Raw genomic sequence first — 57,671 nt, 5'->3', positions numbered from 1 at the left:
AATTTGTTTTTTATTATACTATAAATGCACTTAAATTGAAAAAAAATACATTGGAGGTATTATTATGAAAAGAAAATTAGTATCTATGATTTTGGCTGTATCAGTTATAACAGCTCCATTTGTAGCTCCCACAACAACTTTTGCTAAAACAGTTTCTAAACAACCTACAAATAAATTGAGTGCTGATGCATTGACTACATACAGTATAACTCAAAACAATGTCAGTGTTTCTGTCGATAGTTCTACACAAATTTATGGTCCATCTAGTAATAACTATTTATTTACTCCTTATAATTCCAATCAAATAACTGTATCATGGACAGGTCTTACTTGTAATGGAGCTTCCTATCCTGGCATTCACTTTGCAGCATATGATGTTAATACTGGAGAAACTTGCTACTCAGATGACTGTTATATTGGTCGAGGATACGCTGCTAATGGTTCTATGGAAATAACAGATGGCATTATTCCTGGTCATACTTATAGAGTTATGGCACAAACTGTAGGTGGAGCAGCTGTAGTAATTCAAAGTGTAACCGTATCAAATTATTAATAAATTTTACATTATATGATGTTCAGCACTTTATAATAAGATTTTTTAGATTTATAAAAGTTAATAAATAACTAAGTAGGAGCTAAATGATTCTTTTATATAGCTCCTACTTTTTGTTTTGGTGTTACTCAATGCCATATTTACCTTGAGATTCTCTACTATTTTTATCCTTCTTTGATATATATAATTTTTTAGTATTATCTAATCCCGCATAAAATACTTCTGAAATATCTTTAATATTTTGACTACTGAGCTGAGCTTTTAGCCATCCTTCATCTAATCCTACACTGGTTAGATTTTCCTTCATTACAATTCCATCTATTATTATGTCTCTTGTAAGACCTAGACTTGTTACTGGAATGTTCATATGCTTAGGAGTAAGTGGTTGTTTTTCCGCTTTTGGTAGCACAGATAGTTCTCCGTCTTTTTCCATTATGGCAAATTCCACATCAGCTACATTAAAAGCGTTCTTCTCTCTTAACTTCATCATTAACTCATTAATTGTTAATTTTACTTTCCTCATATTTTCTTCTACAATAGTTCCATTTTCAACTACAGTAACTGGTTCTGAGTTTATTAACTTTCTTAATCTAAAACTTTTAATATCTAAATACCCCGCGGCTATTGTTAGAATGGATAAAATCACAAAGGCTGTTATAGCAGATAATGATGTAAACTTTTTCCCAACAATGGCATTTGCAATTATTGCACCCATAGATACTCCCATAACAAAATCAAAAAATGTCATTTGTGATATAAGTTTTCTTCCCATAAGTCTAGTGAAAAACAGTGCTAAAATGTAAACTGCCATGCTTCTTATTAATACGTCCAGTAAGAACCTTTCCATATATGTAATTCCTCCATAAAACTTTTTAATAATTTCTTTATATCTATTAGTATCTACCATAAAGTTAATTATATTAAAAATGTTCCTATTACATATATCTAAAGTAATATCTGTAAAACAATTGGGATACCACCAGCATTGCACTCAATGCTAGCGGTATCCCATAATTAATTTTCACAAAGAATCTAGTTACTCAATAACTTTATTATTTTTAACTGCAGCTATAACAATAAACGCTCCAAGAACAGAAACAACACTTCCTATTAAAAGCACATACTTAACGCCAACAAGATCCAACAGAATTCCACCTAACAAATTGGCAATAATTCCGCTTCCCGTAATTGCCATTGTAACCATAGATTGACCTTTAATAGAGTCTCTTTTATCAATAATTTCATTAACATAATAAACACTGGCTGGAATAAATATAGCATAAGCACCCATTTGAAATACCTGTGCAATATAAATCATAACCATTCCAGTGGCTAGGAAAGTTAAGATATGTTTAACTGCAAACATAATTACAGAAATCTTAATTAAAGTTGTACAATTAACTCTTTTTCTCACTGTATTAAATAAAGACATTGCAGGCAATTCTAAAATCGCTGCTAAAAACACAGCTGTTCCCATTTCATGACTTGTTCCACCAATTGGCTTAATAACTTGAATGAAGAAATTATTGATGATTGTATGAGTGAAGAAAACAGCAACAACTCCTAGAATAAAAATCATAAACTTTTTATATGTCCTACAAAAATCAATAAAAGAAAGCTCGTTATTGTTTGCTTCTTCCCTTGAATCAATAGATATTTCTTTTTGTTCTGTTTTAGGAATGACATAAACATATACAACTATTATTAACATTATATTAAAAGCAATGTATACAAGTGGAATGATACTTGCTCCAAAGTCTTCAACCATATATCCTAAGGTAATTGAAACTATTGCATAAGCTGCACTTCCAAGCCCTCTTGCAACTCCATAGTTAACAGTAATGCCATACTTTTCAAATACAAATGCTAATGAGTTAAGTAATGGCTGTAAGGTAATCATAAGAGTTGATATTCCAACAAATAGGCATAATAATATAGGTACCATTCCTTTATAGAAATAAATGATAAAAGATAATATAATTGCAGCAACTAATATATATGCAATGATAGTTCTTAATTCAATTTGTTTATTTTTATCTGCATATGAAGCAATCATAGGTTGAGCAAAGACTGAAATTACACTAATTAAAGCCAGAACCATTCCAATAACAGAATTAGATACTCCTCTATCCAGTAAGTATACCGATGCATAGCCCATTAAACCACAAAATCCACCAAAATATAAGATTTGAGTTAGTGAATATTTTATATCTAATGATAATAACCTTTTCATTTTTTCCTCCCTACTCATCATACAATGAGTGATAAATAGGTTTCATATTTGCATAAGTACAATAAACTTTGAAACCTAATTTTTTTAATTCTTCTTTTGTATACTCAATATAAGCTCCCAGATGTCCTTCCTTATGCGAATCACTGCCAATAGTTACAATTTTGCCTCCAAGCTCTTTATATAATGTCAAAATATCTCTAGATGGCGTTAAATCATTTAAACCATATCGATGTGATGAAGTGTTAATCTCAATGCCTTTGTCATCTGCAATAACAACTTTTAGAATATCTGCAATGATATCCTTTACTTTTGGGGACGAGTAGTCACCCTTTTCATCATAACGTTTAATCATATCTAAATGACCTAATACACTATAATCATGGTATAAATTAATAACCTTGAGGATTTCCTCATAATATTTTTCATTGTATTCTTTTTGAGTCTTCCCCTTTTGGAAATCCTGGTTCCAAAATTCCTTATTATCCACCTGATGGCAGGATAAAATCACAAAATCAAATGGATAAGCATCAAAGTCCTGCTGAAATCGTTCTACTGTCCCCACTTGCATGCCAAACTCAATCCCAAAGCGCAGAGTGATTCTATCGCTATAAATATCCTTGCATCTTTTATATTCCTCAATATAATCATGAATATTACAGTTTAGATCAGTCTTAACACCATAATCTATATGTTCCGTAAAGCAAAGTTCATCAAGTCCAATCTGAATTGCTCTTTTCACGCAAGCTTCCATTTGATACTCCGAGTCATCACTAAAAGCTGTGTGTACATGATAATCAGCAAGCATAGAATCGCTCCTTTCGCTTTATTATTTTTGCCTATAAATCCGTAATATATTTATTTAAAGTATGTGCAATCCCATCTTCTTCATTAGATAGAGTTATTTCATCAGCTACATCCTTTAATTCATCTACTGCATTTGCCATAGCTACTCCTGTACCGACATATTTAACCATTGAAGCATCATTCTGTCCGTCTCCAAAGGCAATCATTTCTTCCTTTTTATATCCCATAGGAATTAGTGCAGTATCTAAAGCTTTAGCCTTATCAATTCCCTGAGCAGTAAATTCAAAGTAGAAATCTGCTGTAAACATACCACTTAAAGTATCCTTAAATGGCTCAAACATCTCTTTATAGTGAGCCTGTAAATATTCAGGATTTCCAGCAGTTAAAATTTTATTTAAAGGATAGTCTGCAAACTCCGCCAAATCATCCTTTTCGCATACCTTGAACTTACAATTACGTGCTTCATATTTAATTATGTTAAAAGGTTCACCCTTATAATCTATTTCATTGTCAAAAGCATCATTAACATACATGTAATCATCTTTTACAACCATAGGTTTAACGTCAAATTTCTTCATATGTTCAAGTACTGCTTGTCCTTGTTTAATGCTCATAGCTTCATTGAATAATACTTTATTAGTCTCACAATCAGTAACTTTAGATCCATTAAAGGAAACTAAAAGTCCATGATTTTTATTCATTTCTAATTCTCTAGCATAATCCATGAGTCCAGATGTAGGTCTTCCAGAAGCTAAAACTAAAATAATTCCCTTTTCTTGTGCTTTAATTAGTGTATCTTTAGTTTTTTTAGTAATTACCTTTTTGTCATTGGTTAATGTACCATCTATATCCATAATAATTACTTTTATCTTACTCATTGTGCTTGTCCTCCTAGTTTTTTTAGTGTATTTATTTCGTAAATGTTGTACAAAATTTAAAAGTGAATCCATTTCACCCTTCAGGTTATCATTATACTAATTCTAAAGCTGCAAATAAATAGGTTAGCTAAAAATTGAATAACATATGTCAAAAATAATGTGATTAGTGGCTAAAAAATTGAAACAAGTATGTCATATAAAAAAAATTAAGAACGATGAGAAGTAACAATATTTTGGAACATTAAAAAAATCATAAAATCCTAAGCGTTTTGAATAACTCACTAACGTTCAGACAAATTCAAAACTCTAAGGATTTTATGATTTTTTCATCAAGATTTATTAGAATTTTTTTAAATCGTTCCCAAAATATTGTTACTTCTCATATAGAATAAATGCAATGATGGTAACTTTTTCTCCGTTCCACTACGAAAAACTTATAACTGCTTCCATTCACCGCAGGCGAATGTTCTTCTACAAGTTAGTAGATTTTCCAGAGCAAAGCGGAGAAAAATCCTCCTTAATTCTTAATTCTTAATTTTCTTTATGCAATAGCCCCATACTGTAATAAAATTTTATTATAATAGCTCCTTTAAATCATCATACTGGTGACTCGTCCCCAATAGGAACTACACTAACGTGTATCTTTCTACAGCCACTATAATTTCTAATATTAATGACAAAAATATGGAATATAGACTTTTTATTTAGGGCAGCTCCACCTCCACCTGATAAATATAATCTTGTATCCCTATACCTGGTAGCTGCAAAAGTGTGAACATGACTTACAAGTGCAGCTGCTATTTTTCCTTTAACCTCTCTAAAAAAGGCTTGGCTTCCTATTGTAAAAAACGAGTCATCTCCAGGCTGTGGAATCCATCTATCTGTTGCTGGAGGCACATGCATGCAAGTAAACGTATTCTGATACCTATCATCTAAACTTCTTCTCAAATATTGAAGTTCCTCCCTAGTTAGTCCATACTCATGATATACATAATGATATAATGAATCTAGTGCAATAAGTGTTAATTCATATCTTGGTATATTTAACGTAAAATGCAGTGGACCAATCATTTCTACAAAATTAGCAACAGACGCAGCTCCTGTTAATTGTATATCCATTTCATGATTTCCTACTGCCGTAAAAAGTGGCAAATCAGGTGCATCACTATTTTTAGCATCTATAAAGAATTGAAAATTATCTTTTTCACTACCACTAAATACAATATCTCCCCCGTGTAAGATTAACAAAGGATTGTATTTTTTAGCTTCCTCCATAGCTTTTTTAAAGATTTCAATGCTAGTATGACCGTTTCTTTCCACCCAGCTGTCTCCCATAAAGACTATATTATAGTTTCTAGGATTAAGGATATCCTTTCTTTTCTTAAGCAATTGTAATTGTTCTTCATACATCCTCAAATAAATTACCCCCAATTATATAGGCAAATCATTTCAATTAATTTACCTTTGCTTCAATTTTTAAGCTTATGATTCGTTATACTCTATGCAAAATTGAAGGTATTTGTTAAGAATTTTCATTTAGTTCCTAAACTTAAAGAAATTAAAAACTTTGTTCTTGAATTTTAAGTTGAAAAAGCTAGAGAAACATGAAAAAGCAAAAGCCTCCTATGAAAAAATATCTGGGTTAGAGGAACTAAAAAACAGGTCAGATACGATAGTTGAGGCAGAAGGAACAGATAAATATGAGCTCACTTACTACAGGGGTATAAATAAGAAAAGGAACTGATAATACCAATTCATATGTAACCTTTGGAGGTACTCAAGGGGTATATAACATAGTGCAATCCAATAATGGATATAAGCATCTAGAACCACATTCAATGTTGAATAAAGATATATTAAAAGATTTAAGCGGTAGTTATGATAATGTAAAGAAAAAATTAGCTAACTAATTTAACATATATCTTCGCCGAGATATTCTAATATTTTAAATGACAGATAGATGCTGAAAAATTCATCTACATTGTTTAAATCAACGTTCATTATTTCTTCTATCTTTGATATTCTATATCGTAAAGTATTCCTATGTACATGCATTAACTCCGCCAGTTTTGATTGGTTTTTAAAATTCGTTACATATAAATATAAGTTTTTTAAGTAATCCGTTTTATACATATTATCATAGTCAATGAGTTTAAAAATTGAAGGATGACAGAAATCCTTTAATGATCCTTCCCTAGAACATACGGAAAAAATATGCTGCAAAATATATGAATCATAAAAAAATATATATTTGTTATCATCTAAGCATTGTCCAAGTTCTATGGATTTAAGTGACTGTTTGTAGTATTTATTAATACTAATTAAATTATAAAATGGCCGGCTAACGCCGCAAAACATTTCAAGATTACTTAAAACTTTATTTAATTTCTTAAAACAATTCTCATATAATAATTTATCCTGAATGCAACTAGTTACTATAGCAATATTCCCCTTATACAGCACGCAAATAGAATTATAAAATATATTTTCAAAGAAATCCCTGATATACTTAAATTGAACGTATGAAATATTCTTTTTACTGATGACACTTATAACATTAAGAGGATATTTCAAATTTAAATGTGTGAATTTAGCAGTCTCATTAATATCCTCCTCACAGCTTATCTTCCCATCAAGCAACTCTAAAATCAATAAATCCTTATTGCTTATATCCGTACTTTCATAATAGTTGTGCTTTTGAAGTTCTACTGAAATTGCATCACTTAAAATATTAATTAATTTTATATCCCTTTCAGTAAAAGGCTTAAATGCCTCCAGTATAATAGCTTGACCTAAAAGCTTGTTTCCAGCATATATATTTGACCACATTCTAGACATGATGAATTTATCACTTTCTTTATATAAAACCGACTCAGAATTTTTAGTTATTCTATCCTCCAATTTATCTAAGTCATCAAAATTATAACTAGCACTATTGGTAGATTTAAAATAAATAGGTATTCTTGAATCAAATATGTTATCTTTTAAAATACGCTGTAAATTGTCATACCTTTTATAAGTTTTTGAAGTAATGCCCTTCCATACAGGAGCATCCACCTTAATATTATCTGTAAAAGATAAAACTTTAAAGTTTGTATTGCTAATAAAAATAGGATTTCCAATAGACTTTGAGGCGATATTAACAATATTTTGCAAGCCAGTATTTTGCGAAAGTACTTCTAATAGTTTCAAAGAATTAACATTTAAAGTCTGATATTCAAAAAAGATGCCTAAAACTTCATTGAATATTGATGCTGCAGAATTACTGCAAATAAATATTATATTAGAATTTTTATTTATTTCAATTGACCCTGATAATTGTGTTTTAGAAACAATTAAAAAATTAGTTTCATGCAAAACAAGATTGTTTATTTTATTATTGTCTAACGTTTTCACCATATAAAGTGTATTAGGATAAAAATCTTTAATATTGCTTTCTAAATATTTTATAGATTTAATAAGAGTTATATTTTTGTTATTAATATAACTTTTAGGATTATATTGTTTAAGCTTTTCGATAATGCTGTCAATTAATATTTTCATAGGTAACCTCCTAAATTAACAATCATATTAATTAATCTTTTCTTATTGTGCACATGCATAAATATTAAAAGCCATCATTTAAGTATATGCACATTGTAATTTAGCGCTTTTATCGTTAACATGATAAGTATAATCATAGTTAACATAATGGTACCACAATATCAGCATAAAATAGTAAAAAAATATTTTTAATTTCAAATTATAAGTTATATATACAATTTAATAAGTATTTTAAAGAAAGTGCATGTTCCAACTATGTATAAAGGATATATTCAGCTTAAATGGGGTTAAATGTTAAATATCTATGATTATATAACAAATTCCTATATTAATTAATTTTGTTAAAACGCATAAAGATTTATTTGTATTCTAGCTGATATCACCCACAAATATAACAAAATTGCTAAATATAAGGAATTATCAAAGAATCTGAGAAGGAGGTTTTTTATAAAATGTTAAGAAAATCAAGTGTATTCTTGTTAACGTTGGCATTAACTTTAGGTTTTTCAGTGAGTACATCTACAGCAAACATAAAGGCAGCTACTACAAGTGCTCTTGCAAAAACACCGGGATATTCTAACCCACTTATAACACAAAAATTTGGTGCAGACCCATGGGCAATGGTTTACAACGGAAGAGTGTATCTTTATATGAGCAGTGACTCCTTTGAATATAAAAATGGGCAAATTGCTGATAACGATTATAACAACATAAAAACTATAAGCGTTATATCTTCTGATGATATGGTGAACTGGACAGACCACGGCGAGATTCCAGTGGCTGGATATAGTGGTGCTGCAAGGTGGGCAAGTAATTCTTGGGCTCCAGCCGTCACACATAAGGTTATAAACGGCAAGGAAAAGTTCTTTCTTTATTTTGCAAACAGCGGCGGTGGTATAGGAGTATTAACCTCAGATAGTCCAATTGGACCATGGAAAGATCCTATTGGAAGACCTCTTATTACTGGTAGTACTCCTGGAGCTAGTGGCTCTCCATGGCTCTTTGATCCAGCAGTACTAGTTGACGATGATGGAACAGGATATCTATATTTTGGAGGCGGTGTTCCAGGCGGAAATCATCCATCACAGAGTCAAGCTGCGAACCCAAGATCAGCTAGAGTTATAAAATTAAGCAGCGATATGACACACACAGTTGGCAGTGCAGCTGCAATTGATTCTCCATTTATGTTTGAAGACTCTGGAATACACAAATATAATGGAAAATACTATTATTCATATTGCTCTAATTTTTCTGGTAATCACCCATACGGAGCTCCACCAGCAGGTGATGTTGCTTATATGACAAGTAACAGTCCTATGGGGCCATTCAATTATCAAGGCGTTTTTCTTAAGAATCCGGGAACATTCTTTGGCGTTGGCGGAAACAATCATCATTCTGTTTTCCAGTTTAAGAATCAATGGTATGTAACATATCATGCTCAAACATTAGGAAAAGCTATGGGAATTACAAAAGGATATCGTTCACCTATGATTAATAAGCTTTCATACTCCGCAAATGGCAGTATAAACAATGTTACGGAAGATATGAAAGGTGTACCTCAGGTTACTAATCTTAATCCATATGTAAGAAATGAAGCTGAAACAATAGGCTGGAATGCTGGTATTTCAACTGAAAAATGTTCAGCACCAGGAAGTATGGTAAGCAGCATCAATATGGATGTTACAAACATAAAAGATGGTAATTGGCTTGCTGTGTCAAAGGCTGACTTTGGAAATGGAGCTGATTCCTTTAAAGCCAATATCGCATCAACTGTTGGCGGCAAAATAGAAATACATTTGGATAGTGTGGATGGACAAGTTATTGGTACTTTAAATGTAAATCCTACAGGCGGCGAACAACAATGGAAGGAAATGCAGTGTAATGTAAAGAAGGTCAGTGGCGTTCATAATATTTTCTTCAAGTTTACTGGCAGCAGCAATAAAAAGCTATTTAATATTGATTACTGGCAATTTGGCGGTGGATCTACAGGAACTAATACTGATCCAGGTACAAACCCAGGCACCAACCCAAGTTCAGTAGTTTTAAATAATGGATGGTACTACATTAAAAACCTTAATGCTCAAAAATACCTTCAGGTTGCAGGTAACATAGGACGAGCAACCCAAAATGTTGAGCTGGATGCAGGTTCAGGTGCTGCCGGTCAAAAATGGTATTTAAACAATATAGGTAATGGATGCGTAACACTAAAAAGTGCATTGGGTAACTTTATGCTTGATGTATGTAATGGTGCTAATAATGATGGGACAAATGTTCAAATCTATAATGCATATGGACATACTCCCCAACAATTTTCTTTAAAACCTTCATCAAAATCCGGTATATACGCTATTACAACTATGTGCAGTAATGGAACTAAAGCATTAGACGATTCCAACTTTGCAACCACGGATGGCACTAATGTATGTCAGTGGAGTTATACCGGAAACAATAATCAACTATGGTCATTCGAACCAACGAATAATTAAGGGAGGAAATATTTAAATGAATATTAAAGTAAAAAAAGTATTACTGTCTTTAATGGCAGTTTCTATGACCTGCTTATCATTTGCAGGTGGAGCAACATCGGTTAAAGCAGCTTCAACTGCTACAATAAACGTAGCCAGTAAAAATCAGGTTATAAGAGGATTTGGTGCTTCAAGTGCATGGTGCGGAGCTTTAAGCGATACCTGCATGGACACTCTTTATAAAAACGCAGGCTTAGACATTGTAAGATTGCGTATTGCTCCAAATGAAGGCTGGAATAGAGGCGACTTTAGAGCATGGTCTGACGAACTTTCTAATGCAAAAAAAGTACGTGCTAGAGGAGGTATTGTCTTTGCAACTCCATGGACACCACCAGCTTCAATGAAGAGTAATAACACAACAACTGGTGCTAATAGAGGTTACTTAAAACCTTCTTCTTATGCCGCTTATGCAGCTTATTTAAAGACTTTTGTAAAATATATGTCTGATAATGGCGCACCTTTATATGCATTATCTCTCCAGAACGAACCAGATTGGTCACCTGATTACGACGCTTGTACATGGACAGCACAGCAGTTCCATGATTTCCTTTCACAATATGGAGCCGGTCTATCCAGTGTTATTAAGCTCATTATGCCTGAATCTTTAGGTTTTAATCACGCATTATCAGATCCAATTCTTAATGATCCTAATACTGCTAAGTATGTTTCAATTATTGGAGGACATTTATATGGAGCTACTGTTAGGGATTACCCTTTAGCACGTAATAAAGGAAAAGACATCTGGATGACTGAAAATACTATTAAGGGCAATGATCCAGCTGCATGTACTAAATTAGCTAAAGAAATTAATGATTGCATGACAATCGGTAACATGAATGCTTATGTATATTGGTGGATAAGCGGCGATGAAAACGGCTTATATAACACTAGAACTAATCAGACTTACAAGAAAACTTACGTACTGGGTCAATTCTCTAAATTCATTAGAAATGGCTATTATAGAGTTAATGCTACAAGCAGTCCTCAATCAAATGTTTATGTATCAGCATACACAGGAGATAATAAAGTTGTTGTTGTTGCAATAAATCAAGGAAATTACGCAGTAAATCAGAACTTCAGTATGCAAAATGGAAGCGTTTCTAGCGTATCTTCATATGTAACTTCAGGTTCAGCTAACATGGCTAAATCTGCAAATATTACTGCAAATAACGGAAACTTCACAGCATCACTTCCAGCACAAAGTGTAACTACTTTCGTTGGAAACTTAAACGGTGGTACTACTAATCCAACTAACCCTACTAATCCAACCAACCCTACTAATCCTACTTCGGGAACTTTAAATAATGGATGGTACTATATAAAAAATGTTCATGCACAAAAGTACCTTCAGGTTGCAGGTAACACAGGACGTGCAACTCAAAATGTTGAACTAAGAACAGGTTCAGGTGTTGCCGGACAAAAATGGTATTTAAACAATATAGGTAATGGCTGCATAACACTAAAAAGTGCATTAGGCAATTTTATGCTTGATGTGTGCAATGGTTCCAATAACGATGGGACAAATGTTCAAATTTACAATGCATATGGACACACTCCTCAGCAATTTTCTTTAAAGCCTTCAGCTGCTGGAAATTCATATGTTATTACAACTATGTGCAGTAACGGCACTAAAGCATTAGATGATTCTAATTATGCAACTAACGATGGTGCTAATGTATGTGAATGGAGCTGCACTGGCGGAGACAATCAGTCATGGAACTTTGAACCAGCAAATTAACATTGATTTGTAACATTAAAAAAATTCTATAAATCTAAGGTAAGAAAATCATAAAATCCTAAGAGTTTTAATAACTCGCTAAAAACTGCTCAAACAAATTAAAACTCTAAGTATTTTACGATTTTCTTACCAAGATTTATTAGATTTTTTTTAAATTGTTACTTCATCAATGTTAATTTGCTTTGGGAGAATCAAATGAAAAAATTCCTCCGTACCTACGGAATTTTGGATATAAATAGGTTACTGTATTTTTCTTTTCGTAGTGAAGCGGAGAAAAAGTTACCATCATTCTTAATTCTTAATTTCTTTTCACATTCTATTTAAACAAAATAAAATTTATTAAGGGGGAAAAATTTTATGTTAAAGAGGAAATTACTATTTGGTTTGGCTGCTGTTATTATGTTCTCGCAGCCGGTTGCAATAAATAACTTTGCATCTAATGCTTCTTCAGCCTCAAGTGCCATAAGCGTTAAAGCTGCTACAACAAGTAATTCAGCAGTAACAACTCTTCCAACTATGCCTCCAGCAGGATATGACAAACATGGTCCATATCCATCAGGAAGAGTTCAAGACGTTTACTATTATTCACAAGTAACAAAAAGTACAAGAAAGATGGTAGTTTATACTCCACCAGGTTATAGCACAACTAAAAAGTATCCTGTTATTTATGGAATTCATGGTGTTAATTCTTGGCCTTCAACTATCTTTGATGATTGGTGCTGCGATGGTAGTAACATAGCTGATAACCTCATTGGTCAAGGAAAAATTCAGCCAGTAATAATGGTATCTATGGACAATAATAACGTTAATTCTCATGATGAACTATTTAATGCTGTTATGCCATATGCTGAATCACATTATCCAATTATAGCTGATGCTGATCATAGAGGAATTTATGGTTATTCAATGGGCGGAGGAGTAACATTTGCTGAAGGGCTAGGTCATCTAGACACCTTCCACCACATATGTCCATCATCTGCTACACCATTTAATCATCCATCTGATGCAAACATGTTCCCTAATAATGGAGCAGAAGTTAAAGCAAAAGTTAAAACACTACTTCTTTCTTGTGGAACATCAGATTGGGACGGTTTTTATCCACCAAATTTAGCTACACATAATTATTGCTTAGCTCATAACATTCCACATTACTGGTTATCTGTTCAAGGTGGAGGTCACGATGGCAGCGTATGGAGACCTGCTATGTGGAACTTCCTTCAACTAGCATTCCCAGCAAACGGAAATACTAATCAAGGTGGTAATCAGCAAAATAATACTACCTTAAGTAATGGCTGGTACCGCATTAAAAATGTTCATGCTAATAAGTACCTTCAGGTTGCAGGTAATGTAGGAAATGCAACTCAAAATGTTGAGCTAGATGCATCTTCAAGTGCTGCCGGTCAAAAATGGTACTTAAACAATATAGGTAACGGATGTATAACACTAAAAAGTGCATTAGGTAACTTTATGCTTGATGTATATGGTGGTGCTAATACTGATGGGACAAATGTTCAAATCTTCAATGCATATGGACATACTCCACAGCAATTTTCTTTAAAACCTTCAGAAAATGGAAATTCATATGTTATTACAACTATGTGCAGTAATGGAACTAAGGCATTAGATGATGCTAATTATGCAACTGCTGACGGCTCTAATGTATGTGAATGGAGCTGCACTGCTGGTGCTAATCAGTCTTGGACTTTCGAACCAGCTAATTAACATTGGAAAATAATAATATTTTGAAACATTAAATAAAACTCATAAATCTAAACATCATTGGGAGTTTAGTCATAAACCCATCATTCTTCTGTATAAAATATAGGCTATCTTAATGTTTACTATTAGTAACTTCCATTTATATTTAATTAAACATTGTGTGATACAGAAAGTGCTTGTATTAGATTAAGAAGGATAATGGGCTAAAGCCCAAACCTCGTATATGATAATATTCATTGAATTTTATTTAAACCGCTTCCAAAATATTGTTACTTTCCATAGAGTAAAAGCAATGAAAAAAGTTTCATTTATTCTTAATTTCTCTATAAGAAGGAGGCTTTGTTATAGTGAAAAATAGTTTATGTAAAAAAAAGTTTTCTTTTAAAAAGCTTAGTTCCATAGCAGCAATAACATGTATATTGATAACAGCGGTATCCTTTACTAGTGCTAAGGCATATACTTCAGATTTAGGGAATGGAACTTATCAAAACCCCGTTATGTATGCGGACTATCCAGATAACTGTGTTATTAAAGTAGGAACAACTTATTATATGGCATGTTCCAGCATTAATTATATGCCAGGACTTCCTATACTGAAATCAGAAGATCTTGTTAATTGGGAAACCTGTTCCTATGCATTTGATCGTATTGATGCAGGCATGAATGGTATTGATAAAGCACATGCAGATGCCTACAACCTAGTAAATGGTAAAAACGTTTACGCAAATGGCTGTTGGGCTCCAAGCTTAAAATATCATGATGGTACTTTTTACGCTACCTTTTCTTCACTTGATCTTGGAAAAACTTTTGTATGTACAAAAAAAGCTCCAATGGGCTTTGGTGGCTGGGATTTTACAGAAATTAAAGGTTTAGGCTATTCTCATGATGCAGATCTTTTCTTTGATACTGATGGAAGAGTATATCTTATTAATGGAGGATGTAATGTAACAGAATTAACTTCAGATTGTAAGTCTGTTAAACCCGGCGGAATAAACAAAAAAGTTTTTGATGGTGGATCTAGCCATGATGGTAATAGGATTTTCAAAAGGAATGGCTACTATTATATACTTTCAACACCCGTAAAAGAAAATGGACCTTACCAGCGTATAGAAAAAGCCTGGAGATCCAGAAGTCTTACAGGTCCTTATGAGCAAAAAGTAATTTTAGATGATGGTGCAAATCATCAAGTTTGTGTAGTTGAAGATGGCAGCTACAATTGGGCAATGTTATTTGAAGATAAAGGTGCAGTTGGACGTATTCCAAAGCTTGCTCCAGTTACTTGGACAAACGACTGGCCTATGATAGGCATAAATGGAAAGATACCATTAACATATACTAAACCCGCAGCAGGAAATGGAATAAAATCACCTGGAACAACAGATGAATTTGAGGCGCAGGGTTCTATATCTTCTCAGTGGCAGTGGAATCACAATCCTGATAATTCAAAATGGAGTACCTCTGAAAGACCAGGTTGGTTAAGACTTAAAACCAGTTATTCTGCTGATCTTCTTCAAGCAAGAAATACCTTAACCCAAAGAATACAAGGGCCAGCATCTTCGGGCTATGTTAAGCTGGATGCATCGAATCTTAAACCTGGACAAATTTCCGGATTGTCTGCCTTTCACTGTAAATATGGATATATAGCAGTGAAGAATGATAATGGGACCAAAAAGCTAGTTCAATATAATGTAGACGGAAAAGAATACTCTATTAACCTTACTAATAACACCATATATTTAAAGGTTGACGCCGACTGCAATGCTGAGACAGCTAAATTCTATTACAGCTATAACGGCAGTAATTGGACACAGTTTGGCAGTACCCTTAAAATGAATTTTTTCTATAAATTATGGTTTGTAGGTTATAGATTTGCTCTGTTTAACTACACAACAGGCCATGACACCAGTGGTTATGCGGACTTTGACTATTTTAGATTCAGCCCCACTGCAACAGGGACAAGTACAGGCACCAATCCAAGCTCAGGAGTTTTAAATAATGGTTGGTACCGCATTAAAAATGTTCATGCTGAGAAGTACCTTCAAGTTGCAGGTAACATAGGACGCGCAACTCAAAATGTTGAGCTAGATTCATCTTCAAGTGCTGCTGGTCAAAAGTGGTATTTAAACAATATAGGTAATGGCTTACTAACACTAAAAAGTGCATTGGGTGACTTTACGCTTGATGTATGTGGTGGTGCTAATGATGATGGCACAAAAGTTGAAATTTACAATGCATATGGACATACTCCACAGCAATTTTCATTAAAGCCTTCATCAAGTGGAAATTCATATGTTATTACAACTATGTGCAGTAATGGAAGCAAAGCATTAGATGATTGCAATTATTCAACTAATGACGGTGCCAATGTATGTGAATGGAGCTGCACTGGTGGAGACAATCAGTCGTGGAGCTTCGAACCAGCAAACTAAAAAATAAATTAAGAGCATTTCCATTAAGGAAATGGAGGTATCTATACGTTTAGAAGTTTTTCGCAGTGGAACGTAGAAAAAGTTTCATTCATTCTTAATTCTTAATTTTTTAGGAGGTGATTATATGAAAAAAGTATATTATATAGCAGCCCTTTCACTTGCATTCTCTTTACTTTCTCAAGGAGTGTGTCATGCTGATAATCCGGTAGTACAAACCATGTATACTACTGACCCTGCTCCCATGGTTTATAACGGTACTTGCTATTTGTATACCGGGCATGATGAAGATAAATCAACTTGGTATACCATGAATGATTGGAGATGCTACTCTTCAACAGATATGGTAAATTGGACAGACCATGGATCACCATTATCGTACAAGACATTTAGTTGGGCAAAAGGTGATGCTTGGGCAGGTCAATGTATACCTAGAAACGGTAAATTCTATTACTATGTTCCTGTAACTCAAAAAAGCGGTGGCATGGCAATAGGCGTTGCAGTATCAAATAGTCCTACTGGACCCTTTGTAGACGCCCTTGGACATCCCCTAGCTTTTACTGGTACAGGTGATATTGATCCTACAGTGTTTATAGATGATAACGGCCAAGCATATTTGTATTGGGGAAATCCTAATCTTTTTTACGTTAAGTTAAATCAAGATATGATTTCTTACTCAGGAAATATTGTACAAGTACCTTTGACTACATCCGGTTTTGGAGCACGTACTGGAAAGTCTGATAAAAGACTTACTTTATATGAAGAAGGCCCATGGTTTTATAAGCGTAATGGAATGTACTACATGGTATATGCAGCAGGTGGTATACCTGAATATATTTCTTATTCTACAAGCAAAAGCCCTACCGGTCCATGGACTTATAGAGGTGTGATTATGCCTTCTCAAGGTGGCAGTTTTACAAATCATCCAGGTGTAATTGACTTCAAAGGACATTCCTATTTCTTTTATCATAATGGTGCTTTACCTGGAGGCGGAGGATTTACACGTTCAGTGTGTATTGAGGAATTTAAATATAATCCTGATGGCACATTTCCAACAATAAATATGACTAAAACGGGAGTGTCTGGTACTGGTAATTTGAATCCATATGTCAGAAATGAAGCTGAAACAATTTGCTGGGAATCAAATGTTAAGACTGAAAGCTGCAGTGAAGGTGGAATGGATGTATGTAATATCACAAATAACAGTTGGATAAAGGTAAAAGGTGTTAACTTTGGTTCTGGAGCAACTTCCTTTGATGCAAGAGTGGCTTCAGTAAATGCTGGTGGAAATATTGAACTTCACCTTGATAGCCCCACAGGAACGCTAATTGGAACTTGTCCTGTTAAGAACACAGGTGGTTGGCAATCTTGGGTTACTAATTCTTGTAAGGTAAATAAAGTAAGTGGTATACATGACTTATATTTAAAATTTACTGGAAGCAGCAATAGCTACCTATTTAATGTTGATTACTGGCAATTTAGCGGTGGTAATGCTACTCCAACTAATCCTACTAATCCAACAACTTTAAATAATGGATGGTACCGCATTAAAAATGTTCATGCTGAGAAGTACCTTCAGGTTGCAGATAACATAGGACGCGCAACTCAAAATGTTGAGATAGATTCATCTTCAGGTACTGATGGTCAAAAGTGGTATTTAAACAATATAGGTAATGGCTTAATAACACTAAAAAGTGCATTAGGCAACTTTATGCTTGATGTATGTGGTGGTGCTAATGACGATGGTACAAAAGTTGAAATTTACAATGCATATGGACATACTCCACAGCAATTTTCTTTAAAACCTTCATCAAGTGGAAATTCATATGTTATTACGACTATGTGCAGCAATGGAACCAAAGCACTAGATGATGCTAATTATGCAACTAACGACGGCTCTAATGTATGTGAGTGGAGCTGCACTGGCGGCGACAATCAATCTTGGGTATTTGAACCAACTAATAATTAAAGGAGGAAATTTAAATGAATATTAAAGTAAAAAAATTAATACTGTCTTTAATGGCAGTTTCTATGACCTGCTTATCTTTTGCAGGCAAAGCAACATCAGTTAAAGCAGCTTCAACTGCTACAATAAACGTAACTTCTAAGGATCAGGTTATAAGAGGCTTTGGTGCTTCAAGTGCATGGTGTGGAGCTTTAAGCGATACCTGCATGGACACTCTTTATAAAAACGCAGGCTTAGACATTGTAAGATTGCGTATTGCTCCAAATGAAGGCTGGAATAGAGGCGACTTTAGAGCATGGTCTGATGAGCTCTCTAATGCAAAAAAAGTACGTGCAAGAGGAGGTATTGTCTTTGCAACTCCATGGACACCACCAGCTTCAATGAAAAGTAATAACACAACAACTGGTGCTAATAGAGGTTACTTAAAACCTTCTTCTTATGCTGATTATGCAGCTTACCTAAAGACTTTTGTAAAATATATGTCTGATAATGGAGCTCCTTTATATGCTCTGTCTCTTCAGAATGAACCAGATTGGGCACCTGATTACGATGCTTGTACCTGGACATCACAGCAGTTCCATGATTTTATTTCACAGTATGGAGCTGGTCTATCCAGCGTTGTTAAACTCATTATGCCTGAATCTCTAGGCTTTAACCAGGCACTCTCAGATCCAATTCTTAATGATCCTAATACTGCTAAGTATGTTTCAATTATTGGAGGACATTTATATGGAGCTACTATTAAAGATTATCCTTCAGCACGTAATAAGGGAAAAGATATCTGGATGACTGAACACTATCTTGAAGGCAACGATCCAGCTACATGTGTTAAATTAGCTAAAGAAATTAATGATTGCATGACAATCGGAAACATGAACGCTTATGTATATTGGTGGATATCTGGAGATCAAAACGGCTTATATAACACTAGAACTAATGAGACTTACAAAAAAACTTACGTAATGGGACAGTTCTCTAAATTTATTAGAAACGGCTATTATAGGATTGATGCTACAAGCAGTCCTCAATCAAATGTTTATGTATCAGCATATACAGGAGATAGTAAAGTAGTTGTTGTTGCAATAAACCAAGGAACAAACGCAGTAAACCAAAACTTCAGTATGAAAAATGGCAGTGTTTCTAAAGTATCTTCATATGTAACTTCAGGTTCAGCTAACATGGCTAAAGGAGCAGACATAACTGCAACTAATGGAAACTTCACAGCGTCTCTTCCAGCACAAAGTGTAACTACTTTCGTTGGAGACTTAAATGGTGATACTCCAACCCCTGTACCAACTACTACTAAAGTTGAAGCTCCAACTATGAGTGTTGTATCCGGCACATATACCACCGCCCAAAAGGTAAGTTTAAGCAGCTCAACTTCAGACGCAGCTATATATTATACAACTGACGGAAGTGATCCTACAACTTCATCAACATTATATAGTGGACCAATAACAATATCAAAAACTACTACTTTAAAAGCTATTGCTGTAAAGAATGGAATGACAGATTCAGATATAACTTCTGCTGACTATACAATTTCAACTTCTCCTGAACCACAATCACCAGTTGAAATTTCATGTTCAGTTGCAAGCAATTGGGGCTCTGGTGCATCAATTAATGTAACAATCAAGAACAATGGTACAACTCCAATAAACGGCTGGAATTTATCATGGACTCTACCTAACGGTCAAACTGTAACAAACATGTGGAATGGCAGCTATAAAATGGGGGCAAATAATGCTATAACAGTATCTAGTCTGCCTTACAATGCTGTAATCGCACCTAACTCAACTCAAAGCTTTGGTTTCAATATAAGCTACAACGGAACATTTAGTGCACCAACTGCTTACAAGTTAAATGGTGTTGACTGCACAATAAAGTAAAACTAGTTCTAAAAAAAGTCAAGAACTTAAAGAGAGTTAAGAGTGATAGAAGCAGCTATACATTTAAGAGTTTTCACGGTGTAACATAGAAAAAGTTTCATTAACTCTTAACTCTTCACTTACTTTAGTTTCAACCAACTAATAATTAATTAAAGTTTAATGCAAGGAGGCTTAATTATGAATAAAAAATTTATTGGTATGGCATTAAGCTTAGCAATGACTTTGACCGCAACTACAGTTCCTTCAGTGCCCGCTTTCGCCGCTAACACTCTAACTGTAGATTGCCAAAATACAATTAGAAGCGTAACTCACTGCGCAAGTGGATCTCTCTATGGAGTTACAGAAAATAAACCAGTTTATATTGCACAGTTTGTTGCACCTCTAAAGCCAAATGTTTTCACAAATCCGGCCTTATCAGGCTTTAACCATCAGCAATACACTGGAGCTGCTATACCTACAGCTAAAAGACTTACTGGCACAACAGGTAGAGTCATGATTAGATTGGCAGATATATTTAGAGGATGGCCTTATGCTTTTACAAACATGAATGATTGGCTCAGTAAAGTTTCTAATGTAATCAATCAAAAAAAAGCTTCAGGTTGTACAAACTTTTATGGTTACGAAATATGGAACGAGCCAGACGGCACATGGAAAAGTAACAGTGTAAGTTTTAATAACATGTGGCTTCAAACTTATAAGTTAATACGTTCTCAAGATCCAACAGCTCAAATTATAGGTCCTTCATACTCATATTATAATCATTACAATATGAATGCTTTCCTTAACTTTTGCAGGAGAAATAACTGTGTTCCAGATGTAATTTGTTGGCATGAACTTGGTGGAAGCCAAAATATTTCTAATAATATTAGAGATTTAAAAAACTTAGAAAGATCATTTGGAATACCAGAAAAGAAAATATCAATAAATGAATATAGTGACAGTAATCACTATGCCGAGGGTCAGCCAGGAGCATCAGCACCTTTTATTGCAAAATTTGAACGTAATAAAGTAGATGCTGCTTGTATTTCATGGTGGTGGACAAATGCACCAGGCAGATTAGGAAGTCTTATGGCATCTGATACACAAAAAGGTGCTGGATGGTGGTTTTATAAATGGTATGGTGATATGACAGGTAATATGGTTAATGTTACACCTCCAAATGATAATAGCAAACAAGTGGATGGCTTCTCGTGCGTTGATTCAAATGCTAAATATATAAGCGTACTCTTAGGCGGAGTTAATGATGGAACCATTAATGTTAATTTAAAAAATATCCCAGCTTTTGTTGGTTCGACTGCAACTGTTAAAGTAGAAAAAGTAGATTGGCAAAGTAAAGATACTCCTGTGAATGGCACAAGTCTAGTCTCCTTAAAGAATTATAGTGTGTCTAATAACTCAATTAATGTATCAATATCAAATACCAATAATACTAGCGGATATAGAGTTTATATAACTCCTTCTAATTCAACTAACCCTAGTAATCCAACAACTTTAAATAATGGATGGTATCGCATTAAAAATGTTCATGCTAATAAATATCTTCAGGTTGCAGTTAACACAGGACGCGCAGCCCAAAACGTTGAGCTAGATGCATCTTCAGGTGCTGCAGGTCAAAAGTGGTATTTAAACAACATAGGTAATGGCTGCGTAACATTAAAAAGTGCATTAGGTAATTTCATGCTTGATGTATGTAATGGCGCTAATAACGATGGAACAAATGTTGAAATTTACAATGCATATGGACATACTCCTCAGCAATTTTCTTTAAAACCTTCAGGCAATGGAAATTCATATGTTATTACAACTATGTGCAGTAATGGGACTAAAGCACTAGATGATTCTAATTATGCAACTAATGACGGTGCTAATGTGTGTCAGTGGAGCTGCACTGGCGGAGACAATCAATTCTGGACTTTCGAACCAGCCAATTAACATTGATTTGTAACATTAAAAAAATTCTATAAATCTAAGATAAGAAAATCATAAAATCCTAAGAGTTTTAATAACTCGCTAAAAACTGCTCAAACAAATTAAAATTCTAAGTATTTTACAATTTTCTTATCAAGATTTATTAGATTTTTTTTAAATTGTTACTTCATCAATGTTAATTCGCTTTGGGAGAATCAAATGAAAAAATTCCTCCGTACCTACGGAATTTTGGATATAAGTAACTTATTTAACTTGATATCCTATTATTTAATCTTTAAATAGGTTAATGTGTTTTTCGTATGAGAGCGGAGAAAAAGTTACCATAATTCTTGATTTAAAACAAATAATTTCAATGGAGGAAATTTTATGTTAAAGAGAAAATTACTATTCGGTTTGGCTGCTGTTATTATGTTCTCGCAGCCAGTTGCAATAAATAACTTTATACCTGCTACTTCTTCAGCCTCAAGTACCATAAGCGTTAAAGCTGCTACAACAAGTAAATCAGCAACAACACTTCCAACTATGCCACCAGCAGGGTATGATAAACACGGTCAGTATCCATCAGGAAATGTTAAAGATGTTTACTATTATTCATCAGTAACAAAAAGTACAAGAAAGATGGTAGTTTATACTCCACCAGGCTACAGCACAACTAAAAAGTATCCTGTTATTTATGCAATTCACGGTGTTAATTCTTGGCCATCAACCATTTTTGACAGTTGGTGTGTTGATGCTAGTACTTTAGCTGATAACCTTATTGGTCAGGGAAAAATTCAGCCAGTAATAATAGTATCCATGGACAATAATAACGTTAATTCTCATAATGAACTATTTAATGCTGTTATGCCATATGCTGAATCACATTATCCAATTATAGCTGATGCTGATCATAGAGGAATTTATGGTTATTCAATGGGCGGCGGAGTAACATTTGCTGAAGGTCTCGGTCATCTAGACACCTTCCACCATATATGTCCATCATCTGCTACACCATTTAATCATCCATCTGATGCAAACATGTTCCCTAATAATGGAGCAGAAGCCAAAGCAAAAATTAAAACACTACTTCTTTCCTGCGGAACATCAGATTGGGACGGTTTTTATCCACCAAATTTAGCTACACATAATTATTGCGTCGCTCATAACATTCCACATTACTGGTTGTCTGTTCAAGGTGGAGGTCACGATGGCAGCGTATGGAGACCTGCTATGTGGAACTTCCTTCAATTAGCATTCCCAGCAAAGCAGAATGATAATCCAACTCCTGTACCAACTACTACTAAAGTTGAAGCTCCAGCTATGAGTGTTGTGTCCGGAACATATACCACTGCTCAAAAGGTGACTTTAAGCAGCGCAACTTCAAAGGCGGCTATATATTATACAACTGACGGAAGTGATCCTACAAGTTCATCAACATTATATAGTGGACCAATAACAATATCAAAAACTACTACTTTAAAAGCTATTGCTGTAAAGGCTGGAATGACAGATTCAGATGTAACTTCTGATACCTATACAATTTCAACTTCTCCTGAGCCTAAACCACAATCACCAATTGAAGTTTCATGTTCAGTTGCAAGCAATTGGGGTTCCGGCGCATCAATTAATGTAACAATAAAAAATAATGGTACGACTCCAATAAACGGCTGGAATTTATCATGGACTCTCCCTAACGGTCAAGCTGTAACAAATATGTGGGATGGCAGCTATAAAATGGGGGCAAACAATACTATAACAGTATCTAGTATGCCCTACAATGCTGCAATAGCACCTAACTCAACTCAGAGCTTTGGTTTCAATATGAGCTACAGTGGAACATTTAGTGCACCAACAGCTTACAAGTTAAATGGCGCTGACTGCACAATAAAATAAAAACTAAGAGCTTAAAGGAAATGAAGAATTAAGAATTAAGAATGAATGATGATTTTCCGCCGCTTTGCTCTGGAAAACCTAAATTTTATAAGCTTTTCGCAGTGAAGCGAAGAAAAAGTTACCATCATTCTTAATTCTTCATTGCTAATTTCCCTTCTGTAATAGTACGAGGAAGTAAAAACACAAAAGCCAGCGCTACTATTAAAATAAAAATTCCAAAATAATAAGTATCCCTTTGTGCAAATAGATAAATATCCTTCGCACTCAAACTTTTATTTTTACTGTAAACTAACTGGCGTGACGTTAAAATGACACTACTGGATGCAACACCTAATGTCTGTCCAAAATTACGCATTGTTGCTAACATTCCAGAAGCAACACCGGCATGTTTTCTAGGCGCTGAATTTAAAATAGCCGCATTGATTGAAGAAACACTCAGTCCATTTCCAATTCCCATAGCAATTAGTGTAAATATGACCATAGTATAATTAGAAGAACTTTTCAATAAACTCATAAATAGACATCCTCCACATATAAAAATCAATCCAATACCGGACGGTAAACGTGTTCCATACTTATCACACATACTCCCTCCAAGTGGCGACATCACCATCATCATAATTGGAGATGCCAGCATGATTAGCCCTGACTGATCCGATGGTAATAGCAGTATGTCCACTAAGTAAAATGGTACTAGGTATGTAATCAATTGCTGTACAAGATAAGAAAGCATACACACAATATTTGCCATGGAAAACATTTTATTTTTAAATAACTTCAGAGGCATTAATGGTAATTCTGTACGTTTTTCACGCATGATAAATATATATAATACAAGAACGCTGAAAAATACACATCCTAAAAACGGAACTGATTTCCATCCCCATTTAATACTAAAGTTAAGCCCTACTGAAATGGCACCTATTGACATTGAAAATAAAATGGCACCAAGCCAATCCATACCTTTTGATTCAGAAACCTCTTTCTTGTCATCTGGCATAACAATGCAGGTTGCAATAAAACCTAAAATGCAAAATGGCACATTAAAATAAAAAATAGCATGCCACGAGAAATGAGTCAATAAAAATCCCCCAATTGTAGGTCCCGCAGCCATTCCTATGGAAATAAATACAGAGTTTATGCCAAGCGCCTTGCCACGCTTATTTGAATCAAAAGTTCGACTAACAATTGCCTGTGTAATAGAAATCATAATACTATATCCAATTCCCTGTAAGCAGCGAAAAAAAATCAGCGCTCCTAAATTTACCGACAATAATGGCGCTGCAATACATACTGCCCCGAAAAACAAAAATCCAATTTTAAACTGCCTCTTATACCCATAAAGTTCTGCTGTCCTCCCAAAAATCAGCAGAGTACAACATGGTATAAGTGAGTACACTAGTGCTAGCCAGCTAATACTATTCTGACTAACGCCAAATTCCTTTGTAAGTGTTGGAAGAGCAAGATTCAAACTATTTATAGAAAAGCATACAACTAGATTTGCCATGCTAGTAACTGCAAAGATCATCCATTTTTTATACTTATTTTCACCAATTTTATTCATTTAAGCATAACCCCTTTTTCTCTATCTCAGTATCTTGACTTATTATAATGCATATGCTATTATTTGTTAAATGGATCTTATTGATACTATTAATTCGTTTTTCGAATAATTAAAGGAGTTTTAACATGGACACGCAGACTTTAAAGACCTTTCTTCTACTTTCAAAATTAAATAATTTTTCACTTACAGCTGAAAAATTATTTGTAGCTCAATCCACAGTGACAAACCGTATTGCCGAACTAGAAAAAGAAATTGGCAAAAAATTATTTATCCGTGATAAAAAACATATAGGACTAACTAGAGAAGGTATTCTGTTTAAGAGTTATGCAAAGAGAATTTTAGAATTAGAGAAAAATGCCATGCAAGAAATGAATCAGGTGAATTTTTTTAAAAACACACTTCGAATTGGAAGTGCCGATACTGTTTATGAATGTTATTTATATCCCATTATCAGCTCTTTTCTAATTTCCAATCATGACACTTCAGTTAAAGTAATACTTGATCATTCACAGGATTTGCTGCATCTATTAGAAGACCAACTACTGGATATTGTTTTTTCATATCTATATTATAAAAAACCTGGATACCAATGTGTCCCCTTTGCTTCTGACGAGCTGATTCTCGTCACTAGTCCTAAAAACAATTCTTTTATAAATGGTATCTATAAAAATGATCTCACCAAAATACAGTATCTCATGTGTGACCTTGCGCTGCAGGGAACAGGACAATTTATACGTTCTTTATTTCCTAACTATTATCAATTTCCCTTTGAGATTGACAACAGTACAAAACTCGTGCAGTATTTGCTTGATGGTTTCGGTTATAGTTTTCTCCCCAAAAGCATTGTAAAATCCTATATAGAAAATAACTCCTTGATTTCAATACCATTAATTGATTTTGACACACCTCAAATCAATAGTTATCTTGTTTATAAAACTAATAATAAAGGAGTACAAAATTTTCTATCAATGTTTTCATTAGATCAATCACTTAAATGATTTTAGGATAAATGGTAAATTTGTAGTTGAGATTCTGCATATATTGTTGACGGTATCGAAAAATATGATATACTTATACTCAGTACTGAGTATAAGGAGATTATAAATGAAAATACAATTATATATTCTAGGGATTCTCATGAGATATGGTTCAAAGCATGGATACAGTATTAAACAAATAGTATCAGATAACATAGCAGACTTTGCTAAAATCAAACTCCCTACAATTTATTATCATTTAGATAAACTTGCGGAAAAAGGCTATATAAATTATGTTATTGAAAAAGATGGTAATAGGCCTGAAAAGACAGTATATTCTATCACTGATTCAGGAGTTTCTTATTTTAATTCCCTGATTAATAAAATTTTAGCTGAAAATTATAGTTTAGAATTCGATTTTGATGGAGTATTATATTTTTCTGAATTTGTTAATAAAAAAACTGTTATTAAAAATTTAAATAGGCAAAAAGATTATATAGAAAATAAGCTGAAAGAATTAGCTAATAATAAAGATAATACAGTAAAAAAATTGTTACCTGAGTGCAGAATTTATTGTATTAACATATTTAATCATCATATATATCATTTAGAAACTGAATTAAAATGGATAAATGAGACATTAAAGGGACTCTCTTAAGAGTTCCAAAAAAATATCATTATAGTCAGTACTGAGTATAATTATGGAGGTATATTTATGGAAAAGAGTCTTTATTCAAGAAATTTTGAAGTTAACTATTATGAAGTAAAGGATAATATTTGGAGAACTACCTCACATTTAATAGATAATCAACATGATATTCAAGTAACAGCAGATGTATCCGTACCAGATATGATTATATTAGATGTTAGAATAGAATTATTGCGTTATCCGACTAAGAATTGCATTTTAATTAAAGATAAAGCCAAAGAACTAATAGGTACTAATATTATTTCAGAATTCCGCTCTAAATGTGATGAATTGTTTTGTGGTGAATTGGGATGTGGCAATGTTAGAATGCTTCTTGGAATTTCTGTGCCTGGGGTAATCTATAATTATTTTCCGCATCAAATTAAAATGGGAAAAATGACAGAAAATCAATGGTGGAATTTTTGCAGAGAAAAACTTCCCAAGGCATGTATATCTCACACAATGATGAGTAACAACGCCTAAAATTGTTATATTAGTACAATGTGTTGACTTTTAACTTAATCAATACATTGTACTTTTCTTTTAAAATATATTTTTTCATCGGACAATCCTAGCTTTACTTAAACTTTTAATTACACCCTTTAAACCAGTATATTTACTCATTTCTGATAACTCTCTTATAATATTATCTTCATAAGATGAAAAATGTAGTTTTTCTATATAAGCTGTATAATATATATATTTAACTAACTTATCTATCAGAGGAATATTTTTTTCGTTAGATACATCTAGCTTTACATAAATTTTTAATAATTCTTCTTTAATATCTTCAAATCCACTTTTTTTTGATTGTGCAATACTATTGTATAAAGCATGTACTAAATCTTTAGAACTCTTAATACTTTTTTCCTTATCTTCCATAACTCCTCCACAATTTATAAATATATACTTAAATACTTGTACCGTTATAATACCCTTAACTTATAACTTAGTCAATACACAAAAAAGGCAACCACTCATTTAGTAGTTACCTTGAAATATTGATAAACAAAATGTATAAGGCAGGCTATCATTTAGATATCTAATTTAAGTAAATCAATTGCATTTTGACGTCCAATTTTCAGTCTTTCTGCACTACTCATAGGAATATTATCAAACCATATACAGGCATTGTCAAGACTTTCATAAGGCGTATCTGCGGAAAACATTACTCTATTGCTGCCGATTGACGAAAGAGTATTTTCTAAGGCACAAGTGTTAAAATGTCCACTAGTAGTTAACCAGATATTATTTTCAAAGTAGTATGTCAGCGGTTTTTTATGGGCACCACATGGATTTTGGTTATTAAGACGTTGTTGAAGTCTTGATAATGCAAATGGTATACCTTCGCCTTGATGAGCTAGAATCAATTTGGCATTTGGCAATTCATCAAATATGCCACTGCAAAGAATACGAATGGCATGTAAAGCTGTTTCAGCTCCAAAGCCCCAAGCAGAACCTAAAAGCCCCTCATATCCTTTGTAAGCCAATTGCTGACTTGGTGCTGGATCACGTGGATGTAAATACAAAGGAACGTCTAATTCAGATAACTTTTTCCAAAAACAAAAATTCTGTGGTTCATCCAAATATTCTATATGATTTTTATCATCCTTCATAGTATAGCCGTTGATAAGTGCTCCCACAAATCCAAGTTCTTTCACGCAAAACTCTAGTTCTTTACATGCGACTTCAGGATCTTGCATTGCTACCGCAGCAAAAGCGTTGAAACGTTTAGGATATTTTTTAACATAGTTTTCATAAACCCATATATTCATTTCATGAGCAATTTTTACTGCTTCCTTTGTATCAAAAACTTCTTGCACACCAGGCTGAGTCAGTGACATGATAAACATTTCAACTCCATTTCTGTCCATGTCCTTTATGCGTAGTTCAGGCGAATGTAAACGAGCTTTTACTGCTTTAAAATAATCCACCTTGTCTCTGGCTGTTTCATTCTGAGGATCACCTGTAGCATCCCAAGTAGGAGACTCAAAATGTTCTTCCATTGAAACTTTGCCATGCATTATTTTCTGACCATAGGGTGCAACATAATCTTTTACATAATCTTTTCTGATTTCATAATCGTCCATATATACCTCCTAATATTAAATTTATGGGCTAAATTTAATATATCTTAACGTAAAATATTTATTAGTAATTAAAAAAAATTACATTTTACTTCTTCATAATAATATATATGAACCTTATCTATGAAATAATTACTTATACTTTATCATACCTGCATAGCATGAGGCTTTTAGTTGAGATTCTATTGCACTCTAAACCCGTTAAGACAATAATAACTTTTTAATTTTTTCAAATTCAAATTTTATATCCGCATCCATCCTCAAAAAATATTCTATTAATGTAAATTAGTATTATATATATATATCTTTTACCATATAGTTATGTTATAATGTAAAGTGTTGTTTTTACCTGTAAAGACATATATCATTTCTTTAAAAAGCAGCTTAATTAAATTCATACTCCTATTTTGCAAGTATAAATTTAATTACATCTCTAGTTTTTTAACCATACTTAAAATATTCTATTAACAAAAAGAAAGAAGGGTTACAAATAATGAAAAAACATTGTTTATTGTTTTCAGCTTTTGCAGCACTACTTTTCGTGCTGTTATCATTCAATAATTGCTACGCTGCAACTGATACAACTCATCCAGGTTTCAGAGTTCAAGGAAGGTTTCTCTATGACAATCAGGGAGAAAAAGTAACACTTTACGGTATAAACAAAATGGCTATTTGGACAGATATAGATGGTGAGCCATCTTTTCATGAAATAGCAAAAACAGGAGCAAACTGTGTAAGAATTACTTGGAATACTTCTGGTACAGCAGAGCAGCTGGATACCGTTATTCATAACTGCCGTGCAGAACATATGATTCCTATTGTAGAGCTTCATGATGCAACTGGGGAATGGTCCAAGCTCTCTTCACTTGTTGATTACTGGACAAGGCCTGATATAGTAAAAGTAATTCAAAAGCATCAGCAGTATCTCTTAGTTAACATTGGAAATGAAGTAGGTGATACTTCTGTAACAGATGCTGATTTCAAATCTGGATATGAATCAGCCGTAAGTAAAATGAGAACAGCAGGTATTCATGTACCTCTATTAATTGATGGTACTTCTTGGGGACAAAATATTAAGATTCTCCAGAGCTGCGGTCCTGACATAATCAGTGCTGACCCTGATAAAAATGTTATGTTCTCCGTCCACATGTGGTGGCCATATATGTATGGACATACTGATCAAGAAGTAGTTGACTCACTAAAAAAATCTGCAGATATGAACCTACCTTTGGTAGTTGGAGAATTCGGTAATGAATGGGATACTACAGAAGCTGGTCAAATCCCATACAAAACCATAATGGAGAATTGTGCTAAAAACCAAATAGGTTATATAGCTTGGGAATGGGGTCCTGGAAACAAACCTCAAACATTTTTGGATATGACAACAGACAGCACTTATGCTACTTTACACGATTGGGGCTTAGAGGTTGCTGTAACAAGTAAATACAGTGTAAAGAATCTCGCTGTAAGACCTATATCAATGTTATCAAATCTTCCTCCTGAAATGCCTAAAGAAGGCTTGCCAGCTGGAAATCTTGCTCTTAACAAAAAAGCTGTTGCTTCTTCTCTTGAAAGCACTGAATATTCAGCAGATAACATCGTTGATGGTGACCCAAATACACGATGGGCAAGTAATACTTCAGATTCAAATTGGGTTTATGTAGATCTTGGCGAAAAGAAAGACATAAATAGAGTAATCATAAACTGGGAAACTGCATATGCAGCACAATATAAAATTCAAGTTTCAGATGATGCAACTTCTTGGACTGATGTTTACACTCAATACAGCGGAAAAGGACAAACTGAAGATATAAGCCTTAAGGGCTCTGGACGTTATGTAAGAATTTACGGCCTGCAGAGAGTTAATAGCAGCTATGGGTACTCTATTTTCGAGCTTGGAGTATACGGACCTGACTCAGATTTAAGTGCATCTATATCTCCTGATGTAGCAACTTTTGATAAAGCCAAAGAAAATCAAAAAGATGTTACTGTTACACTAGATTCAAAAGCTAATACTTTAAGCTCAATCACAAATGGAGATTATGTATTAAAAGCTGGAACTGATTATACTGTAGATGACAATAAGCTTACTATTAAAAAAGAGTATCTGTCAACATTACCAGTAGATACAGCAAAACTCACCCTTAATTACAGTGGTGGAGTTAATCCTAATCTTTTAATTGCCGTTGGTGATACCACACCAAGTCCTTATGTAAGTCCACGCACAGCATCCTTTAATAGTGCTGCCAATAAGCAAAAGGACATTACAGTTACAATGAACCAAGGTAATAGTAGTCTTACAGGAATCACTAATGGTGATTATTCTCTAGTTTCTGGCAAAGACTATACAGTTGACGGAAATAACGTAACAATTGCAAAGGAATATCTTGCAAAGCAGCAGCTTGGAGAAACAGATTTATCCTTTAATTTTGATAAAGCAGACAGTTTTATTTTAAAAATAAATGTAACTGATACTACTCCATGTTCAACAATTACCCCTAATAAAACTGCTTTTGAAAAACGAGTTCCAGAGGATGTTGCTGTAACAATGGCTCTTAACGGAAACACTCTTTCAGCTATTAAAAATGGAGATACAATCCTTAAAGCAGATACTGATTATACTGTAGACGGAAATGTTGTAACAATTAAAAAAGAATACCTTGCAAAGCAGCCTGTTGGTACTACAAAACTCACTTTTGATTTCAGTGAGGGAATTAATCCAATACTAAATATAGACGTAAAGGATACACCTCAAAACTCTACAATTACTCCATATAGTACAGTATTTGATAGCAAAGCGCCAAAGGATATTCAAGTTACAATGGCACTTAAAGGAAACACTCTTTCAGCTATTAAAAATGGAGATGCAACTCTTACAGCAGATACTGATTATACTGTAGATGGAAATGTTGTAACAATCAAAAAGGAATATCTCAGTAAGCAAAGTGCTAAATCCTTAAAGCTTACCTTTAGTTTCAGTGAAGGCAAGGATCAAGTTCTTACTATTATTCCACCGGCAACCTTTAAAGTAGAGTCCTTTAATATGATTACTAGCTCAACTTCAAATTCACTTGCACCAAGATTTAAGATTACAAACACTAGCTCTTCACCTCTTAATCTTGCTGATGTAAAAATAAGATATTATTTTACATTAGAAGGTACAGAGCCTCAATGCTTCTGGTGTGACTGGTCTCCAGTTGGAAATTCTAATGTAACTGGAACTTTTGTTAAAATGGATAACCCAACTGCAACTGCAAATTATTATCTTGAAATAGGCTTTACAACAGCTGCAGGAACTCTTGCACCAAATGAAAGTATACAAGTTATGACACGTTTTGCAAAGTCTGATTGGACAAATTATGATCAATCAAATGATTATTCCTTTGATGCTTCAGATAATAATTACAGCACCTCCAATAAAATAACTTCTTATAATGGTACTACTTTAAATTCTGGTATTGAACCACAATAACTTATTAATAATAAGCCAGCGCCTAATGCGCTGGCTTATACTATAAAGGAAGATTTGACTAGGATAAAAAGTTACCACCATTCTTAATTCTTCTTTCTTAATTTCTTTTTTATGTTTTTAATTGTGCTTTAAGTATATTTTCTGATAAAATAAAGTTAGGTGAATATAATTAGAAAAACAGGTTAAAGCTTAATTATAGGGCTTAAAATATATAACTTAATAATTGAATCGAAAAGCCTTTACAAGGAGATGATTAAATGGCTAGAAAAACAGGAAGATCTGAAATTTACGATGACAATTTTATAATGTCTCCAAAAGTAGATTTTGCATTTAAGCTTTTGTTTGGGGATTCCAACAACATAGCTTTACTGCAATCACTATTAAGCTCCATATTAAATATATCTAAAGAAGAACTCAATGATTTAAAAATAATAAATAATGAACTGCCAAGGCAATTTGCAGAAGATAAAAAAGGTATTCTAGATGTAAGAGCAAAGACAAAAGACAAAAAAGAAATAGATATAGAAATTCAGGTGCTATCAACGGACTATATGGCTGAAAGAACCACTTTTTACTGGTCAAAAATGTATACATCACAAATAAAGTCTGGAGACACTTATGACAAGCTTAAAAAATGTATAACCATAAATATAGTAGATTTTGAGTGTATACCATTAAACAAAATTCATACAAGTTATCATATAACAGAGGATGAAACAGGATATAAACTTACAGATATACTTGAAATTCACTATTTAGAACTTCCAAAACTCGATAAAAAAGACGTAAAAAAAGATGAAAATACCGCAATAATTCAGTGGATGGAATTTATAGGAGCAAAGTCAAAGGAGGTAATGGAAATGCTAGCATCAAAAAATAAAGATATAAAAGAAGCTTATGATAAACTTCAAATAATAAGCAAAGATGAAGAATCAAGAATGGCATATGAAGCAAGAGAAGCAGAAATCCATGACCAGATGACTAGACTAAAAGCTGCTAGAGAAGAAGGAATAACTCAAGGAGCCGCCGAAAAAGCAGTGAGAATAGCAGAAAATTTATTAAAAATGGGGCTCACGGTTGAACAAGTAGCTTCAGCATCAGAACTTACAAAAGAAAAAGTAATTGAACTTAAAAAGAAGTACCAAAACTAGAACGGGAAAAAATCAAGAAAAAATAATTAAGAATGGTGAAGAAAAAGTTACCACCATTCTTAATTTCTTTTTAACTTAAAATCCTCAACCAAATTAGGTATGTCCTTGCTGTATATTCTCCCTGAAAATGCTTCATGTGGCAGAGCTATAAATTCACAGTTCTTGGGACATATTGGACGATACATTGGATCAGCAATTAATATTTTTGACTTTTTAAGGTATGGTGCTAAATCATCCTCATCACGTGCACTAAAATCACCGTCTGCCATGAGCTTTTGTTCCGTTTCCAGAGGGCAAAGTACCTGTACTGTTCTGCCTGATTCAGCATTAATAGCTGCTGCAATAGAACCAGACATTACACTTTCACCAATAATCGTAATATCGGACATATCCTTAACTAATCTTTTCGTATAGCATACTTTATTTTCTCCAGTATCCACAGCAGCTTTCAAATCTTGAATAATCTGTTTTGAAAATGTTTTTCCGTATGGTACACCAACAACATAAGGAGTACCAAACATCTTTTTAAGTTCTTCAGCAGCAGCTAATCCTGAGTATGATATAACAAGATTAACCGATGCCTGTCCGGATTTCTTAATTTCATCTAAAGTACTACCCATTGCCCATGTACTTACTATATTAAGCCCATTATCTATGAGCAGTTTTTTTATTGAATCCACACTGCCGTTAACAGAAAAATCAAGAGGCGTTGCCCCTATAATATTTAAAGACAATTTGCTGTCTTTACTAATATTTCTATCAACCATTCTCTCTGCAACCGCCTTAAAAGCCATACTTGCCCCAGATAAATATGAATTCATTCCGTTTGTTAAAAAGCCAAAGGTAGGTATCCCCGCCCTGTGCTCCACAACTTTTGCAATAGCCTCAATATCAGTTCCTACCATCATTGGAATCGGTGATCCTGCAATTGCTATAAAACGCGGTGACAGTTGTTTTGCTGCCTCTAAAATATCATTTATAAGCTTATCATCGTCGCCCATAATAGCTTCAATTTCTGATAGTCCAGATATATATATCATGCTATCCATGTCATACCATCTAGGTTCATCATGGGTAGTATAAGTTGAATTACATCCTGAGGGATCATGTATCACCGTCATTCCGCCTAATTCATATAGTGCAGAGCAAATGCCGGCTTCATCTGCCGAATAAGTTGAAATAAAACTCGCTGTTTGTCTCATAACAAGCAATCACACCCCAATCCCTTTATTTGTATCAAGTTCCTTGTATCTTTGGTATTAATATAAGCATCCATCATAAGATCAGCCATGCGGCAAATACCATCAAAGCCATACATTCCTCCACCCTGTACTATATTCACAAAGTTTTCTGTACCAGTAAAATATGCTGCCTTCTGCCCTATTGCAAGCATTTTTTCATTACTTTTTCTTGGCAGTACACGCATTCTAGCATTAACCGTAGGATATATTTTAAGCTCAGGACTATTTTCCTTAAGCCAATAAAAATCATCCTTTTCTTCTTCATTAAATCCATCAGCATATACTCTATCCACTTTAAAGCCATGTTCAATTAAAAGTCGTGCAAGGCCAAGGGGACGCATGGTAGCAGTATAATCGATGGCAACTGGTGTATCGCGAAGAACATTTTTTGCTTTTTTTAAGGCTTTCTCTGCACCTTCAATGGCAGAAGTATAATCCGGCTTTGGTATATTAAGATAATCCGCCAGTTCATATAAATGCTCTGTTATTTCCTTATAACCGTAACAAAGAGGCAGATACAAATGCTTTTGTCCAAGCCTTCTTTCAAGTTCATCGCCTCCTGCTTTTGCCACTGGATTGTAGGATATATTAACTGCACTTTCTGCCATACTAAGATAATCCTCATAAGTCCTGCACAGAGTAATATCCTTAAGTTCAAAACCATTTTCACGAATCATACGGACAAGTTCACTGCTTTCATAAGTAGCAAAATTATTGCCTATAATATTAATAGATAATCCATTTTTAGGACGTTTTTCAAGAAGACTATAGAGTTGACGGCTCATAATTTGATCCGGATTAAGTCCGCTTTTACGCATAATTGGATTCATATAACAGTCCGCAAATGCCACATCAGGAAATTTTTCTCGTAGGGTACGGTAAACAACTGAAAGATCACATCCCATAAAATGATGGATACAGCTTGTATAAACCAGAACAGCAGGCGGCTTCTTAGGAAGCTTTTTAAGTATGTCCGCTACACCATCAATAATAAGACTTTCCATGTCACCTTCCAGCACATTGTTTTCATAAATAACTACAGATGAAAATCTATCCATAGCATTCATTTCAGCCGCTGTGAGTACAACACCCCTGAGGCAGCCCAAGGCACACACAAAAATTTGATGTGCTCCAGGTATTAACATACCGGTATGGACAATATTCCAGGTACCTCTTGCAGGCGCACTGTATTCTAAGCCCGATACAAAAGATGAAGGAAACTCTGCTTCTTTAATTTTTACATATACATTTGATTTATCTTTTTTTGCTGCACTAATACTTATCATAATATTTCCTTTCCGCAGTCCTTCATAATGCTCACAGCAAGTTTTCTATACTGATCTGCCATTTCACTTTCAGGAAATGCTTCAATTACTGTTTTCTTAAGGTTTTCTGCCTCCTGAACGGTTTCACTGCGGTCAAGTGTACCTACAATGGTTGAATTAATGTCATCTGCCAGTTCTGCCACTTTTTCTTCTTCATTTTTTACATTTCTGCGATTAAGAATGAGACCTCCAAGCTCAGCGTATCCCCTGTCCTTAAAATTTTCAACTGCAACTGCAATATTTGCTGCTGCATGGATGGACATATTTTCACCTGAAGTAACAATAAACACTTTATTAGCGTATCCACTGCGCATTGGCATGGAAAATCCGCCGCAGACCACATCACCAAGGACATCGTAAATTACTACATCAGGCTTATATACTTCATATGCACCTTTCTCCTTAAGCTTTTCTAGCGCTGCAATAATGCCACGACCCGCACATCCAAGTCCAGGTGTTGGACCTCCTGCCTCAACACAGACAACACCGGCATATCCCACTGTAGTCATGTCCTCAAGAGCAAAGTCATTTTTCTTTGCACGAACTAAATCAAGCACAGTAGGAATTACCGTACCATTGTGTAAATTTATAGTGGAATCTGCTTTAGGATCACAGCCAATCTGCATAACCTTAAGTCCCTTTTTTGCAAGGGCAGCAGCAATATTAGAAACTGTTGTAGACTTCCCTATTCCGCCTTTTCCGTAAACAGCTATTTTTATCATAAATCTCATCCCTCCCTGTCTTTTTTACCTTTATAAATGGTCAAATCATTCTTTTGTAATGACCTTAGAATACAAGGTCTTACTGCTAATTCCATTCAATTTTCCTATCTTACCGGATAGTGCACTAATTACATCCTGAGGAGCATCTATAGCAATGCTTATTATATTTATGCTCTTTACACGGTAAGGAATACCCATACGTCCAATTATGTACTTTCCGTATTCATGAAGTAAAGCATTTAATGACTCAACTGAACTCTCATTTTCAACAATTATTCCAATAATAGCAACTCTAGTTTCCATTTTTATTCCCTCCAAGTAAAGTATGTAAAATAAAAAACTGCACCCTTAAAGATGCAGTTATATCAAAATAATATTATTTTCCCATATATAAGCCTATCAGATTAGCTATTAAATTTCATACTGATAGCCCTTAGTTCCATACAATATTATACATTCTGTAACTTCCATCTCAAAAATATTTTGACGTCAGATTAACAAAAACATTATCCCTTTTTGCAAAATGTTTGTCAAGTAACTAAAATTTCCTGAGTTCAATTTTTTAAGCATTAAAATTAAAAAAGAAAAGCATAAAAAAGTTATACTCATTCTTAATTTTTTTCACAGCATAAGCAGATAAAAAGCTATCTTATAATGGCATTTTCTGATAGAATAAAGATAAGTGAATATAATTGAAAAAATCTGTTAAAGCTTAATTATAGAGGTCATAATATATAACTTAATAATTAAGACTATGACCTTTTATAAGGAGATGATTAAATGGCTGGAAAAACAAGAAGATCTGAAATTTACGATGATAATTTTATAATGTCTCCAAAAGTAGATTTTGCATTTAAGCTTTTGTTTGGAGATTCCAACAACATAGCTTTACTGCAATCACTATTAAGCTCCATATTAAATATATCTAAAGAAGAACTTAATGATTTAAAAATAATAAATAATGAACTGCCAAGACAATTTGCAGAAGATAAAAAAGGTATTTTAGATGTAAGAGCAAAAACAAAAGACAAAAAAGAAATCGATATAGAAATTCAGGTACTATCAACGGACTATATGGCTGAAAGAACAACTTTTTACTGGTCAAAAATGTATACATCACAGATAAAATCTGGAGATACTTATGACAAACTAAAAAAATGTATAACCATAAATATAGTGGATTTTGAGTGTATACCGTTAAATAAAGTTCATACAAGTTATCATATAACAGAGGATGAAACAGGATATAGACTTACAGATATACTTGAAATTCACTATTTAGAACTTCCAAAACTCGATAAAAAAGACGTAAAAAAAGATGAGAATACAGCAGTAATTCAGTGGATGGAATTTATAGGAGCAAAGTCAAAGGAGGTAATGGAAATGCTGGCGTCAAAAAATAAAGATATAAAAGAAGCTTATGATAAACTTCAAATAATAAGTAAAGACGAAAAATCAAGAATGGCATATGAAGCAAGAGAAGCAGAAATCCATGACCAGATGACTAGACTAAAAACTGCTAGAGAAGAAGGAATAGCCAAAGGTATAGTTCAGGGAATAGCTCAAGGAAAAGTAAAAATGGCTGAAAAAATGCTAAAACGTGGAGATAGTATTGATGATATTGTTGATATTACTGAACTTGCAAGGGAAAGGGTTATTGAACTAAAGAAAAAATACCAAAACTAAAACATGAAAGAAAAATTAAGAATTAAGAAAGAATAATTAAGAATGAAGGATGATTTTCCTCCTCTCTGCTCCAGAAAATCTACTAACTTATAAGAGAACATTCACCCACGGTGAATAGTTGCCCTCATAAGTTTAAAAGTTTTTCGGAGCAAAGCGGAGAAAAAGTTACCATCATTCTTAATTCTTCATTTTTAATTCTTAATTTTCTTTTTACGTGTTCTTAATTTCTTTTTTGCATTCTTACCTTTTTTCGTTCCTTTAACTTCTTTAAGTTAACAACTATAAGTGCCAAAATCGGTATTATTAAAAGCATTGGCACGTGTATGTATTTCACAGTAAAATCAAGACCGATTTTTATGTGCTGAGGGTAATTTTGAGCAATGAACTCTGAAGCAATTAAGACTATTATGCTAATTGGTATAGATAAATACTTAATATTATTAAACTTAATAAGCGAAGCTGTACCAACCATTGCAGCATATATAAAAAAACTCATTTTAAAAAAGACCCCAAATAGTAATATTACTACTACAAGTATATCTAATCTATCAAAAGCACTGCCAACCTTTATTACCCTAAAGGTCTGTAAAAGTGGAAACAGTGAAGTTTGTGCAAGTTTTACTCCCAGTGTAGATACAACCATTATGGAAGTACTAGAAAGAATAATGCCTTCAAGTATGTTTGCAGCAATTGCATATTTCCTAACTTTTTTCGATTCGACTACAAATGGATAAAGAGTAGAAAATACCAAGCTTTCACCAAAAGGAAAGGTCATAAGTGTCCATCCCTTTTTAATCAAAAATAACAATCCACTATGTATTACTGGCTTCAAATTCCTAATTCTAAATACATCTGGAGTTGTTGATAAAAATATAAATGATAATATAAAAAAACATAAAAAAACGAACAAAAAAGTAGCTGCTATCCTACATATACTTTCAATACCACTAAAAACTGCATAACAGGTAATTATAATTAGCATAAATGAAGTTAATATCAATGGAATCTTTGGTAGTACTGCAATGGACATTAGTTCAGAAAGGTCACGAAGCACTCTAGACGCTCCATAAATAAAATATATTATATATATTACACTTAAAAAATAGCCTATGAACTTCCCAAAAATCTTAGGCATATAAGTCATTACATTATCTTGTGGATAATCCTTCCACAAACTAGTATATATAATTTGCAAAATAATGGCTGGTAATACATAAATGAGAATTGTTATCCATGCATCCTGCTTTGTATCTGAAGCTAAATAAAAAAACACAGCAGTACCACTTTCAAACATCACAATACTTGCAAATAGTTGAAAAACACTTATTTTGGTCTTCATAATGCTTCTCCTTTACCCTATAGGTTTAGATATAATTCCAGGTCTTTTAACACTTGAGGTTACATTAACATCAACTTTAAGTTTTTGGAAAATCGATGGCCAATTGGATTTTATTTTATTCCAAAAATCAGGATAAGTTTCGTTTATTGCATTTGCGAAGCCAAACACATCAGCATCATATTTCTTTTGTGCCGTATTTAAGGCAAGAAGTGCTTCTCCCTTTATGGCATTAGACTGCACTTCACTTAATTTATCCATAACCTTATAATTTTCCATTGGATTTAAAGGAGCAGACATTTCTATTACATTTCCTTCCTCAAATATATTAACTTCCACCCGTAAAGAACCATTCTTTAATACAGGCTTTATTTTACTTCTTGATTTTAGTATATAAAAATTAGCCACCTTATTATTTGGTAAGTGTCCAACAATACTACCACTCTGAACCTTTCCATTAATCCACTGCATGCCTCTTGTTTCATTCATATCCATATATCCAATAAGTTTATCCTCCTTAAATACAGCAGTTCCTGAAACATCAAATGTATTGTCTGAATTAAACTCATTTTTTATATTAATAACTCCTAAGATTGGAGCCCTAATTTTATCCATTAAAGCATTTGCAAATCTTAATCTTGAAGTCATTGGAGAATATCCCTTTTCTCCTTGAAACTTTATTAAGTTTTCAACTTTATCAGCAGAAATCTTCTCATCGGGCAGATCAGCTTTAATGATATCGCTTGCATTTCCTTTCGTAACAAATACTGCAACATCTGGTCTTGTAGTTCTTATTCTAAATACAGAATCCATAAACTTTGTTACTCCTGTTTTTGCCAACCTTTCACCTAAAACAACATATTTGCTGTGACCGAAAAATATTGGTTTACCATAACTTTCTGCTAAATTTGCTGGAGCAGATGAAGGAGTATCACTTTCGCTGCTAAAAACAGTTACATCAGATTTACCTTCAGTATCACTTTTTTTAGAAGTATCAGAACCTCCCCCTTGAGGATTTAAAATTTGTACAGTAATTATGTATTTACCATCCTCAGTTAAATCGAAACCCGTAGCTAGTACCGTCCCCATTTGATTTATCTCCTGTTTTGACTCCTTACACCCTGTAAATGCGGTCATAAATACAATTATCATAAAAATGGAAATATTTTTTTTCATGATTTACTCCTTATTTTTTGAATAAAGTACTTAATTCCATACACAAATAATGCAATAGTAGGAATGATAACAGTTAGTGGCAAATGAATATATGTTAAAGTTATGGTCTGACCAATATATATATGCTGAGGATAATTTCTAGCTATTATTAGCGAAGTTATGGTGACAATTATACAGAATACCAGAGAGATGTACTTTGTATCTTTAAGCTTTGCTAACTGTGCGGTTCCTAATGCCGCACCATATGTAAAAAAACCTATCTTTAAAAATCCCACTATTACCATGACCAAGATTACAAATATGTCTAATCTATCAAAAGCACTCCCAACACGCATAGTACGCAGCGTTTGTAAAAAAGGGAATAGGGAGACAGACGCAAAATTAACCCCTAATACTGCTATAAACATAATAGTATTCAATGCTAAAAGAACTCCTTCTAATATAATTGCCCACACTGCTGCCTTCCTTACCTTAGCTCTCTCCTTAACAAGCGGAAAAAACATTGCAAGTACAATACTTTCACCAAATGGAAATGTTATAAGCTTCCAACTATCCTTTATAATTGGCATAAAACCATTCTCTAAGATTGGCTGTAAATTGAAAAACTTGATATCTCCTGGGGTCATGTAAAGAAATATCCATTCGAAGATAACAAAGAAAATCCATAAGTATAAAAAAATATACACCATTCGAGAAAGAGTCTCTATTCCATTAAAAAGAGCATATGCAACTGTAATCATAAGTATAATTGAAGTTATATATAAATGTAGTCTCTGCATTGATGCAATTGCTATGAGTTCATCAAAATCACGTAAAACTCTGGCAGCTTCATATGCAAAAAAAACAATATAAATTATGCTTAAGGTATAACCTATTACTTTCCCAAAAATTTTTGGCATATAAGTAACTGGAGTATCTTCGGGATATTTGTTCCATAAGCTCACATATATAAGCTGCAAAATTACTGCTGGAATTATATAAATTAATATGGCTATCCATGCATCCTGCTTTGCTTTAGGATTTATAAAAAAAAGCACAGCACTGCCAAAGGGAACTAATACAATTGCCGCAAATAGCTGCCTAACAGATATTTTTGTCTCCATAACACATCTCCCTTTACTTTATTGGCTTTGAAATAATGCCCGGTCTTTTTATAGATGAATCAACATTTACTTCAACCTTAAGATTTGGAAAAATATTTTGCCATTTACTTTCAGTACTTTTCCAGAGCTTAGGATAGTGTCTATGTACATTTCCCCCAAAATCGAATACATCAGCTCTTAATTTTTTTTGTGCAGCATCAAGTGCAAGCTGAACCTCATTTTTTATTGCCCTATTTTGAATCTCATTTAAATACTTTATTTTTTCTGGATTTTTTATCAAATCTATATCTTTCGTCAATTCCGTTATATTTGCTTGCTCTTTTATATTGATTTGCATTGTTATCTTGTTATTTTTAATAACTGGCTTTACAGTACTTTTAGACTTTAATATATCAAAAGTTATTTCCTTATTATCTGGCGTATACGCTATTAAACTGCCACTTTGAACATTTCCCTTTATCCACTGCATACCTCTGGTTTCTTTTTTGTCCATATAACCTATAAGTTTATCCTTCTTAAATACACCTGTACCCGCAAGCCTAAAAACATTATCAGCATTCTTTCTTTCTTCAATATCAATTATGCCTGTCACAGGTGCTGCTGTTTTACTTGATAGCTCATTGGCCATGTCAAGCCTTGACGTTATCGTGGCATATCCCTTACCTCTTTGAAATTTAACTATATTACCAATTGCATTTGCCGGTATTTTTTCGTCAGCTGATACAGTTTTTATTATGTCTAAGGCAGTGCCCTTTGATACAAATAAGGGCTGATCAGGTCTAGTGCTAGCAACCCTTAAAGTAGTATCAAGTAAAAGTGAGATACCATTTTCAGCTAAGCGCCTTCCTACGACTACATATGAGCTATGACCCAAAAATAAATTTTTGCCAACACTTGTAGACATATGATTTATAGCATCATAAGGAGTACTTCCTTTACTTGTAAAAACCACTACATTTGAAGAAGACTTATTGGACATAGTTTTTGAAGCTGGTTTGTTGACATTTAGTATTTGCGCAGAATAAATATACTCGCCTTTCTCATTAATATCAAAACCTCCAGCTAAAACTACAGAAAGTTTTTCAATTTCCTGCTTTGTCTTGCTGCAACCAACTGAAAAAAGTGTGAAAATTATTACCATAACAATTGAAATAACCTTTTTCATAGTCTAATCTCCATTTTTTATTTTATTTAATAATTTCTTTATATCCTCTGTCACTGTATTAATATAGGATCTTTTTCCCCTATAGGTTGATCTATTCCCTGTAATAAACCATGAACGTTTTCGCTTAGCCCAAATAGGACGTCTCATAAATACTTCAGGTAATTCTTCCTTTATAAGTGGAGCAATTGGCTCCATATACGGTACTCCAAAAGAGCGCATCGACACTAGTTTTATAGCAAAAATTATTATGCCACAAATTAATCCAACTAACCCTATGGTACCTCCAAGCAATAAAAGTATGAATCTTGGAAGAATGAGAGCTCCGTACATATCAGTAGAAGGTATTGCAAAAGAGGTAATTGCAGTCGTTGCCACGATTATTACCATGGGAGTACTTACAAGACCTGCTTCTACAGCTGATTGACCAAGTACTAAGGCTCCAACTACACTCATTGCCTGACCTACTGCTTTAGGCATTCTAAGTCCTGCCTCACGCAGCATTTCGTAAACAGTTAAAAGTAAAAAACATTCCAATAAAGCAGGATATGGAACACTAGAACGTGCTTTTACAAAACTAACTAGTAATGGCGTTGGTATCAGCTCCTGATGAAAAGTTGTTATTGCTAAGTAAAAACCAGGAAGTATAAGTGACAATACAAAAGATAAATATCTGAGCCACCTAGTAATAGTTCCTACGATAAAACTCAAGTAGTAATCCTCATTGCTCATTAAAAACTCAGAAAAAATTGCTGGAACCGTTAAAACTAAAGGAGTACCATCAACAAAAATTGCAATTCTGCCTGAAAGTATTTTTGTAGCTACAACATCTGGCCTTTCTGTTGAATAAATAGTAGGAATACCCCATATAGTTTCATCCTCAATGTATTCTCTTACATAATTACTTGCAATTACTGCATCTATATCTATCTTCTTAATTCTTCCCTTAAGCTCATCTACAGTTTTCTTCTTTGCAATATTAGAAAGATACACAATAGTTACATTGGTCTTTGTTTCTCTCCCAAGCACAAAAGATTCAGTCTTTAAATTTGTACTTTTAATTCTTTTCCTAAGCAGTACTAAATTTGTTGCTATAGCTTCTGTAAAACCCTCCTTAGGTCCACGTATGACTGATTCTGATGTAGGTTCTTCTACACTTCTACCTGGTGGATTTTTCATATCTATTGTAAGTGCAGCTTTTAAGCCATCTATAAATATGCAAATGCTGCCATTTAGTATTTCCTTTACTGCATCCTCCCTATACTCATATATAAAATTATCTTGAATTCCAAGCAAATACTTGCAATATTCCAGGCTGTTAATTGCATATGTATCATCATGATATTTAAAGGTTAATTTTCTTATTATAGAATCCTCAATAATGGATGCAGTACACATATTGCTTATATACACAATCATTGCTGTAAATTTAGGATTGTTAGCTAATTTAATCTCCCTTATGGTCACATCAGAACAATTCTTAAATTTGCTTTTTATGTATTCTTTATTTATATTTAATGAAGATGAAATTTTTTCTTTAGGCTTATTAGGTGCATCTGTTTCCTCTTTATTAATGTTTTTATGCCTTTTAAGTACTCTTTTTGCGAAATTAAACAATTAGACCAACTCCATGTACGTCTAAAATTAGTATTTATAATATTGTGTGAAATACTCAAAATAATTATTCACTCGCCACCTATATCCTTAAAACAACCACTTATATAAAATCACTACACAAATAAAAAAATTAAAGACTTAAAAAAAAATGAAGAATTAAGAATCATGGTGATTTTTTCTCCACTCTATTACGGAAAAACTTTTTAACTTATAACTGCCTTCATTCTCCCCAGGCGAATGTTCTTTTATAAGTTAGTAGATTTTCTGCAGCAAAGCGAAAAAAAATCCTCCTTCATTCTTAATTCTTCTTTCTTAATTCTTAATTTCTTTTTATGTTCTTAACTTCTTTTCCCGTTCTTCAAAATCAACTTGAAACAAAAATACGGCTATATTTATGCATTAGTATATGTGCTAGAATTCAAGCTTGATTTTACTAATTTTTTATTACTTGCGCCAATACATAAACACATAGCCGTTAATAAAGAAGCAATGGCAAAACATACTTTAGCACCAATTACATCTGCAATGGCACCAATTGCTCCATATGTTATTGGTATTGATATACTAAAAGCAATTGAACTTATACTATTAACTCTTCCCCTAATATTCGCTGGAATCATAATTTGAAATAATGTACTCATAGGTATATTAAAAATAGTTACTCCAAATCCTATTACAAAATTTCCCGTGCAAGCTGCAGCAAAATTAGGAGAAATAAATATACCTAGCATTCCTATGCTTTCAACAGCAAGTCCTATAAGAAACATTTTTCCAACCCTTTTAGGTGAGATTAACCCAATAAATAATCCTCCTATTAATAAACCAAGTCCAATAGATAACTCAAAAATACCTAGCGCTGATGAATTTCCCTTAAAATTTACTTTTATAAGCATTGATGGCAGCACATTTGTTACACCTAATGCAATATTACTTATCATACCTATTACTATAAGTAACACTAGTTCAATTTGATTCTTTAGCCAATATATACCTTCGCCTACATCCATAAACATTCCCTTTAGAGTTATTCCTTCATTAATATTACTTGTACTTATCTTATAATGAATAAAATAAATGCAGATAAACGAAAGAAAAAATGTCATTGAGTCAATGAATATAGAAAAAAATTCGCCTAATAGAGAAACAATAACTCCTCCAATTATAGAACCAGTTAAATTAGCTGTCTGCTGTGAAATACTTAATAGTGAATTAGCGGAAATCAGTTCATCCTTTTGGACCAGTTCAGGCAGTAATGAACTTTGAGACGTTCCAAATAAAACACCTGCTAGTGATAAGAAAATATTAATAATAAAAATATATGAGTAAGTAAAGGCATGTGCAGCAATTAAAATCGCAAAAATCAGAGTGACTATTGCTTGTGTAATATCTGAAAGCTGCATTAACGATTTTTTATTATATTTATCAATTAATACCCCTAAAAACATACCAACGATTACCTGAGGCAAAAATTTAGCAATGAGTACTAATCCAACTTTAAAAGCCGAACCTGTGGTTGAAAAAATATACCATGAAATAGTAATATTGTATAATGCGTCTCCAAAATAGGAAATAACTCTAGAAAGCCATAAATTTTTAAAATTCGAATTATTATATAGTAACTTTATATAATTTGTTGTAACATTTTTCTTCATGCTAGCTACGTTCTTACATTAAATTGAATAGAATACATATAATCTATTTATTAAAAATTAATTACATATATACAATTATTTTAACACTTGCGTACTTTTTTTAAAGCTTTTTTGTAAAATATAAGATAAATATGATGTTTTATATAAATTTAGCAAATCACCAATTATAACTTATTAATGTATTATTATGACATAAATATAGCATAGAGAAAATAAATAATAAATTAATAAAAAACAGAGCATGGAGAAAAATCACCTCATACTCTGTTATTTGTACTACCAATATTTTAAGACATTATATTAGCAGTGCCCCTATTTTAATACAACTCCAAGTAATCCAATAATTGAAATAGCTTGATCGCAGGATATTACTGCACCTTTAATATCATCTAGACCTGCAGCAATGCCATCAATTTTGCAGCTTGTAAAATCTATTCCCCTTAGCTTGGCATTATAAAATTGTCCCTCGGATATGTCTGTTCTTTTTAATTCTAACTTAGAAAACTCGCTTCCTCCAAAATCAACATATGGAAGTTCAGAATTCTCAAAAGCTGTTTGTTTAAATTTGCTGAATCTAAAACAGGTGTATTGTCCGCTGCACTCATTAAAGGTAACATTTTCAAAAAATCCTTCTGCAAAATTACATCCCGTGAGTTTACAATTCTTTAATTCCACCCTGCAAAAAGAGGACCCATTTAAATCAATATTGGATAAATCACAATTTTCAAATTTCACATCTAAAAATTCTGCCCTATCGAATAATATATTTACAAACTTTACATTTCTAAATATTACTTCATTAAAAGATACTCTTCTTGTCTTAAAGTTTTGTATTAAGCACTTATTTATTAATGCCGATGAAATTGAATCATAGTCAGATATTCCTTCTTGCAATAAATCAAATTGAGGCAGATCCTCTTGAATCTTGGGCTTTAATATTTTAATAGCATTCTTATTTTCAGGCATTTATGTTATCTCCCTTTATATTACTATCATTTATATACTTCTTATTAATTTCACTTTCATATTCTTTAACTCTTCTATAAAAAGTATTACTTTTCATGGATACAAGACTCATTGCTTTTACTGCTGTAATATTTCCATTTCTCCACTCACCATAAATGGCTTTGAAATTTTCATCAATAGGTATTTTTTTTCTTCCAAATTTAACTCCATTTTTCAAAGCAATTTTAATGCCTTCTGCCTGTCTTTCCTTTATTCTTTTACGTTCATCCTCAGCCATATAGCTTAGCAATTGAAGTATTATTTCAGAAATTAAATTTTCTAAACCATTCATATCTTTATATTTTCTAGTATCCAGTAAAGGCATGTCCAAAACTACTATATATACTTTTTTTGTTTGAGTAAGTTCCTTCCACTCATCCAGTATCATTTGTTTATTTCTTCCAAGTCTATCAAGTGATTTAATATATAAAATATCTTCTTCTCTAAGTATGCGTTTCATAAGTTGATACTCTGGTCTCTTGAAATCTTTTCCACTTGCCTTTTCAACAAAAATATATTCTTTTGATATTCCCAATTTCTGGGCAACAATAATTTGTCTTTCTAATGATTGATCTTTACTACTTACCCTTGCATAAAAAAAACTTCTCATATTAAAATAGCTCCTATTTAATAATAAATTTTAATTAATATTAATTATAGTTATTTGCTAAAATATTACTAAAATAATTATAACATTTATTTCAATAACTATACAAGTTTATTGAAACATGTCAAATATAAATTTGTTGTATATTTGACATTAAAAAACTATATGAATTTCCATATGTCAAAAAGCATACTTTTTGACATATGGAAAAATTAGAAATACCAAAATAAGGGGTTAAGGGTTATGGAAATTTTTTACTAAAGCTTGCTAGTAATATACTCAATGAAATATTTAACAGCAAGTGATAAACTTTCTTTATTTTTTAATACAATTCCTAATGTTCGGTAAAAAACTGGACGAGTTTCTTTAACCAATATTTTATAAGGATTTCTTGTAAGAACTAATTCGGATAATATACTTACGCCTAATCCATTTTCTACCATAGACATTATAGTATAGTCATCCTTAACACTATAATTAATATTTGGAGTTATATGGCTATCCTTAAAAATCTGTAAAATTTCTTGCCTGTTACCTATTTCTAGAAGAATGAAGGATTCATCTGCAAGTGCTTTCACAGGAAAAAAAGATTTTTTTGCATAAGGATGATCTTTAGAAATTATCACCATCATTCTGTCCTTCTTTAGGAAAATAGTTTCAAGATTTTTTGTGGACGGTAAACATATAAACCCAAAATCTACAGCTCCTTCAACTACCCATGTTTCTATTTCATCATAATCACCTTGCAGCAATTCAAACTTAATATTAGGATATATAGTTTTAAATCCTTTAATAAGAGGTGGCAATAAGTGGCATGAAACACTTGAAAAAGTTCCAATCCTAATTAAACCAGTTTCCATTCCCAGGAGTTCAAAAACTCTTTCAGATAGTTCATGATAACTGTTACTAATATTTCTAAGGTAAGGTAATAGCTGTTTACCCTCAGAAGTAAGCCAAACTCCAGAATGATTTCTATTAAGAAGAGATATTCCAAGTTCTGTCTCTAAAGAATTAATTATCTGGCTTACAGCAGACTGTGTATAATTAAAATATCTAGCGGTTTTCGTCAAACTGCCTAATTCAATAACCTTCATAAGTACTTCATATCTTGAAATGCGCATATTTGCTCCTTCATGCATTAGAAAATCTAATACTCAATATAATATAAATTTGTTTTACTTATATCACATTGGATTATATAATATCACTGTAAAAAAGGCAAACAATATAACTATAAATGTGAGGTTAATGAAATGACTGAAAGAAAAGCGACTTTATTACTTATAAGTGTTTCTATGGCATGGGGAACTTCTTACTTGTTTATGAAAATGGGACTTAATGGGCTCAGTCCATTTAATTTTATTGCATTAAGATTTGGAGCTGCATTTTTAGTAACATTTATTCTCCTATTTAGAAAAATTAAAAGGATACGTACAAAAACTATTATTCACAGTGCAATATTAGGTTTTATTTTATTTTGCATCTTTGTACCCCTTTTAATAGGACTCAAGACAACGACAGCTTCATCCGCAGGTTTTCTTGTAAGTACCACCGTTGCATTTGTACCAATAATACATGGATTTATAAAACATAAAATACCAGAATCAAAGACAATTATTAGCATTTGCATAGTCATGATAGGTATAGGGCTTCTAACTTTAAAAAATGGATTTTCCATTGATCTAGGATCTGGATTATGCCTCATAGCTGCAGTTTTTAATGCACTGTATGTTATAACAACAAGTTATTTTGTAAAATCAGAAAATGCATTACAATTAGGAGTTTTTCAATTTGGCTTTGCAGCATTACTAGGTAGTCTATTTTCGTTTGTTTTTGAAAACCCCAAATTACCCCATACATCAAATGGATGGATAGCAGTTTTAGGACTTGCTTTAATCTGCAGTGCATACGGTTTTATAATACAACCTATTGCCCAAAAATACACTGCGCCAGAAACTGCTGGTTTTTCCTTTGCACTGGAACCGGTATTTTCAGCAATTTTCGCTTCTTTACTTTTACATGAAATGCTTAACTTACAGGAGTATATTGGAGCTATGTTAATACTTCTTAGCTTGTTTATTTCTTCCATTAATACAGTTAGTGCATTCAATAAAGTACATATTAAAATAAGAGATATAATTAGCAAATAAGTTATAAAATGTATTTACATTATTTCCATAATAAGCTATAATATATTTTATAATAGCTATTATATGTAAAACAATTTGTTAACGTTAACAAAAACATGTTATTATAAAGGGGTTTTATTTATGAAAAAAACAATATGTTTAGTAGCTTCAACGTTAATTTCTCTTTCACTATTTTCTGTACCAAAACTTACAACTACAGCTTATGCAGCTGCGCCATCAACTATAACAATTACAAGTTCAAATTCAGCTGACGATTCAGCAATTTTAAAGGCAGCTATAGCTAAGGCTAATCCTGGTGACACAATTTTACTTACCAGTTCATCTTATAAATTTAAATCACCAATTTTATTAAATAAAAATGGAGTTAAGGGCAGCACCATAAAATTGAAGGGATCAGGTACAACTAAAGTTAAGCTTGATTTTTCTAATGAAAAAGTTAGTGATAGTTCTTACGGAATAAACCTTCAAGGTTCATACTGGGAGCTCCAAAACCTAGACGTATATGGTGCCGGTGACAATGGAATTATAATGAAAGGTACTGCATCAGGCAATAATACTATTACAAATTGTTCAACAGATAATAACAGTGATGCTGGCCTGCAAATTACAGGAGGAGCTCACGATAATTTAGTTCAAGATAGTGATTCTTTTAATAATTACGATGCCAAAACAAAGGGTTCTAATGCAGATGGTTTTGCATGTAAACTTGGAGCTGGAGCAGGAAACAAGTTTTTAAACTGCAATTCCTACAACAATTCAGATGATGGCTTTGATCTACTTGGAACTGATGAAGCAGTAACCCTTACAGGCTGTACTGCTACTAAAAACGGATATTACCATGGTGATCCATTAAATAAATTAAATAGCGCAAGTATGAACGGTGATGGAATTAAACTCGGTGGCAATCAAAAACCGCCAAAGGGTACACATAGATCCTTAGGAAATCATGTAGTATACGGCTGCAAATCCTATGACAATAAAGCTGCTGGATTTTCTCAGAACAACAGTGGTGCATCTTTAACTTTAACTAACTGTGATGCCGATAGAAATGGTGCTGATAACGTTCTTAATGCCAATTTTAAAACCGTTAAAAGCAATTTTAATTTCCCTTACAATCCTGAAAATGGACATATATTTACATTTATAAATTGCACAACAAATGGAAAATGTACTATATATTCTGGTGCAAAAGTTATAGGAGGTAATATATACGCTTCAGCTCCTAATAATCCACTATCACCAGTTACATCTTCAAAAAAATCAAAGACAAATAAATAGCTTTTTGAAACATAAAAAAGAAGCACAAATCTAAACGTCAAAAAACTAAAAGTCTAAGAAATTTTAATAATTAACTCGGAAAAAGTAATGAAATTTCTTAGACTTTTACCTTATAATATTAGAATTTATTGCTAGCTTTTTTCTCTCTATTTAAAAAGTACGTTAGAATATAAAAAATAAAATTAGCTGCTAAAATTAAAACAACTGATATAATTTTACCATTCTTAGTTGATATCCAAGTTTTTGTTAATGTAATATTGGCGCATATAGCAAATAACCCTAAAACCCATATTGGTGGAATAAACGGTATAAAAATACTCCTTTCAACATGCTTTTGTGTACATACTTCAAAAATAGTTAAAAATAATACTATGGAAATTATTAGCACTTTTATACTTCCTGCAATATTGAGATTCCACATACTAGGTGTAAAAATATCAATTAATACAAATAAGCCTATAATTAAAGCAAAGAATATCCATATAATCATAAAAGAAACTATCTTGTTTTTTATAATTTTTGTGTATATACCCTTATGTAACACACTAAATACAATTTCTACTGTAATAAAACTTAAAATTCCATCCAATATTAATACAATAGGATTAATTCCTTTATCTGTACTCAGCATACTTAAAATAGGAAAAAATGCACTAATGGCAAAAATGATACCTGCAAACTTTAATATTTCTGGCTTGCTTCCATGACTGAAGTTACCAATCAATTCATCTGCCGCCTCTTGAGGCGATTTACCAAAAAAGTCTCTGGCAGAATCTCCATTTTCCTGAGCAGAAATTGTATCCTGTAGAATTTGAATGAGCAGGGCTTCAACTTCATATTCATCATAAAATAACCCCGAAGTACGAATATACAGTAAAAGCTTCTCATAATATTCTTTATTTTCAGGAAGTAATTTTTCTCTAAGTTCATTATTTTTATTAATAAGTTCTTTAGCTTTACTGCTCTTTTTATTCATAAAATTTTCCCCCCATTAAACTTATAATATTATTGACATTGCCTGCTATATCATTCCACTGATCAATAAATTCACTGCAGTGTTTCTTTCCTTCCAAAGTCATTTTGTAGTATTTTCTGTCTGGTCCATCAGGTGACGACTTCATAGTACTTGAAAGATATCCTTGTTTTTCAAGCTTTTGTAAAAGAGGATATACCGTACCGGCAACTATTTGCTTGAATCCATATTTCTTTAAAAGCTGCACCAGTTCATATCCATACACCTCATTTTCACCTATAATGAGAAGTACGCATCCTTCAAGTATTCCTTTTAAAAGCTGTGTTTGCTTCAAATTATCACTTCCTACGGTACTATATTGTATTACATACTAGTTTAAATAAATTATAAAGCATTTTAGCTAGTATGTAAAGCATAATAGTAAAAAATTAAATATATTACGCCTTTTATTTCTATCTGTCATTCTCATGCAGAAAAAAGGTAAAGAAATATTAACACATATTTAATAAAAATTACTTACATTATTTAATTATTGTGTTTATTATATATATTATCCCTAATAAAGAAGTACTGGAGTGTTACTTATGAAAAAAACATTATCTATAGCAGGCGCTGCCACAATTTGCGTTTGTTTAGTCTCAGGATTTTATTTAGCACATGCTAAGCGCAAAAATTCCACACAAGAAATTTCACACAAAATCATAAAACTGGCAAGTACAAATTCAAATGATGATTCGGATCAATTTAAGAAAGTTATACATAAGGCCAAACCTGGTGACACAATTATGCTTACAAGTCCTACATACAAATTTAAATCACCTATTGAATTAAATAAAAATGGTAGAGAATCTGGAACCATAAAACTAATAGGCTCCAGTAAAGATAAAGATAAAGTTAAACTTGATTTTTCGGGAGAATCAGAAGAAAATAATGCTTACGGAATCAACCTTAAAGGCTCATACTGGGACATAGAAAATATAGAAGTATACCACGCTGGTGATAACGGTATTTTACTTAAGGGCAGCAAATCCCACAATAATACAATTAAAAACTGCATAACAGACAATAATGATGATACTGGTCTGCAAATTACAGATGGTGCTCATGATAACTTAGTACAGGATTGTTCTTCCTTTAATAATTATGATATTAAAACAAAAGGCTCCAATGCAGATGGCTTTGCATGCAAGCTAGGCGCAGGAGCAGGAAACAAGTTTATAAACTGTAATTCCTACAATAATTCAGATGATGGCTTTGATCTACTTGGAACAGATAAAACTGTCACTTTAACTAACTGTACATCTACGAAAAATGGATATTATCATGGTGATCCATCAAATTCTCTTAATAATTCAGAAATGAATGGGGATGGTTTTAAACTTGGAGGTAATCAAAAACCGCCAAAGGGCACTCATAGATCAAAGGGTTCTCACATATTATATGGCTGCAAAGCCTATGATAATAGAAGCTGCGGATTTTCACAAAATAACAGTGCAGGCTCTTTAACTCTTACTAATTGTACAGCTGACAGAAATGGAGCAGACAATAACCTTCTTCTCGAAGAACCAAACTCAACCAAGGCTAATTTTAATTTTCCTTATAATCCTGGTAAAGAACATAAATTTACCTTTAAAAATTGTACGACAGAAGGTTACTGCCGTATATATTCTGGTGCAAAAATCATAGGCGGTAATCTAAAAGCTGTATATCCTGATACACCACTTCCAAACATACAGTAAAAACAATTAAGAATGATGGTAACTTTTTCTCCGTTCCACTTCGAAAAACTTTTAAACTTATAAATGCACCAATTCATGCAGATGAATGTTCTTCTATAAGTTAGTAGATTTTCCGAAGCAAAGCGGGGGAAAACCATCCTTCATTCTTAATTCTTCTTTCTTAATTCTTAATTTTTTTTAAGTATCCTTATATAGAAAATACAAACTTCCTATGTTAAAATACAACTATTAAACGTATTCATAATTAGGAGGGTTTACCATGGCTAAAATTTCATGTAATGTAATATCATATATTTTAAAAAGGACAGTAGACATAGACGTTATTCTGCCTACTCCTACTATTCCAGAAGCACTTGGAATGTCAGATGTTAAGCCATCTCATGTGAAACCGGCTAAGCATCCAGTGGTTTACTTACTTCACGGTTTCGGCAATAATCAAAAACAAATTTGTGGTTATACCAATGTTGAAGCATTCTGCGAAGAAAGGCAAATAGCTGCTGTAATGATTGCAGCTGAAAATAAGTCTTATGTTAATTTTAGTGAGCACGATTTATTCTATGATTTTATTGAAAAAGAATTACCAGAATTCATAACTAACACCTTCCCTATTTCCGATAGAAAGGAAGATACATATATAGCAGGGCTTTCAATGGGAGGATATGGAGCAACACTTCACGGTTTATCTAACCCAGATAGATATAATGCTATTGGTGCTTTTTCAGCAGCCTTCAATTTAAATCCCTATACTATAGGCAGTGGCAATATAACTAATGACACTGAAATCAAAGAAGAAATGGATCTTTTAGAAATCACTAATAAATTACTTGAAGCAAAAAAACAATTTCCTAAAATGTACATTGCCTGTGGAACCAATGATTTCTTATATGATGTAAACAAAAATTATGTAAATAACCTAGTTAAGCAAGGCATTGATGTGACCTTTAAAGAAGTAGAAGGATATGCCCATGAGTGGAGATTCTGGAATATATGCTTTGAAAAGTTTCTAGACTGGATTCCACGTACTGATTATTATGCTGATAAAATCCGCAGCATTTAAAAAAATAGAGAAGTAACAATATTTTGGAACATTAAATAAAATTAATAAATCTAAGGGTGATATTTTAAAAATCCTAAGAAATTTCAATAACTCACTAGCGTTCAGGCAAATTGAAATTTCTAAGTCTTTTCAAAATATCACCCTAAGATTTATACAATTTTATTTAAATCGTTCCCAAAATATTGTTACTTCTCATACAGAATAAATACATGGTAACTTTTTCTCCCTTACACTACGAAAAACTTCTAACATTATAATGACACCCATTCATCACAGTCCAATGTTCTTTTCTAATTTAGTGAATTTTCTGGAGCAGAGCGGCGGAAAATCATCCTTCATTCTTAATTCTCCTTTCTTAATTGTTTTCACGTTTTTAATTTCTTTTATCATATGCACTTGATGCTGGTGAGTTTTTTATAATGACAATATATTTAAAATAATCTGTAGTAACTCCATTTAGTCCTTTATCCTTCATAAAGTACATTGATTTAGAAAAAGGAGACTTGTCCCCATCTAATTTAAATATATTAATATCTGATTTAAGGTACTTACTTATATCTTTATCATTGATTGCATAGTTTACTTTTTGAGCAGAATAAGGATATTTTGGTGACATAAATTTAGAATTTTTATAGTAGTACTCTATTGATAATACTTTTCCCTTTACAGGAGATTCCGTATCATTTAAATACATTGCAAGTCTTTTATCTACTTTACCATAAGTTTTATCTTTAAAACTATTCTGATAAACATGCTCTCTACCAAATTCTCCAAAATATTTTCCTTTTGGTAAGCGTGCATATAATGTTTTAAAATTATTATACATAGACTTTTCCCTTATTTTTTCAAATTTATCAGAATTATAATTAGAATATGCGTCAAAAGCATTAACCATATTATTTACAATGAAGTTAAAATCGAAATAGTTGTTTCCTAAATATTTCTCATAACAATTTTTACTTTTTTTCATATCCTTTTGGAGCTTTAAAACATCATTCTTTAAATCACTATCCTGAAGTGTCTCCCAGCTGTTATAATCATTGTCTTGGGCTTGTTCTTTGATTTCATCAACATCTGCGGATATTTCATCAGGTGCTTTGCCTCTCGTTTCCATAATAGAATTTAAATACCTTATTGCTATGGGGATTTGATGCTCAATATCGATTCCTATAACTTTTATTTTTTTATTCCTTGGAAGTGTCAAATTATAATTTCTTAATTTAACTAGAAAATTATAAGCATCATCATTATATGAAGCTGTATTTTTAAAATTATAAAACATATCTTTTAATTCTTCTGTGTTTCCTGACTCAAGATAATTATTAATATTGCAGGACCCACTATAAGAATATTCCATCAAAACATACTTTACATTGTATTTTTTATTTAAATATTCAATTAAATTATTTTCAAGCTTGTAATTATATTTAATTGCATGACCCTCACCACATAAAATCACATTACTATTCCTTGCATCATCATCGAGTATTTTAAAATCCTTAGAATTACTATTAATACTTTTATGGTTTTTATCTAAATAAGTACTAAAGTCTTTACTAAAAACATATCTGTTAATTCCTACACCAGAAGCTATTAAAGCAGCTATTAAAAAAGTCGAAAGCATTGTTTTTTTTAATTTGCTATTCATATGTATCATCCTTTCAAGAAATATAATACATATTATACTTTATTTTTAATTATGTCAATTATAATTCATTTTTGTTATCAAATGTGTAAATACTCATAGCAAAAAAAGTACTGGTAAAATAAGAATATCTTTATTCTACCAGTACTCTTTTTATTTAATTATTTTAGTTTTGATACTTCT

At 32.7% G+C, this 57,671-nt stretch carries 45 protein-coding genes; 20 read left to right on the top strand and 25 right to left on the bottom strand.

Annotated elements, in window-relative coordinates:
* Positions 1-64 precede the first annotated feature (64 nt).
* Complete coding sequence (locus BEE63_RS20395) at positions 65-553, top strand: hypothetical protein (protein ID WP_066023345.1); 489 nt, start codon at positions 65-67, stop codon at positions 551-553.
* Positions 554-677: 124 nt separating this feature from the next.
* Here BEE63_RS20395 and BEE63_RS20390 read toward each other — a convergent pair whose 3' ends face one another.
* The 5 genes from BEE63_RS20390 to BEE63_RS20370 all read right to left on the bottom strand — a co-directional run bounded on the left by BEE63_RS20390 (position 678) and on the right by BEE63_RS20370 (position 5,878).
* Positions 678-1,400 carry a DUF421 domain-containing protein gene (locus tag BEE63_RS20390; RefSeq protein ID WP_066023344.1) on the bottom strand — a complete coding sequence of 241 codons (723 nt, stop codon included), beginning with the start codon at positions 1,398-1,400 and terminating at the stop codon, positions 678-680.
* Positions 1,401-1,589: 189 nt separating this feature from the next.
* The gene (locus tag BEE63_RS20385) at positions 1,590-2,786 is read right to left on the bottom strand and encodes an MFS transporter (RefSeq protein ID WP_066023343.1); all 1,197 of its coding nucleotides are present in this window, start codon (positions 2,784-2,786) and stop codon (positions 1,590-1,592) included.
* A gap of 10 nt (positions 2,787-2,796) precedes the next feature.
* Positions 2,797-3,591, bottom strand: coding sequence for a histidinol-phosphatase HisJ family protein (locus BEE63_RS20380; protein WP_066023342.1), 795 nt, complete (start codon positions 3,589-3,591; stop codon positions 2,797-2,799).
* 31 nt (positions 3,592-3,622) lie between these two features.
* Positions 3,623-4,468, bottom strand: coding sequence for a Cof-type HAD-IIB family hydrolase (locus BEE63_RS20375; RefSeq protein ID WP_066023341.1), 846 nt, complete (start codon positions 4,466-4,468; stop codon positions 3,623-3,625).
* 597 nt (positions 4,469-5,065) lie between these two features.
* The gene (locus BEE63_RS20370) at positions 5,066-5,878 is read right to left on the bottom strand and encodes a metallophosphoesterase family protein (RefSeq protein WP_242875006.1); all 813 of its coding nucleotides are present in this window, start codon (positions 5,876-5,878) and stop codon (positions 5,066-5,068) included.
* A gap of 175 nt (positions 5,879-6,053) precedes the next feature.
* Here BEE63_RS20370 and BEE63_RS21890 point away from each other — a divergent pair, with 175 nt between their 5' ends.
* The gene (locus BEE63_RS21890; RefSeq protein WP_175400899.1) at positions 6,054-6,212 is read left to right on the top strand and encodes a hypothetical protein; all 159 of its coding nucleotides are present in this window, start codon (positions 6,054-6,056) and stop codon (positions 6,210-6,212) included.
* 167 nt (positions 6,213-6,379) lie between these two features.
* Here BEE63_RS21890 and BEE63_RS20365 read toward each other — a convergent pair whose 3' ends face one another.
* Positions 6,380-8,011 (bottom strand): PucR family transcriptional regulator, encoded by a 1,632-nt coding sequence (locus BEE63_RS20365; RefSeq protein WP_100369846.1) that lies wholly within the window; start codon positions 8,009-8,011, stop codon positions 6,380-6,382.
* A gap of 452 nt (positions 8,012-8,463) precedes the next feature.
* On the opposite strand from BEE63_RS20365, the gene BEE63_RS20360 reads away from it, so the two are divergent.
* The 8 genes from BEE63_RS20360 (at position 8,464) to BEE63_RS21305 (ending at position 24,075) form a co-directional block, all read left to right on the top strand.
* Entirely contained in the window at positions 8,464-10,497 is a 2,034-nt protein-coding gene (locus tag BEE63_RS20360; protein ID WP_066023339.1) for a carbohydrate-binding protein, read from the top strand.
* A gap of 16 nt (positions 10,498-10,513) precedes the next feature.
* Positions 10,514-12,274 carry an RICIN domain-containing protein gene (locus BEE63_RS20355; RefSeq protein WP_066023338.1) on the top strand — a complete coding sequence of 587 codons (1,761 nt, stop codon included), beginning with the start codon at positions 10,514-10,516 and terminating at the stop codon, positions 12,272-12,274.
* Between the two features lie 357 nt (positions 12,275-12,631).
* Positions 12,632-13,996, top strand: a complete 1,365-nt coding sequence (locus BEE63_RS20350; RefSeq protein ID WP_066023337.1) for an RICIN domain-containing protein — start codon at positions 12,632-12,634, stop codon at positions 13,994-13,996.
* 344 nt (positions 13,997-14,340) lie between these two features.
* Entirely contained in the window at positions 14,341-16,422 is a 2,082-nt protein-coding gene (locus BEE63_RS20345) for a family 43 glycosylhydrolase (RefSeq protein ID WP_081312673.1), read from the top strand.
* 124 nt (positions 16,423-16,546) lie between these two features.
* The gene (locus BEE63_RS20340; RefSeq protein ID WP_081312672.1) at positions 16,547-18,388 is read left to right on the top strand and encodes a family 43 glycosylhydrolase; all 1,842 of its coding nucleotides are present in this window, start codon (positions 16,547-16,549) and stop codon (positions 18,386-18,388) included.
* Positions 18,389-18,402: 14 nt separating this feature from the next.
* Positions 18,403-20,274 (top strand): cellulose binding domain-containing protein, encoded by a 1,872-nt coding sequence (locus BEE63_RS20335; protein ID WP_081312671.1) that lies wholly within the window; start codon positions 18,403-18,405, stop codon positions 20,272-20,274.
* 177 nt (positions 20,275-20,451) lie between these two features.
* A complete protein-coding gene (locus BEE63_RS20330; RefSeq protein ID WP_242874983.1) occupies positions 20,452-22,206 on the top strand; it encodes an RICIN domain-containing protein in 1,755 nt (584 codons plus the stop codon).
* A 363-nt stretch (positions 22,207-22,569) separates the two neighbouring features.
* Positions 22,570-24,075 (top strand): cellulose binding domain-containing protein, encoded by a 1,506-nt coding sequence (locus BEE63_RS21305; protein ID WP_081312670.1) that lies wholly within the window; start codon positions 22,570-22,572, stop codon positions 24,073-24,075.
* Between the two features lie 130 nt (positions 24,076-24,205).
* Here the strand turns inward: BEE63_RS21305 and BEE63_RS20320 are convergent, their stop codons facing one another.
* A complete protein-coding gene (locus BEE63_RS20320) occupies positions 24,206-25,603 on the bottom strand; it encodes an MFS transporter (RefSeq protein WP_278327722.1) in 1,398 nt (465 codons plus the stop codon).
* Between the two features lie 161 nt (positions 25,604-25,764).
* On the opposite strand from BEE63_RS20320, the gene BEE63_RS20315 reads away from it, so the two are divergent.
* The 3 genes from BEE63_RS20315 to BEE63_RS20305 all read left to right on the top strand — a co-directional run bounded on the left by BEE63_RS20315 (position 25,765) and on the right by BEE63_RS20305 (position 27,787).
* Positions 25,765-26,637 (top strand): LysR family transcriptional regulator, encoded by an 873-nt coding sequence (locus BEE63_RS20315; protein ID WP_066023335.1) that lies wholly within the window; start codon positions 25,765-25,767, stop codon positions 26,635-26,637.
* Between the two features lie 106 nt (positions 26,638-26,743).
* Positions 26,744-27,274 (top strand): PadR family transcriptional regulator, encoded by a 531-nt coding sequence (locus BEE63_RS20310; RefSeq protein ID WP_066023334.1) that lies wholly within the window; start codon positions 26,744-26,746, stop codon positions 27,272-27,274.
* A 57-nt stretch (positions 27,275-27,331) separates the two neighbouring features.
* A complete protein-coding gene (locus BEE63_RS20305; protein WP_066023333.1) occupies positions 27,332-27,787 on the top strand; it encodes a DUF2889 domain-containing protein in 456 nt (151 codons plus the stop codon).
* A 75-nt stretch (positions 27,788-27,862) separates the two neighbouring features.
* Here BEE63_RS20305 and BEE63_RS20300 read toward each other — a convergent pair whose 3' ends face one another.
* Both BEE63_RS20300 and BEE63_RS20295 read right to left on the bottom strand, forming a co-directional pair.
* Positions 27,863-28,186, bottom strand: a complete 324-nt coding sequence (locus tag BEE63_RS20300; protein WP_066023332.1) for a bacteriocin immunity protein — start codon at positions 28,184-28,186, stop codon at positions 27,863-27,865.
* Positions 28,187-28,338: 152 nt separating this feature from the next.
* Positions 28,339-29,394, bottom strand: a complete 1,056-nt coding sequence (locus BEE63_RS20295; RefSeq protein WP_242874979.1) for an amidohydrolase family protein — start codon at positions 29,392-29,394, stop codon at positions 28,339-28,341.
* 490 nt (positions 29,395-29,884) lie between these two features.
* On the opposite strand from BEE63_RS20295, the gene BEE63_RS20290 reads away from it, so the two are divergent.
* Positions 29,885-32,863: a X2-like carbohydrate binding domain-containing protein gene (locus tag BEE63_RS20290; RefSeq protein ID WP_066023331.1), complete on the top strand. Its 2,979-nt coding sequence runs from the start codon at positions 29,885-29,887 to the stop codon at positions 32,861-32,863.
* A gap of 257 nt (positions 32,864-33,120) precedes the next feature.
* On the top strand, positions 33,121-34,014 hold the full coding sequence (locus BEE63_RS20285; RefSeq protein ID WP_066023330.1) for an Rpn family recombination-promoting nuclease/putative transposase: 894 nt from the start codon (positions 33,121-33,123) through the stop codon (positions 34,012-34,014).
* A 59-nt stretch (positions 34,015-34,073) separates the two neighbouring features.
* Here the strand turns inward: BEE63_RS20285 and BEE63_RS20280 are convergent, their stop codons facing one another.
* Genes BEE63_RS20280 through BEE63_RS20265 form a run of 4 tightly spaced genes read right to left on the bottom strand, consistent with a single transcriptional unit; the run spans position 34,074 to position 37,605 of the window.
* Positions 34,074-35,216: a nitrogenase component 1 gene (locus BEE63_RS20280; protein ID WP_066023329.1), complete on the bottom strand. Its 1,143-nt coding sequence runs from the start codon at positions 35,214-35,216 to the stop codon at positions 34,074-34,076.
* On the bottom strand, positions 35,213-36,541 hold the full coding sequence (locus BEE63_RS20275; protein ID WP_100369845.1) for a nitrogenase component 1: 1,329 nt from the start codon (positions 36,539-36,541) through the stop codon (positions 35,213-35,215). The genes BEE63_RS20280 and BEE63_RS20275 overlap by 4 nt, the downstream gene beginning before the upstream one ends.
* Entirely contained in the window at positions 36,538-37,302 is a 765-nt protein-coding gene (locus BEE63_RS20270) for an AAA family ATPase (RefSeq protein ID WP_066023327.1), read from the bottom strand. Before BEE63_RS20270 ends, BEE63_RS20275 begins: the two co-directional genes overlap by 4 nt.
* Positions 37,303-37,347: 45 nt before the next feature.
* Positions 37,348-37,605, bottom strand: coding sequence for a TM1266 family iron-only hydrogenase system putative regulator (locus BEE63_RS20265; protein ID WP_066023326.1), 258 nt, complete (start codon positions 37,603-37,605; stop codon positions 37,348-37,350).
* 477 nt (positions 37,606-38,082) lie between these two features.
* Between BEE63_RS20265 and BEE63_RS20260 the strand changes: the two genes are divergently transcribed.
* Entirely contained in the window at positions 38,083-38,988 is a 906-nt protein-coding gene (locus BEE63_RS20260; protein WP_066023325.1) for an Rpn family recombination-promoting nuclease/putative transposase, read from the top strand.
* A gap of 220 nt (positions 38,989-39,208) precedes the next feature.
* Here BEE63_RS20260 and BEE63_RS20255 read toward each other — a convergent pair whose 3' ends face one another.
* From BEE63_RS20255 to BEE63_RS20215, 9 genes are all read right to left on the bottom strand, one after another.
* Positions 39,209-40,327, bottom strand: a complete 1,119-nt coding sequence (locus BEE63_RS20255; protein ID WP_066023324.1) for a GerAB/ArcD/ProY family transporter — start codon at positions 40,325-40,327, stop codon at positions 39,209-39,211.
* A gap of 12 nt (positions 40,328-40,339) precedes the next feature.
* The gene (locus BEE63_RS20250; RefSeq protein WP_066023323.1) at positions 40,340-41,500 is read right to left on the bottom strand and encodes a Ger(x)C family spore germination protein; all 1,161 of its coding nucleotides are present in this window, start codon (positions 41,498-41,500) and stop codon (positions 40,340-40,342) included.
* Complete coding sequence (locus BEE63_RS20245; RefSeq protein WP_066023322.1) at positions 41,497-42,603, bottom strand: GerAB/ArcD/ProY family transporter; 1,107 nt, start codon at positions 42,601-42,603, stop codon at positions 41,497-41,499. The genes BEE63_RS20250 and BEE63_RS20245 overlap by 4 nt, the downstream gene beginning before the upstream one ends.
* A 13-nt stretch (positions 42,604-42,616) precedes the next feature.
* Positions 42,617-43,768 (bottom strand): Ger(x)C family spore germination protein, encoded by a 1,152-nt coding sequence (locus tag BEE63_RS20240; RefSeq protein ID WP_066023321.1) that lies wholly within the window; start codon positions 43,766-43,768, stop codon positions 42,617-42,619.
* Positions 43,769-43,771: 3 nt separating this feature from the next.
* Positions 43,772-45,382, bottom strand: a complete 1,611-nt coding sequence (locus tag BEE63_RS20235) for a spore germination protein (protein ID WP_066023320.1) — start codon at positions 45,380-45,382, stop codon at positions 43,772-43,774.
* A gap of 392 nt (positions 45,383-45,774) precedes the next feature.
* Positions 45,775-47,034, bottom strand: a complete 1,260-nt coding sequence (locus tag BEE63_RS20230) for an MFS transporter (RefSeq protein ID WP_066023319.1) — start codon at positions 47,032-47,034, stop codon at positions 45,775-45,777.
* 312 nt (positions 47,035-47,346) lie between these two features.
* Positions 47,347-48,000 carry a pentapeptide repeat-containing protein gene (locus BEE63_RS20225; protein ID WP_066023318.1) on the bottom strand — a complete coding sequence of 218 codons (654 nt, stop codon included), beginning with the start codon at positions 47,998-48,000 and terminating at the stop codon, positions 47,347-47,349.
* Positions 47,993-48,649, bottom strand: a complete 657-nt coding sequence (locus BEE63_RS20220) for a recombinase family protein (protein WP_066023317.1) — start codon at positions 48,647-48,649, stop codon at positions 47,993-47,995. Before BEE63_RS20220 ends, BEE63_RS20225 begins: the two co-directional genes overlap by 8 nt.
* A gap of 254 nt (positions 48,650-48,903) precedes the next feature.
* Positions 48,904-49,767 carry a LysR family transcriptional regulator gene (locus BEE63_RS20215; RefSeq protein WP_242874977.1) on the bottom strand — a complete coding sequence of 288 codons (864 nt, stop codon included), beginning with the start codon at positions 49,765-49,767 and terminating at the stop codon, positions 48,904-48,906.
* A gap of 132 nt (positions 49,768-49,899) precedes the next feature.
* Here BEE63_RS20215 and BEE63_RS20210 point away from each other — a divergent pair, with 132 nt between their 5' ends.
* Positions 49,900-50,796, top strand: coding sequence for a DMT family transporter (locus BEE63_RS20210; RefSeq protein ID WP_066023315.1), 897 nt, complete (start codon positions 49,900-49,902; stop codon positions 50,794-50,796).
* Between the two features lie 120 nt (positions 50,797-50,916).
* Positions 50,917-52,074 carry a right-handed parallel beta-helix repeat-containing protein gene (locus tag BEE63_RS20205; protein ID WP_066023314.1) on the top strand — a complete coding sequence of 386 codons (1,158 nt, stop codon included), beginning with the start codon at positions 50,917-50,919 and terminating at the stop codon, positions 52,072-52,074.
* A 118-nt stretch (positions 52,075-52,192) separates the two neighbouring features.
* On the opposite strand, the gene BEE63_RS20200 is transcribed toward BEE63_RS20205, so the two are convergent.
* A complete protein-coding gene (locus BEE63_RS20200) occupies positions 52,193-53,050 on the bottom strand; it encodes a hypothetical protein (protein WP_066023313.1) in 858 nt (285 codons plus the stop codon).
* On the bottom strand, positions 53,043-53,381 hold the full coding sequence (locus BEE63_RS20195) for a PadR family transcriptional regulator (protein ID WP_066023312.1): 339 nt from the start codon (positions 53,379-53,381) through the stop codon (positions 53,043-53,045). The genes BEE63_RS20200 and BEE63_RS20195 overlap by 8 nt, the downstream gene beginning before the upstream one ends.
* A gap of 250 nt (positions 53,382-53,631) precedes the next feature.
* Here BEE63_RS20195 and BEE63_RS20190 point away from each other — a divergent pair, with 250 nt between their 5' ends.
* Positions 53,632-54,786 (top strand): right-handed parallel beta-helix repeat-containing protein, encoded by a 1,155-nt coding sequence (locus BEE63_RS20190; RefSeq protein WP_066023311.1) that lies wholly within the window; start codon positions 53,632-53,634, stop codon positions 54,784-54,786.
* Between the two features lie 259 nt (positions 54,787-55,045).
* Positions 55,046-55,843: an alpha/beta hydrolase gene (locus BEE63_RS20185; protein ID WP_066023310.1), complete on the top strand. Its 798-nt coding sequence runs from the start codon at positions 55,046-55,048 to the stop codon at positions 55,841-55,843.
* Between the two features lie 373 nt (positions 55,844-56,216).
* On the opposite strand, the gene BEE63_RS20180 is transcribed toward BEE63_RS20185, so the two are convergent.
* Positions 56,217-57,491 carry an erythromycin esterase family protein gene (locus BEE63_RS20180; protein WP_066023309.1) on the bottom strand — a complete coding sequence of 425 codons (1,275 nt, stop codon included), beginning with the start codon at positions 57,489-57,491 and terminating at the stop codon, positions 56,217-56,219.
* Positions 57,492-57,671 lie beyond the last annotated feature (180 nt).

This window comes from Clostridium pasteurianum, from assembly GCF_001705235.1.
GTDB classification, from domain to species: domain Bacteria; phylum Bacillota; class Clostridia; order Clostridiales; family Clostridiaceae; genus Clostridium_S; species Clostridium_S pasteurianum_A.
The sequence above is the reverse complement of the archived record's forward strand: the minus strand, read 5'-3'. Positions and strand labels throughout refer to the sequence as shown.

Excerpts from the sequence above, each read along its gene's own strand:
- BEE63_RS20335 (WP_081312671.1), top strand. The coding sequence starts at position 18,403 with ATGAATATTAAAGTAAAAAAATTAATACTGTCTTTAATGGCAGTTTCT.
- BEE63_RS20315 (WP_066023335.1), top strand. The coding sequence starts at position 25,765 with ATGGACACGCAGACTTTAAAGACCTTTCTTCTACTTTCAAAATTAAAT.
- BEE63_RS20180 (WP_066023309.1), bottom strand. The coding sequence starts at position 57,491 with ATGAATAGCAAATTAAAAAAAACAATGCTTTCGACTTTTTTAATAGCT.
- BEE63_RS20255 (WP_066023324.1), bottom strand. The coding sequence starts at position 40,327 with ATGAAGACCAAAATAAGTGTTTTTCAACTATTTGCAAGTATTGTGATG.
- BEE63_RS20380 (WP_066023342.1), bottom strand. The coding sequence starts at position 3,591 with ATGCTTGCTGATTATCATGTACACACAGCTTTTAGTGATGACTCGGAG.
- BEE63_RS20390 (WP_066023344.1), bottom strand. The coding sequence starts at position 1,400 with ATGGAAAGGTTCTTACTGGACGTATTAATAAGAAGCATGGCAGTTTAC.
- BEE63_RS20350 (WP_066023337.1), top strand. The coding sequence starts at position 12,632 with ATGTTAAAGAGGAAATTACTATTTGGTTTGGCTGCTGTTATTATGTTC.
- BEE63_RS20265 (WP_066023326.1), bottom strand. The coding sequence starts at position 37,605 with ATGGAAACTAGAGTTGCTATTATTGGAATAATTGTTGAAAATGAGAGT.
- BEE63_RS20185 (WP_066023310.1), top strand. The coding sequence starts at position 55,046 with ATGGCTAAAATTTCATGTAATGTAATATCATATATTTTAAAAAGGACA.
- BEE63_RS20280 (WP_066023329.1), bottom strand. The coding sequence starts at position 35,216 with ATGAGACAAACAGCGAGTTTTATTTCAACTTATTCGGCAGATGAAGCC.
- BEE63_RS20355 (WP_066023338.1), top strand. The coding sequence starts at position 10,514 with ATGAATATTAAAGTAAAAAAAGTATTACTGTCTTTAATGGCAGTTTCT.
- BEE63_RS20260 (WP_066023325.1), top strand. The coding sequence starts at position 38,083 with ATGGCTGGAAAAACAAGAAGATCTGAAATTTACGATGATAATTTTATA.
- BEE63_RS20200 (WP_066023313.1), bottom strand. The coding sequence starts at position 53,050 with ATGAATAAAAAGAGCAGTAAAGCTAAAGAACTTATTAATAAAAATAAT.
- BEE63_RS20270 (WP_066023327.1), bottom strand. The coding sequence starts at position 37,302 with ATGATAAAAATAGCTGTTTACGGAAAAGGCGGAATAGGGAAGTCTACA.
- BEE63_RS20285 (WP_066023330.1), top strand. The coding sequence starts at position 33,121 with ATGGCTAGAAAAACAGGAAGATCTGAAATTTACGATGACAATTTTATA.
- BEE63_RS20220 (WP_066023317.1), bottom strand. The coding sequence starts at position 48,649 with ATGAGAAGTTTTTTTTATGCAAGGGTAAGTAGTAAAGATCAATCATTA.
- BEE63_RS20375 (WP_066023341.1), bottom strand. The coding sequence starts at position 4,468 with ATGAGTAAGATAAAAGTAATTATTATGGATATAGATGGTACATTAACC.
- BEE63_RS20240 (WP_066023321.1), bottom strand. The coding sequence starts at position 43,768 with ATGAAAAAGGTTATTTCAATTGTTATGGTAATAATTTTCACACTTTTT.
- BEE63_RS20210 (WP_066023315.1), top strand. The coding sequence starts at position 49,900 with ATGACTGAAAGAAAAGCGACTTTATTACTTATAAGTGTTTCTATGGCA.
- BEE63_RS21305 (WP_081312670.1), top strand. The coding sequence starts at position 22,570 with ATGTTAAAGAGAAAATTACTATTCGGTTTGGCTGCTGTTATTATGTTC.
- BEE63_RS20370 (WP_242875006.1), bottom strand. The coding sequence starts at position 5,878 with ATGTATGAAGAACAATTACAATTGCTTAAGAAAAGAAAGGATATCCTT.
- BEE63_RS20395 (WP_066023345.1), top strand. The coding sequence starts at position 65 with ATGAAAAGAAAATTAGTATCTATGATTTTGGCTGTATCAGTTATAACA.
- BEE63_RS20385 (WP_066023343.1), bottom strand. The coding sequence starts at position 2,786 with ATGAAAAGGTTATTATCATTAGATATAAAATATTCACTAACTCAAATC.
- BEE63_RS20275 (WP_100369845.1), bottom strand. The coding sequence starts at position 36,541 with ATGATAAGTATTAGTGCAGCAAAAAAAGATAAATCAAATGTATATGTA.
- BEE63_RS20190 (WP_066023311.1), top strand. The coding sequence starts at position 53,632 with ATGAAAAAAACATTATCTATAGCAGGCGCTGCCACAATTTGCGTTTGT.
- BEE63_RS20305 (WP_066023333.1), top strand. The coding sequence starts at position 27,332 with ATGGAAAAGAGTCTTTATTCAAGAAATTTTGAAGTTAACTATTATGAA.
- BEE63_RS20290 (WP_066023331.1), top strand. The coding sequence starts at position 29,885 with ATGAAAAAACATTGTTTATTGTTTTCAGCTTTTGCAGCACTACTTTTC.
- BEE63_RS20230 (WP_066023319.1), bottom strand. The coding sequence starts at position 47,034 with ATGAAGAAAAATGTTACAACAAATTATATAAAGTTACTATATAATAAT.
- BEE63_RS20320 (WP_278327722.1), bottom strand. The coding sequence starts at position 25,603 with ATGATCTTTGCAGTTACTAGCATGGCAAATCTAGTTGTATGCTTTTCT.
- BEE63_RS20245 (WP_066023322.1), bottom strand. The coding sequence starts at position 42,603 with ATGGAGACAAAAATATCTGTTAGGCAGCTATTTGCGGCAATTGTATTA.
- BEE63_RS20310 (WP_066023334.1), top strand. The coding sequence starts at position 26,744 with ATGAAAATACAATTATATATTCTAGGGATTCTCATGAGATATGGTTCA.
- BEE63_RS20250 (WP_066023323.1), bottom strand. The coding sequence starts at position 41,500 with ATGAAAAAAAATATTTCCATTTTTATGATAATTGTATTTATGACCGCA.
- BEE63_RS20225 (WP_066023318.1), bottom strand. The coding sequence starts at position 48,000 with ATGCCTGAAAATAAGAATGCTATTAAAATATTAAAGCCCAAGATTCAA.
- BEE63_RS20330 (WP_242874983.1), top strand. The coding sequence starts at position 20,452 with ATGAATAAAAAATTTATTGGTATGGCATTAAGCTTAGCAATGACTTTG.
- BEE63_RS20300 (WP_066023332.1), bottom strand. The coding sequence starts at position 28,186 with ATGGAAGATAAGGAAAAAAGTATTAAGAGTTCTAAAGATTTAGTACAT.
- BEE63_RS20205 (WP_066023314.1), top strand. The coding sequence starts at position 50,917 with ATGAAAAAAACAATATGTTTAGTAGCTTCAACGTTAATTTCTCTTTCA.
- BEE63_RS20340 (WP_081312672.1), top strand. The coding sequence starts at position 16,547 with ATGAAAAAAGTATATTATATAGCAGCCCTTTCACTTGCATTCTCTTTA.
- BEE63_RS20360 (WP_066023339.1), top strand. The coding sequence starts at position 8,464 with ATGTTAAGAAAATCAAGTGTATTCTTGTTAACGTTGGCATTAACTTTA.
- BEE63_RS20365 (WP_100369846.1), bottom strand. The coding sequence starts at position 8,011 with ATGAAAATATTAATTGACAGCATTATCGAAAAGCTTAAACAATATAAT.
- BEE63_RS20295 (WP_242874979.1), bottom strand. The coding sequence starts at position 29,394 with ATGGACGATTATGAAATCAGAAAAGATTATGTAAAAGATTATGTTGCA.
- BEE63_RS20215 (WP_242874977.1), bottom strand. The coding sequence starts at position 49,767 with ATGCGCATTTCAAGATATGAAGTACTTATGAAGGTTATTGAATTAGGC.